The organism is Arthrobacter sp. FW306-06-A, assembly GCF_021870055.1.
Lineage (GTDB): Bacteria > Actinomycetota > Actinomycetes > Actinomycetales > Micrococcaceae > Arthrobacter.
This window is the reverse complement of sequence record NZ_CP084552.1, coordinates 2,956,974-3,014,644: the sequence shown is the minus strand read 5'-3', so window position 1 is coordinate 3,014,644 and position 57,671 is coordinate 2,956,974. Positions and strand designations below refer to the sequence as shown.

At 65.3% G+C, this 57,671-nt stretch carries 46 protein-coding genes and 1 pseudogene (2 of these 47 cut by a window edge); 30 read left to right on the top strand and 17 right to left on the bottom strand.

Features of this window, described 5'->3' with window-relative positions:
* Positions 1-491, bottom strand: partial view of a TPM domain-containing protein gene (locus LFT49_RS14035; protein ID WP_237428540.1) — the beginning only. Its footprint begins 1,570 nt before the window's first position; 491 of the gene's 2,061 nt are visible here — the first part of the coding sequence; it begins with the start codon at positions 489-491; the stop codon falls past the left edge of the window.
* Positions 492-771: 280 nt separating this feature from the next.
* Between LFT49_RS14035 and LFT49_RS14030 the strand changes: the two genes are divergently transcribed.
* The 4 genes from LFT49_RS14030 to LFT49_RS14015 all read left to right on the top strand — a co-directional run bounded on the left by LFT49_RS14030 (position 772) and on the right by LFT49_RS14015 (position 5,214).
* Positions 772-2,439, top strand: coding sequence for a S1C family serine protease (locus LFT49_RS14030; protein ID WP_237428539.1), 1,668 nt, complete (start codon positions 772-774; stop codon positions 2,437-2,439).
* A 238-nt stretch (positions 2,440-2,677) separates the two neighbouring features.
* Positions 2,678-3,469: an electron transfer flavoprotein subunit beta/FixA family protein gene (locus LFT49_RS14025; protein WP_236802898.1), complete on the top strand. Its 792-nt coding sequence runs from the start codon at positions 2,678-2,680 to the stop codon at positions 3,467-3,469.
* A 13-nt stretch (positions 3,470-3,482) separates the two neighbouring features.
* On the top strand, positions 3,483-4,430 hold the full coding sequence (locus LFT49_RS14020) for an electron transfer flavoprotein subunit alpha/FixB family protein (protein WP_237428538.1): 948 nt from the start codon (positions 3,483-3,485) through the stop codon (positions 4,428-4,430).
* Positions 4,431-4,434: 4 nt separating this feature from the next.
* Positions 4,435-5,214 carry a PIG-L deacetylase family protein gene (locus LFT49_RS14015; protein ID WP_236820117.1) on the top strand — a complete coding sequence of 260 codons (780 nt, stop codon included), beginning with the start codon at positions 4,435-4,437 and terminating at the stop codon, positions 5,212-5,214.
* Positions 5,215-5,284: 70 nt separating this feature from the next.
* Here LFT49_RS14015 and LFT49_RS14010 read toward each other — a convergent pair whose 3' ends face one another.
* The 4 genes from LFT49_RS14010 to LFT49_RS13995 all read right to left on the bottom strand — a co-directional run bounded on the left by LFT49_RS14010 (position 5,285) and on the right by LFT49_RS13995 (position 8,419).
* Positions 5,285-6,163, bottom strand: coding sequence for an anti-sigma factor (locus LFT49_RS14010; RefSeq protein WP_236802897.1), 879 nt, complete (start codon positions 6,161-6,163; stop codon positions 5,285-5,287).
* 10 nt (positions 6,164-6,173) lie between these two features.
* On the bottom strand, positions 6,174-6,782 hold the full coding sequence (locus tag LFT49_RS14005) for a sigma-70 family RNA polymerase sigma factor (RefSeq protein WP_237428537.1): 609 nt from the start codon (positions 6,780-6,782) through the stop codon (positions 6,174-6,176).
* 205 nt (positions 6,783-6,987) lie between these two features.
* On the bottom strand, positions 6,988-7,455 hold the full coding sequence (locus LFT49_RS14000; protein WP_236798936.1) for a tRNA (cytidine(34)-2'-O)-methyltransferase: 468 nt from the start codon (positions 7,453-7,455) through the stop codon (positions 6,988-6,990).
* A gap of 22 nt (positions 7,456-7,477) precedes the next feature.
* On the bottom strand, positions 7,478-8,419 hold the full coding sequence (locus tag LFT49_RS13995; RefSeq protein ID WP_237428536.1) for a J domain-containing protein: 942 nt from the start codon (positions 8,417-8,419) through the stop codon (positions 7,478-7,480).
* A 375-nt stretch (positions 8,420-8,794) separates the two neighbouring features.
* Here LFT49_RS13995 and LFT49_RS13990 point away from each other — a divergent pair, with 375 nt between their 5' ends.
* Positions 8,795-9,367 (top strand): hypothetical protein, encoded by a 573-nt coding sequence (locus LFT49_RS13990; RefSeq protein ID WP_237428535.1) that lies wholly within the window; start codon positions 8,795-8,797, stop codon positions 9,365-9,367.
* 141 nt (positions 9,368-9,508) lie between these two features.
* Here the strand turns inward: LFT49_RS13990 and LFT49_RS13985 are convergent, their stop codons facing one another.
* A complete protein-coding gene (locus LFT49_RS13985; protein ID WP_237428534.1) occupies positions 9,509-9,931 on the bottom strand; it encodes a hypothetical protein in 423 nt (140 codons plus the stop codon).
* An 89-nt stretch (positions 9,932-10,020) separates the two neighbouring features.
* On the opposite strand from LFT49_RS13985, the gene LFT49_RS13980 reads away from it, so the two are divergent.
* The 9 genes and pseudogenes from LFT49_RS13980 to LFT49_RS13940 all read left to right on the top strand — a co-directional run bounded on the left by LFT49_RS13980 (position 10,021) and on the right by LFT49_RS13940 (position 20,685).
* Positions 10,021-10,686, top strand: a complete 666-nt coding sequence (locus LFT49_RS13980) for a helix-turn-helix transcriptional regulator (RefSeq protein ID WP_237428533.1) — start codon at positions 10,021-10,023, stop codon at positions 10,684-10,686.
* A gap of 45 nt (positions 10,687-10,731) precedes the next feature.
* Entirely contained in the window at positions 10,732-11,961 is a 1,230-nt protein-coding gene (locus LFT49_RS13975; protein ID WP_237428532.1) for a cysteine desulfurase family protein, read from the top strand.
* Positions 11,962-12,086: 125 nt separating this feature from the next.
* Complete coding sequence (gene mnmA, locus LFT49_RS13970) at positions 12,087-13,220, top strand: tRNA 2-thiouridine(34) synthase MnmA (RefSeq protein ID WP_237428531.1); 1,134 nt, start codon at positions 12,087-12,089, stop codon at positions 13,218-13,220.
* A 269-nt stretch (positions 13,221-13,489) separates the two neighbouring features.
* A pseudogene (locus LFT49_RS13965) lies at positions 13,490-15,130 on the top strand (ABC transporter substrate-binding protein).
* A 127-nt stretch (positions 15,131-15,257) separates the two neighbouring features.
* Positions 15,258-16,349 carry an ABC transporter permease gene (locus tag LFT49_RS13960; protein ID WP_237428530.1) on the top strand — a complete coding sequence of 364 codons (1,092 nt, stop codon included), beginning with the start codon at positions 15,258-15,260 and terminating at the stop codon, positions 16,347-16,349.
* A gap of 1 nt (position 16,350) precedes the next feature.
* Positions 16,351-17,394, top strand: a complete 1,044-nt coding sequence (locus tag LFT49_RS13955) for an ABC transporter permease (RefSeq protein WP_237428529.1) — start codon at positions 16,351-16,353, stop codon at positions 17,392-17,394.
* Complete coding sequence (locus tag LFT49_RS13950) at positions 17,391-19,100, top strand: ABC transporter ATP-binding protein (RefSeq protein ID WP_237428528.1); 1,710 nt, start codon at positions 17,391-17,393, stop codon at positions 19,098-19,100. Before LFT49_RS13955 ends, LFT49_RS13950 begins: the two co-directional genes overlap by 4 nt.
* A gap of 98 nt (positions 19,101-19,198) precedes the next feature.
* Positions 19,199-19,606 carry a chorismate mutase gene (locus LFT49_RS13945; protein WP_236798925.1) on the top strand — a complete coding sequence of 136 codons (408 nt, stop codon included), beginning with the start codon at positions 19,199-19,201 and terminating at the stop codon, positions 19,604-19,606.
* Positions 19,603-20,685: a hypothetical protein gene (locus LFT49_RS13940; protein WP_373462117.1), complete on the top strand. Its 1,083-nt coding sequence runs from the start codon at positions 19,603-19,605 to the stop codon at positions 20,683-20,685. The genes LFT49_RS13945 and LFT49_RS13940 overlap by 4 nt, the downstream gene beginning before the upstream one ends.
* 3 nt (positions 20,686-20,688) lie before the next feature.
* Here the strand turns inward: LFT49_RS13940 and LFT49_RS13935 are convergent, their stop codons facing one another.
* The 6 genes from LFT49_RS13935 to LFT49_RS13910 are packed head-to-tail and all read right to left on the bottom strand — an operon-like array spanning position 20,689 to position 26,645.
* Positions 20,689-21,402 carry a DUF4166 domain-containing protein gene (locus LFT49_RS13935; protein ID WP_237428527.1) on the bottom strand — a complete coding sequence of 238 codons (714 nt, stop codon included), beginning with the start codon at positions 21,400-21,402 and terminating at the stop codon, positions 20,689-20,691.
* Positions 21,403-21,460: 58 nt separating this feature from the next.
* Positions 21,461-22,753 carry a DUF58 domain-containing protein gene (locus tag LFT49_RS13930; protein ID WP_237428526.1) on the bottom strand — a complete coding sequence of 431 codons (1,293 nt, stop codon included), beginning with the start codon at positions 22,751-22,753 and terminating at the stop codon, positions 21,461-21,463.
* Positions 22,753-23,727 carry an AAA family ATPase gene (locus LFT49_RS13925; protein WP_237430519.1) on the bottom strand — a complete coding sequence of 325 codons (975 nt, stop codon included), beginning with the start codon at positions 23,725-23,727 and terminating at the stop codon, positions 22,753-22,755. The genes LFT49_RS13930 and LFT49_RS13925 overlap by 1 nt, the downstream gene beginning before the upstream one ends.
* Positions 23,728-23,762: 35 nt before the next feature.
* A complete protein-coding gene (locus LFT49_RS13920; protein WP_236820101.1) occupies positions 23,763-24,989 on the bottom strand; it encodes a DUF4350 domain-containing protein in 1,227 nt (408 codons plus the stop codon).
* Complete coding sequence (locus LFT49_RS13915; RefSeq protein ID WP_236820099.1) at positions 24,986-25,624, bottom strand: DUF4129 domain-containing protein; 639 nt, start codon at positions 25,622-25,624, stop codon at positions 24,986-24,988. The genes LFT49_RS13920 and LFT49_RS13915 overlap by 4 nt, the downstream gene beginning before the upstream one ends.
* Positions 25,614-26,645 carry a DUF7847 domain-containing protein gene (locus tag LFT49_RS13910; protein ID WP_237428525.1) on the bottom strand — a complete coding sequence of 344 codons (1,032 nt, stop codon included), beginning with the start codon at positions 26,643-26,645 and terminating at the stop codon, positions 25,614-25,616. Before LFT49_RS13910 ends, LFT49_RS13915 begins: the two co-directional genes overlap by 11 nt.
* Before the next feature lie 754 nt (positions 26,646-27,399).
* On the opposite strand from LFT49_RS13910, the gene mtrA reads away from it, so the two are divergent.
* From mtrA to secA, 7 genes are all read left to right on the top strand, one after another.
* Positions 27,400-28,074, top strand: a complete 675-nt coding sequence (mtrA, locus tag LFT49_RS13905) for an MtrAB system response regulator MtrA (RefSeq protein ID WP_018768515.1) — start codon at positions 27,400-27,402, stop codon at positions 28,072-28,074.
* A gap of 61 nt (positions 28,075-28,135) precedes the next feature.
* Positions 28,136-30,067: an MtrAB system histidine kinase MtrB gene (gene mtrB / locus LFT49_RS13900; protein ID WP_237428524.1), complete on the top strand. Its 1,932-nt coding sequence runs from the start codon at positions 28,136-28,138 to the stop codon at positions 30,065-30,067.
* The gene (locus LFT49_RS13895; protein ID WP_237428523.1) at positions 30,064-31,779 is read left to right on the top strand and encodes an LpqB family beta-propeller domain-containing protein; all 1,716 of its coding nucleotides are present in this window, start codon (positions 30,064-30,066) and stop codon (positions 31,777-31,779) included. Before mtrB ends, LFT49_RS13895 begins: the two co-directional genes overlap by 4 nt.
* Before the next feature lie 135 nt (positions 31,780-31,914).
* Positions 31,915-32,877, top strand: a complete 963-nt coding sequence (locus tag LFT49_RS13890) for a ComF family protein (protein WP_237428522.1) — start codon at positions 31,915-31,917, stop codon at positions 32,875-32,877.
* Between the two features lie 144 nt (positions 32,878-33,021).
* On the top strand, positions 33,022-33,747 hold the full coding sequence (hpf, locus tag LFT49_RS13885; protein ID WP_236798917.1) for a ribosome hibernation-promoting factor, HPF/YfiA family: 726 nt from the start codon (positions 33,022-33,024) through the stop codon (positions 33,745-33,747).
* Positions 33,748-33,779: 32 nt separating this feature from the next.
* Positions 33,780-34,991: a winged helix-turn-helix domain-containing protein gene (locus LFT49_RS13880; RefSeq protein ID WP_237428521.1), complete on the top strand. Its 1,212-nt coding sequence runs from the start codon at positions 33,780-33,782 to the stop codon at positions 34,989-34,991.
* A 99-nt stretch (positions 34,992-35,090) separates the two neighbouring features.
* Positions 35,091-37,832 (top strand): preprotein translocase subunit SecA, encoded by a 2,742-nt coding sequence (gene secA / locus LFT49_RS13875; protein WP_236798915.1) that lies wholly within the window; start codon positions 35,091-35,093, stop codon positions 37,830-37,832.
* Positions 37,833-37,952: 120 nt separating this feature from the next.
* On the opposite strand, the gene LFT49_RS13870 is transcribed toward secA, so the two are convergent.
* Together LFT49_RS13870 and LFT49_RS13865 are read right to left on the bottom strand one after the other, a co-directional pair.
* Entirely contained in the window at positions 37,953-38,330 is a 378-nt protein-coding gene (locus LFT49_RS13870; protein WP_236820081.1) for an Rv3235 family protein, read from the bottom strand.
* Positions 38,331-38,547: 217 nt separating this feature from the next.
* Positions 38,548-39,420 (bottom strand): LysM peptidoglycan-binding domain-containing protein, encoded by an 873-nt coding sequence (locus tag LFT49_RS13865; protein ID WP_237428520.1) that lies wholly within the window; start codon positions 39,418-39,420, stop codon positions 38,548-38,550.
* A 139-nt stretch (positions 39,421-39,559) separates the two neighbouring features.
* Between LFT49_RS13865 and LFT49_RS13860 the strand changes: the two genes are divergently transcribed.
* Positions 39,560-40,123 carry a hypothetical protein gene (locus LFT49_RS13860; RefSeq protein ID WP_236820071.1) on the top strand — a complete coding sequence of 188 codons (564 nt, stop codon included), beginning with the start codon at positions 39,560-39,562 and terminating at the stop codon, positions 40,121-40,123.
* Positions 40,124-40,156: 33 nt separating this feature from the next.
* Here the strand turns inward: LFT49_RS13860 and LFT49_RS13855 are convergent, their stop codons facing one another.
* Entirely contained in the window at positions 40,157-40,372 is a 216-nt protein-coding gene (locus LFT49_RS13855) for a helix-turn-helix domain-containing protein (protein WP_018768505.1), read from the bottom strand.
* A 152-nt stretch (positions 40,373-40,524) separates the two neighbouring features.
* Between LFT49_RS13855 and LFT49_RS13850 the strand changes: the two genes are divergently transcribed.
* Genes LFT49_RS13850 through LFT49_RS13835 form a run of 4 tightly spaced genes read left to right on the top strand, consistent with a single transcriptional unit; the run spans position 40,525 to position 48,870 of the window.
* Positions 40,525-41,166, top strand: a complete 642-nt coding sequence (locus tag LFT49_RS13850; RefSeq protein WP_236820069.1) for a hypothetical protein — start codon at positions 40,525-40,527, stop codon at positions 41,164-41,166.
* Entirely contained in the window at positions 41,163-42,467 is a 1,305-nt protein-coding gene (locus LFT49_RS13845; RefSeq protein WP_237428519.1) for an AAA family ATPase, read from the top strand. Before LFT49_RS13850 ends, LFT49_RS13845 begins: the two co-directional genes overlap by 4 nt.
* A gap of 55 nt (positions 42,468-42,522) precedes the next feature.
* Positions 42,523-47,376: an NAD-glutamate dehydrogenase gene (locus tag LFT49_RS13840; RefSeq protein ID WP_237428518.1), complete on the top strand. Its 4,854-nt coding sequence runs from the start codon at positions 42,523-42,525 to the stop codon at positions 47,374-47,376.
* A 27-nt stretch (positions 47,377-47,403) separates the two neighbouring features.
* Positions 47,404-48,870: a sensor histidine kinase gene (locus LFT49_RS13835; RefSeq protein ID WP_237428517.1), complete on the top strand. Its 1,467-nt coding sequence runs from the start codon at positions 47,404-47,406 to the stop codon at positions 48,868-48,870.
* A 167-nt stretch (positions 48,871-49,037) separates the two neighbouring features.
* Here LFT49_RS13835 and LFT49_RS13830 read toward each other — a convergent pair whose 3' ends face one another.
* The gene (locus LFT49_RS13830) at positions 49,038-49,286 is read right to left on the bottom strand and encodes a WhiB family transcriptional regulator (protein ID WP_003804966.1); all 249 of its coding nucleotides are present in this window, start codon (positions 49,284-49,286) and stop codon (positions 49,038-49,040) included.
* A gap of 322 nt (positions 49,287-49,608) precedes the next feature.
* On the opposite strand from LFT49_RS13830, the gene LFT49_RS13825 reads away from it, so the two are divergent.
* Entirely contained in the window at positions 49,609-50,001 is a 393-nt protein-coding gene (locus LFT49_RS13825; protein WP_236822042.1) for a hypothetical protein, read from the top strand.
* A 59-nt stretch (positions 50,002-50,060) separates the two neighbouring features.
* Here LFT49_RS13825 and LFT49_RS13820 read toward each other — a convergent pair whose 3' ends face one another.
* Positions 50,061-54,137: an FtsK/SpoIIIE domain-containing protein gene (locus LFT49_RS13820; RefSeq protein WP_237428516.1), complete on the bottom strand. Its 4,077-nt coding sequence runs from the start codon at positions 54,135-54,137 to the stop codon at positions 50,061-50,063.
* A gap of 226 nt (positions 54,138-54,363) precedes the next feature.
* Between LFT49_RS13820 and glf the strand changes: the two genes are divergently transcribed.
* The 3 genes in view from glf to LFT49_RS13805 are tightly spaced (each overlapping or abutting the next) and all read left to right on the top strand, a layout consistent with a single transcriptional unit that may run on beyond the window.
* Positions 54,364-55,551 (top strand): UDP-galactopyranose mutase, encoded by a 1,188-nt coding sequence (gene glf / locus LFT49_RS13815; protein WP_237428515.1) that lies wholly within the window; start codon positions 54,364-54,366, stop codon positions 55,549-55,551.
* Entirely contained in the window at positions 55,548-57,572 is a 2,025-nt protein-coding gene (locus tag LFT49_RS13810) for a glycosyltransferase (protein WP_236798896.1), read from the top strand. Before glf ends, LFT49_RS13810 begins: the two co-directional genes overlap by 4 nt.
* Positions 57,569-57,671: the start of an ABC transporter permease gene (locus LFT49_RS13805; protein ID WP_236798895.1), read on the top strand. It continues 779 nt past the right edge of the window; 103 of the gene's 882 nt are visible here — the first part of the coding sequence; the start codon lies at positions 57,569-57,571; its stop codon lies beyond the right edge, outside the window. The genes LFT49_RS13810 and LFT49_RS13805 overlap by 4 nt, the downstream gene beginning before the upstream one ends.

Sequence of the window (57,671 nt, the reverse complement as noted above, 5' to 3'; positions counted from 1 at the left end):
TTGCCGCTGCCGCCGCCGGCGGCGTCGCCAACAGCGGCGGCGGTGTCGATGGCAGCTTGGGCGAAGTCACGCTTGCCGGCTCCGAGGTTGGGCACAATGGCGTTTTGGGAAATGCTACTGGTCTTCGACGCGATCGAACTGGCTGAGTTGGGTGCGAAGTAGTAGTGACCGTCATCGGACATGGTCAGGATGACGTCTGACTTGCCCATGCCCTTTTTGGTCGCAACGGCTTGAGCCCATTGTTTGGGATCGGTGGGGTTGGTGAACGTCTTCACGGTGACCACGTACAGGTTGTACTTGTGGTCCTTCAGCAGCTTCTGGATCGCATCCTGGACTTCGCCCTTCCGGCTGCCCAGCACGTTGGCGTCGTCAACGATGTTGGTCCCGGAGGGGATGGGGACAGGGTCTTCGGCCCAAGCGGCGCCGGCGGGTACCGCCAGCAGCCCGGCAAGGCCGATCACGGCGAGGATACGTCTGAACTTTGACCGCATGTGCAACCCTTCAGCATGCCTGACACCGATTCGGGACGAATCAGTCGTCGAATCCACAGCGCCCCCACGCTTGGTGTGAAGCCGCAGGTCGCTGTGGCATTTCATCTTGATTCTATGGTGCACCCCACAGGCAGTCCATGCGACCGAATATGCCTCCAGCGAAACGCCTTGCTGCCGGAGACCCTTGCTTGAAGCGTTCAGGAAGCTCTCAGCAAACATCCGAGCTTGTTCCAGCGGAACGGGTCATAGTTAATGGCAGACGAGGATGAAAGGAAGTCTCATGACTGAGAATCAAACCCCAGGACCGGTCCCTGAGGACAACCGCGCGCAAAGCCGGAACCCGTGGGACCGGCAGGGCGCGGAACAGCCTGGAGACCGCCAGACGGAAACTCAGTATGGGAACGCGGGCGGACCCGGCACCCCTCAAGGCAACCCGGGCGCCCAGGACCACACGGGCCCCCGGACCCAAGCCGGCCCACAGAACAACACCGAGCGGCTGGACCCGCCGCAGGCGCGCGACCACCACACCCAGGAACTTCCGGGCGCACCACGCCCGGTCTACCCGCAGCGGCAGCCGTTCTACGGCCAGTCCGCCAATTATGGACAGCAGCACCAGGATGGCCAGCCCGGATACTACGGACAGCAGCAGTACCAGAATGGCCAGCCCACGCACGGCACCGGCCACGGCGCACCCAATGGGAGTGTCGGCCTGGCCCCCAATCCCAAGGACGCCCCGCGCCGGAAGGCGACATTCGGTATCGGCACCCTTGTGGCCAGCATCCTCGCAGCAGGCCTGGTGGGCGGTGGAGTGGCTACGGTAGGTGCGGGCGAGCTCTCCGGCCACAACGCCTCCAGCACATCGACCGTCGGCAGCAACAGCCAGCCCGGCACGGTCATCGTCAACAACAAGGACGACGTCAACGCCATTACGGCAGCTGCGGTGAAGGCCTCGCCCAGTGTTGTCACCATCAGCGCCACCAGCGGCAGCTCCGGCGGCACCGGTTCCGGCATTGTCATCGATGACCAGGGGCACATCCTGACCAACACCCACGTGGTGACCCTGGACGGCCAGACCGCCAATGCCACCCTTGAGATCCGCACCAGCGACGGCAAGGTCCTCCCGGCAAAGCTGGTGGGAACCGATCCCCTGTCCGATCTCGCCGTCATCAAGGTCGACGACACCTCCGGGCTCACCCCCGCCACCCTTGGTGATTCCTCCAAGCTCAATGTAGGGGACACTGCCATCGCCATCGGTTCCCCGCTTGGCCTGACCGGGACCGTCACGGACGGCATCGTATCCACCCTCAACCGGACCATCAGCGTGGCATCATCGGCAGCGCCCAAGGGGGGCGACAACAGCCAGGGTGGCGACCAGGGATTCCAGTTTGCCCCTCCTGGCGGCGGGCAGAGCCAGCAGAACTCCAGTGAAGGTTCCATCGCCATCAACGTGATCCAGACGGACGCGGCCATCAACCCCGGCAACTCCGGCGGCGCCTTGGTGAACAGCAAGGGCGAGATCATCGGCGTGAACGTGGCCATCGCGTCCGCCGGTTCAGGCACCTCCACCTCCCAGAGCGGCAATATCGGCGTCGGGTTCAGCATCCCGATCAACAACGCCAAGCGTGTGGCCCAGGAGATCATCGACAGCGGCAAGGCCTCCCACGGCCAGCTCGGCGTGAGCGTCAAGGCCAAGACGACGTCGGGCGCGGCCTCCGAATTCTCGGTGGGAGCTGACGTCGCCACCGTTGAGGCCAACTCGGCAGCAGGAAAAGCGGGCATCAAGGCGGGCGACGTCATCACTAAGTTCAACGACCTCACCATCGGCGAGCCGAACCAGCTGACCGCGGCGGTCCGGGAACAGCCGGCAGGATCCAAGGTGAAGATCACCGTGCAGCGCGGCGGCAGTGAGCAGACGTTCGACGTCACGCTGGGCGCTGCAGCCAGCTAGGCACAGCAGGACTAACGCAAGCCATGACGACGGCGGCGTCCCCCACCAAAGGGGGCGCCGCCGTCGTCATTCCCTGCTTGGGAAACGGCGCTGAAACAGGCGTTAACGGAAGAGGGCGCGGGGACGCGCCGATATGGTTAGCTAGGAGCTACCCGCCTGCCGGGCATTCCGCGGCCATGCCCACCCGGCTGGCTGTCCACAAGCATGGAAGGCTGCTGTAAACACAGTGGAAGAGACATTGAAGATCGTAGTCCTGGTCAAACATGTACCGGACGCCCAGTTCGACCGCCACCTCAACGGGGACGGCAACACCGTGGACCGCGACGAAAGCATTCTGTCCGAGCTTGACGAGTACGCCCTTGAAGCAGCGCTGCAACTGGCGGAGGCGCGTGGCGGCAGCAAAGCGGGCAACCAGGTCATCGCCCTCAGCATGGGACCTGCCGGTGCCGTCAACGCGGTCAAGAAGTCACTGCAAATGGGCGCCACTGAAGGCGTGCACCTCACGGACGATGCCCTGGCCGGATCCGATGCCGCGGCCACTTCACTTGCGCTCGCCGCAGCAGTCCGGCACCTGGGCGACGTGGACCTGGTCATCACCGGCATGGCCTCCACAGATGGCGAGACCTCCCTTGTTCCGGCCCAGCTGGCCGAGCGGCTTGGGCTGCCGCAGGTCACGTTCGCGTCCACGCTCCAGGTGGACGGCGGCCGCTTGACGGCCCGCCGCGATGCCGACACGTCGTCTGAAACGGTGGAGGCACCGCTGCCCGCCGTTGTGTCCGTCACCGACCAGATCAACGAACCCCGGTACCCCAACTTCAAGGGCATCATCGCCGCCAAGCGCAAGAGCATCACCACGCTGTCCCTGGCCGACATCGGCGTGGAGCCGGCGCAGGTGGGCTTCGCCGGTTCCTGGACCAGCGTGACCAATGCGGAGCAGCGGCCGCCCAGGACCGCGGGCACCATCATCACCGACGAGGGCGACGCCGGCATCAAGCTGGTTGACTTCCTGGCCGCCCAGAAGCTGCTCTAAGAGGGACACCGACATGGCAAAAGTACTTGTATTCATCGACAACCCCGGCGCGTCGCTCAAGAAGAGCAGCCTGGAACTGCTGACCCTGGCGCGTTCCCTGGGCGAGAGCACAGTGGCGCTCAACGGCGAACTGGCCGACGGCGTCGCTGCCACCTTCGCCGAATACGGCGTGGCCGGCATCCTGCGCCCGTCCGTCCAGGACCTGGACGACTTCCTGGTGGCACCAAAGGCTGCCTACGTTGCCGCCGCCGCCGAAACCGCCGGTGCCGCCATCGTCCTGCTGGACAACTCGCCCGAGGGCAAGGAAATCGCTGCACGTGTGGGCATTCGCCTGAACGCCGGCGTCATCACTGACGTCGTCGCCGTGGACCCGGACGGCACTGCACACAAATCGGTGCTGGCTGGTTCCTACAACACCGCCTGCAAGGCCAGCACCGCGGTGTCGGTGTTGACCCTGAAGGCCAACAATGTCACCCCGGAGCCTGCAGCCGCCCCAACAGCTCCCGGGACCGCCACGGTGGAGGTTCCCGCGGTAGCCGCAGCGGCCCGCATCACGGAGCGGCAGCAGAAGGTTGCCAGCGGCCGGCCTGACCTCACCGATGCCCGCATCGTGGTGGCCGGCGGACGTGGCATGGACGGCGACTTTGGTCCCGTTGAAGAACTCGCCGATGCCCTTGGCGCGGCCGTCGGCGCCTCCCGGGCCGCCACGGACGCGGGCTGGATCAGCCACGACGCCCAGGTGGGGCAGACCGGCAAGACCGTTTCCCCGCAGCTGTACATTTCCGCGGGCATCTCCGGCGCCATCCAGCAGAAGGCCGGCATGCAGACGTCCAAGGTCATTGTCGCGGTGAACAAGGATGCCGAATCCCCGGTCTTCGAAATTGCGGACTTCGGCATCATCGGCGACGTCTTCGATGTCCTGCCGCAGGCGGCCGCCGAGATCAAGAAGCGCAAGGGCTGAATCGTTGACTGCCTCCACTGGGCAGGCAGGGAGCCCGTTCAACCCGGATACGCACCGGGTTGGGCGGGTGCTCTGTTTTGCGGCCCATCCTGACGACATCGACTTTGGCGCGGCCGGAACCGTCGCCGCCTGGACGGCGGCCGGCGTGCAGGTCAGCTACTGCATCATGACCGACGGCGATGCGGGCGGCTTCGACCCCGCCAACCGTGCGGACATCATCGCCATGCGCGACGCCGAACAGCGCCGGGCCGCGAAGCTGGTCGGTGTCACCGACATTCACTACCTTCACCAGCGGGACGGCTACCTTGAGCCGTCGCACGAGGTGATGAAGGAAGTGGTGCGGCTGATCCGCCAGGTCCGTCCCGACGTCGTCCTTGCCATGCATCCGGAACGGAACTGGCAGCGCATCCAAAAGAGCCACCCGGATCATCTGGCCGTGGGGGAGTCGGTGACACGGGCCGTGTATCCGGCACTCGAAAACCCCTTCGCCTACCCTGAATTGGCCGACGCCGGGCTCGAGGCCTACAAGCTGCCGTGGCTGTGGCTGTACGCGGGACCCGAGGAACGGGAAAACCACTTTGTGGACGTCACGGACCAGGTGGAAGCCAAGCTGGCCGCGATCCACGTCCATGTCAGCCAGCATCCTGACGTCGCGGCGATGGAAACCACCGTCCGCCGGGGGATGCAGCTCAATGCCGGCAGGGCAGGGTTGCCCGAAGGGCGCAGCGCGGAGGCCTTCCACGTGGTGGCCGTTAACGGACCTGGCACCATCGCGGGTTTCTAGGACGGTGAAACGCCCCCGGTTCCTTGATCAAGGAACCGGGGGCGTTTTCCTGTCGCCGGGACCGGGGACCTCAGGCTCCCAGCGGAGCCGCCGCCACCGTGGGCAGCGTGGGGGCCTTGGATCCACCGGCCGGCTCAACGGTGATGCCCAGCGAGGCAGCCGTGTGGATGCCCTGGACGACGGCAGGCTTGGAGAGGGCCTGCTCATCCATCAGCCCCTGCGACACCGGCGCCGAACCGTCCTTGGGGATCAGCCACATCTGGTAGACCTTGCCGGCAGGGGGAGCGGGCACGCCGCTCATCTTCACCACGGCCGCGTCCTCGGAAGCTGAAATCAGCAGGGTTGCCTTGCCGCCGCCGGCCACGTTCACCGACGCCTCGCGCAGGTCGCCGGCCCTGGCCACCTGGTTGACGGGATCGTTCTGGTCAGCCATGTAGGCACCCACGCCCACACCGCCCAGGGCGATGGCCGCTGCTGCTGCCACGCCCACCAGCCAGCGTCGGGTGCCGGATGTGCCTCGGCGCTCCTCGCGGCGCTTGCGGGCCTGCGCCAGCTCATCCTGTGGGCCGGACCCGCCTGGAGTCCCCATCGGATGGGCCGGTGGCGTGCTTCCGGCCGGTGCCGGTGCGTCGCCGGCGCCCGGTCCACCCTGGCTGGGGAATTGGGCAGGAAGTTGGGCGACGATCCGCTTAAACAGGTCCGACGGCGGTTCCTCCTCTACCCGGAAAGTGCGGGCCAGCGCCTCCCGGGACTGCCGGACGCGCGCAAGGAAGGCCAGCCGCTCCGGCTCCGGGGCGGTCGAGATGTACTGGTCGATGGCATCGCGTTCCTGCTCCGTGACCGCGTCAAGAGCGTAGAGTTCGGCGAGGTCCACGGCGCGGCCTGCGGCAAGGTCCATCGCCACCGTGTCCCCGAAGGACCTTGACCGGCTGTTGCGGCCTTCATCCATTCCGCTCATCTCAACTCACCCCCAAACAGGTCTTCAATCGGATCAGTCCGTCGCGGATGCGGGACTTGATAGTGGGCACTGCCGCATTCAGCCGCTCTGCCACCTCACGGTAAGTAAGGCCGCCGTAGTAGGCCAGGCGGACGGATTCCTGCTGTGTTTCAGTCAGCGTGCCGAGGCAGCGGACCACCGCCTCCGCTTCCAGGCGGCTGCCCACTTCATCGGAAACGGTGTCATGGTCGATGTCCTGGGTGCTGGCACCGTACTTGGCTTCCCTGTCAGTGGAGGACTGCGACGAGCGCACCTTGTCCACGGCCCGCCGGTGCGAGATGGTCATCAGCCAGGAGAGCGGGCTGCCTGCCTGCGGATCGAACTTCGCGGCGTTCTGCCAGACCTGCAGGAAGACTTCCTGCGTGGTGTCCTCGCTGAGTTCGGGATCGATCAGAACACGGCGCGCCAAGCCGAAGACCCGCCGGGACGTGAGCTGGTAAAACTCAGCAAACGACGCCTGGTCCCCTCGGGCGATGCCCGCCAGCAGGACCGAGAGGCGTTGACTGAGGTCAGCAGGTGGGTCAGTCACCGCGGCCGAGCCTTCGGAATTGGGCGCGTTGGGAGTTTCCATTACGTCCAAGCATAAGTCTCCGGGCGGGGAATCCTCAGCAGTGCCGTGCCGGTTGCGGCTGTCCGGCCTGGATGGTGCCTCCAGTAGTGTCACCTGCCGCTCCTCGGTCCTGGTCCGCTCGAATGCTTACAGGAGCTATTCGGCGCAGGGCAGGGCGCGGATGGGACAACGGATGAAGATTTTCCGTGGGGCGGAGCAGGGGATCCTAAAGCGTGGCCCCCGCGAATCCCTGCTGGCGCCAGGCCTCGTAGACCGCGATGGAGGCGGCGTTGGCAAGGTTAAGGGAACGCAGGGCCGGCAACATGGGCAGCCGCACCGTGGCAGTCACATGCGCATCCTTCTTCAGTTCGGGCGGCAGTCCGACGGATTCGCGGCCAAACAACAGGACGTCCCCCGGAGCGTAGGCAATGTCTGTATAGCTGGTGGTGCCGTCAGAGGTGAAGGCGTAAACGCGCTCGGGCTGGAGGTGCTGCCAGGCGTCCTCGATGGTTTTGTGGACGGTCACGACGGCGAGGTCGTGGTAGTCCAGCCCGGCCCGGCGCAGCTTGGCGTCGGAAAAGTCGAAGCCAAGGGGTTCCACAAGGTGCAGTTCGGCGCCGGTGATGGCGGCGAGGCGGATGGCGTTGCCGGTATTGCCGGGAATCTCTGGTTCATGGAAAAGGATGCGGAACACCTTTCCATCCTAGCTACCGCCGTCAGTGCATGCCGCCCAGCAGCCTGGCCAGGACCGGGACATTCACAGTGTTGGGGGCGGGCCCGGAGGCCAGGAACTCCTTAAGGCCCCGCACCATGCCCGCCGCGTTGACGATGTGGACAGTCTCCAGGGCTCCGGACGGCCGCCTGTGGTGGTCGATTACGGGTTCGTGGAGGTTTCCGTCCGGGCCATGCACCACGGTCCATCCGGTGACGTTGAGCTCCGGGAAGATCTCCTGCATGGCCCACACCACCCGGGCCAGCTGCGGAGGCGCCACGGAGCGGCCGCCATGGTTGAGGGTCCTGCCGTCCCAGGCGTAGGCGCCCTTGGGCAGGAGCATGGAATTGACCAGGGCCAGCCGGTAGCCGGACAGGACCGCATGATCGATGTGGCTGTTGTCCGCCGGGGATTGCAGGCCGTTGATGAGCCTGGCGGCGGGAATTGCCGGCAGCACCTGCCGGGTCAGCAGTTGGACGGTGCGCATCTCGCGCTGGATGCGGGCCTCAGCGCCGAAGATGCCGCGTTTCCGCGGCATCCCGTGAACCTGCTGGCTCGCATGGGCCAGGGGGATGAGCGGAACACCGCTTCCCTCGTACGGCGGCACGTAAATCGGCGGGTCGCCTGCGGTGTTCCTGCCGTTGTCCGGCCTCCGGACAGTGGCCGACGCCCTGCTTCCGGCGGCCGGGGCATCAAAGTGGGCGCCGTCGTCGGGCGCAACGCCGCGGACTGATCCGGCGCCATAGGACCGGTCGTAGGCTTTCCGCCGCTGCGGATCGATCAGGGTCTCGTAGGCAGCAGTCACGCGCCGGAAGGTTGCGGCGTCACCACCGTGGTCTGGATGGGCAATCCTCGCGGCGCGACGGTAGGCCACCTTGATCTCCTTGTCGGTGGCGGTGACGGCCACGCGCAGGACCTGGTAGTGGGAGCTGCTGCTCTCGGTCAAGCATTCTTCCTTTTCATCATGCGCGGCTTCCTGTTTTTCGTCAGGGAAACGGCTGCCCGCCCAGTCTAGCCAGCGCTTGTGGCGGCCTCACCGTGACAACGAACGCCGGGTGCTTGCGGGTTCCCGGGGCACCGGAGTCTAGACTCGTGCCTGCGCGGCTGAACGGTGACACAGGAAAACCGTGAGCGCGGTGACCCGGGCCGGCGGTCAAATTGAAAAACAACAGCCGGAAGGAAACAGGCAGGGGTGGAAATGGAAATGCCGACGACGGCTGGGCGGCCCGGCAGGACGCGGCGCACGGGAGTGCCGCTTGCCTTTGCATGCCTGGGCGCTGTGCTTCTGGGCGGATGCAGCGTAGGCGTTCCGGATCCTTCCGTGCCGGCTGCAACTTCGAACACTCCGGTGCTGGCCACTCCCACCATCACCCCGGGACACGATGCCGCCGCAGTGGCGGCGCGCGACCTGCCCTTCTCCGCCGGTGGGACCCTGGCGCCCGGAGTTCCGGTGGGCATCTCTGATGAGCTGAAAGGCGCGCCGGGCTGGAAGCTCGAGAAGGAAAACGTGGCCGGTGCCAGCCAATACGCAAAGACGGATGGCTGTGTTGTGGCGGCACGGGTCAGTACTGGACAGGCCCCCTTGGCGCAGGGCGGGGACAGGGAATCCACCGTTGCTCTTTTCCAGTACCTGGACGGCACCATCCAGCCTTCGTACCTGAAGACGGAAACACTGCAGTGGGGCGGTGCCCCGGATGCGCCCGGCAGGAACGTGGAAGTGCTGGCGCTGGAGCAGCCGGCTCCGGTCGGCAGGTCCACTGTGGTGCTGGCGAGGGTTTTTGGCACGGCGGATTCGTCGGCCTATATAACGGTGTCCTGCCCCAATCCGGCAGCACTGGTGTCAGCGCGCAACGACGTCCGCCGCTACCTGCCGCTGCTCCCTCCCACTGCTTGAGCCGGCCGGTTGGCCGCTGGGCCAGTTGGCGCGTCGACCAGTTGGCGCGTCGACCAGTTGGCGCAAGGCCGCCGGCGGCTGGAGGGCACAGCTGCCGGCGATACTTTGCACGGAGCGCCCGCTTCCGCGGACAGGAAAGGGCTACGCAGCGGCGGCGCTGGTCCCCGTTGACAGCCGGTTGAGGGCCAGGGCGCCCACCAGGAGCCCGAAGTCGCGCAGGGCCACGTCGTAGAAGCTTCCCAGCAGCAGCAGGTTGATGATGATCCCGACCAGCCAGGCGGCCACCAGCAACGAGCCAAGTTTCGGACGCACCGCCACTACGACGCCGGCGATGATCTCCACGACCCCAACCACATACATGAAGGTCTGGGGTGGCAGCGGCACCACCGCAGCGGCTTGGGGCGCCAGGTACACGGTCCATTGCGTAAGGATGTTCGTGAACTTGTCCAGGCCGAAAAGGATGGGTGCGACGGTAAAGACAGTGCGCAGAAGCAGGAAGGCCTGCCGGGCTGCCGGCACGGTTGTGTATACATGCTGGGCGCGCACTGCCGATGCTGATTTCATGGTGTACTCCTTCTAAAAGTAGGTAATGTAATTTTAGAAAGTTGATGGTCTATAATCAAGAGATCTTGACTTTGGATTTGGGAGGCACCATGTACCGACTTCCCTGGGCCGACAGGATCGCAGCCGTCGCCTCACTCACGGATGCGAAGAGGCTGCAGCTGTTCGAGCTGGTTGCGGCATCGCTCCGGCCCGTGGGACGCGACGAGGTGGCCGAGGCTGCGGGCATGGCGCGGAGCACCGTTTCCTTCCACCTCGACAGGCTGGTCCAGGACGGGCTGCTGGCCGTGGAGTTCCACAAGCCCGCGGGCAGGGTGGGGCCGGGCTCGGGGCGTCCGGCCAAGATGTACCGGCCGATGGGCGGCGAAGTGGGAGCCTCCGTGCCGGACCGGAACTATGACCTTGCCGGGGAACTGATGGCCGCTGCCATCGAGACCTCGCAGGCCGACGGTGGGCCGGTGGGGGAGTCCCTGCGCGCAATTGCGTTCCGGAAGGGGCGGGAGCTCGCAGAATCGGCCGGTGGGTTGGAGGAGTTCCTGGCGGAGGCGGGCTACCAGCCGCAAGCCGACGGCGACGGCGGCTACCTGCTGCCCAACTGCCCCTTCCATCGGCTTTCCCGGGCCCACGCCACAGTGGTCTGCGATATGAACGGCGCCTTCCTGCGGGGGGCGGCGGTTGGCTGCGGCAGCCCCGAGGACCGTGTTGCCGAGGCTACCGGACCCGGTCACTGCTGCGCACGGATCAAGGGTGCGGGCTGACCGCAACCGCCGGGGAGCTGTGGCCTGCAGGGATAGAATTGGAGGATGCCCGCTTACCTCGACCATGCCGCCACCACGCCGCTTTCGGGCGCTGCGCTCGCCGCCTTGACCCGGGAACTCGCGCGGACCGGTAACCCCTCATCGCTGCACGGGTCCGGTCGGCGTGCCCGCCGTGCCGTGGAAGATGCGCGGGAGGCCATCGCCGCAGCGGCTGGAGCCCACCCCTCGGAGGTGATCTTTACCTCGGGAGGCACCGAGTCGGACAACCTCGCCGTCAAGGGTATGTACTGGTCCCGGGTGGCAGAAGACCCCAAGCGGCGGCGCATCCTCTGTTCCGCCGTCGAACATCACGCGGTTCTCGACACTGTGGAATGGCTGGAGCGCCACGAAGGTGCGGAGGTGACCTGGCTGCCCGTCGACGGCGAAGGAGTTCTGGACCTCGACGTGCTCGAAACCGAGCTTTCGCGCGATCCAGGGAGTGTGGCGCTGGTGACCGTCATGTGGGCCAACAACGAGGTGGGCACCATTCAGCCGATCCCGCAGATCGTTGAACTTGCCCATGGCGCCGGCGTCCCAATGCATTCCGATGCCGTCCAGGCATTCGGTTCGGTGCCGGTGCAATTCAAGGACTCCGGCCTGGATGCCATGTCCATCTCCGGGCACAAAATTGGTGGTCCCGTCGGGGTGGGGGCACTTCTGCTGGGACGGGCGGTGAAGCTGACACCAGTGCAGCATGGTGGGGGGCAGGAGCGCGACGTCCGCTCCGGCACGCTGGACACCGCTTCCATTGCTGCCTTCGCCGCAGCTGCGGAAGCGGTCGCCGCTGCGCTTCCCACGGAGTCGGCCCGCATTGCTGCCCTTCGGGACAGTCTGATCGATGGCGTCCGCGAACGGGTACCGGAAGCGGTCCTTCGCGGCGCGCCCGGCGACGGCCGGCTTCCTGGCAACGCCCATTTCACCTTCCCCGGCTGCGAAGGGGACTCGCTGCTGTTCCTCCTTGACCTGGCGGGCATCGAATCGTCAACCGGTTCGGCCTGCACCGCCGGCGTGCCCCGGCCGTCCCACGTGCTGCTGGCCATGGGGCTGGACGAGGAAACGGCGCGTGGAGCCCAGCGGTTCAGCCTGGGGCACGCGTCCACCGAGGCGGACGTCGATGCCCTTCTGGCTGCACTCCCCGAGGCGTACGCACGGGCGGGCCAGGCGGGCATGGCCGGGCATGAGTCCTCTATCCAGACCGCGGGTACCGTGGCGCGGCAGGTGCTGGGCGGCGCCTGACCCTCAGGCCTGACCTTTCCGGCCGATTTGCCTGCCGCCGTAGAATGGATAGGCGAACATCGTTTCCGCCGCCGTTGCAACCAGCACGGCCCCGGAAAACAAGCATCCCCCAACAGAAAGCCAGCATGCGAGTACTAGCAGCCATGAGCGGCGGAGTTGACTCCGCTGTTGCCGCCGCCCGCGCGGTGGAAGCCGGGCACGACGTCGTCGGTGTCCACCTGGCCCTTTCGCGCATGCCCGGAACCTTGCGCACGGGCAGCCGTGGATGCTGCACCATCGAGGACTCCCGCGACGCATGGCGTGCCTGCGACGTCCTCGGCATTCCCTACTACGTGTGGGATTTTTCCGAGCGCTTCAAGGAAGACGTCGTCCAGGACTTCATCGACGAATACGCGGCCGGCAGAACGCCCAACCCCTGCATGCGCTGCAACGAACGCATCAAGTTCGCCGCCCTGCTGGAGAAGGCCATCGCCCTGGGCTTCGACGCAGTTTGTACCGGCCACTACGCCAAGGTCATCGAGGACGCCGACGGCAACCGGGAACTGCACCGCGCTGCCGACTGGGCCAAGGACCAGAGCTACGTCCTTGGCGTGCTCACCCACGAACAGCTCAAGCACTCGATGTTTCCGCTGGCGGACACCCCGTCGAAGGCCGAGGTGCGGGCCGAGGCGGAGCGGCGCGGCCTCTCCGTCGCCAACAAGCCGGACAGCCATGACATCTGCTTCATCCCCGACGGCGATACTGCGGGCTGGCTCGCCGAAAAAATCGACATGGCCAGCGGTGACATCGTGGATGAGACCGGCGCCAAGGTAGGGGAACATCCCGGGGCGAACGCCTTCACCGTGGGCCAGCGGCGGGGACTCAAGCTCGGCACGCCTGCTGCCGACGGAAAGCCGCGCTTTGTCCTGGAAATCAGGCCCAAGGAGAACAAGGTGGTGGTGGGACCCGAGGCCCTGCTGGCCATTGACGAGATCCGCGGCATCAAGGTTTCCTGGGCAGGCCTTCCCATCAACGAGGTGGAAACCGGAGCCGAATTCGACTGCTACGCGCAGGTCCGGGCACATGGGGACCCGGTTCCGGCCACGGCCTGGATGGAGCCCGCCGGTGACGGTAATGGCCGAGGCCAGCTTGTGGTCCGACTGACCACCCCGCTGCGCGGAGTGGCGCCCGGCCAGACCGTGGTCCTTTACCAGGGCACCAGGGTGCTGGGCCAGGCAACCATCGACGCGGCGCGTTCGCTCCAGCGGGCCGCCCTGTAGCCTGTTTGATCCAAGGCACTGTCCCGGGTATTGCCGGGGCAGTGCTTTGCTGTCCCCGGAACTTTGATGCCGCCCGGCGCCAGCAGAATCTGTCCGGCCAGTGGGCAGCAGTACCAATGAGATAAATTTTGTGTTTCAAGTCACGGAATTGGCCGTATTGAGGACTGACTCTCTGATTGAATCTAGGGATCAGCACTGCTCGCCGGGGCAGGGGCCAACATTGTCCGTGTCTCCGGCGTGCGCGTACTCATCGGACAGAAAGTTCACAGATGATCAAGAGCACAACCGGCCTGCACCGCGCCATCGCGCTGGCAGGCATCTCCGCCCTGGCCCTGACAGCCTGCACCGGGCCATCGGGCGGCGGCGGTGGAACGTCCAGCGGCGGCAGCGCCGGTGGCGGTGCCATCACTTTCGGAACGACCGACAAAGTCGTCACCCTCGACCCCGCCGGCTCCTACGACGCAGGATCCTTCCTGGTGATGAACCAGGTCTACCCCTTCCTGATGAACTCCAAGCCCGGCTCTGCGGAGGTCAGCCCCGATGTCGCGGAGTCCGCCTCCTTCACTGCACCCACCGAGTTCACCGTGAAGCTGAAACCGAACCTGAAGTTCGCCAACGGCCATGCCCTGACCGCCTCGGACGTGAAATTCTCCTACGACCGCGTGGTGAAGATCGACGACCCCAACGGTCCGGCGTCCCTGTTGTCCAACCTCAAGTCGGTTGAGGCGAAGGACGACACCACCGTCGTCTTTACTCTCAAGCAGGCCAATGACCAGGTGTTCCCCAGCGTCCTGGGCACCAACACGGGCCCCATCGTCGACGAGGAAGTGTTCCCGGCCGACAAAGTCATGAGCGACGAAGACATCGTTGCCGGCAAGCCCTTCGCGGGCCCGTACACCATCGATTCCTACAAGAAGAACGAACTGGTCAGCCTCAAGAGCAACCCGGACTACAACGGGCTGTTGGGCAAGCCGGCCAATGACAGTGCCGTCATCAAGTACTACGCCGATTCCAACAACCTCAAGCTGGACGTGCAGGGCGGAAACATCGACGTTGCCGGCCGCAGCCTGACCGCAACCGATGCCGCGGACCTGGACAAGGACTCCAAGGTCAAGGTCTACAAGGGCCCCGGTGGCGAACTGCGGTACATCGTGTTCAACTTCGACACCATGCCCTTCGGCGCCAAGACGCCGGAAGCCAACCCTGCCAAGGCCCTCGCGGTGCGGCAGGCCATGGCCGACATCGTGGACCGCCAGGCCATTTCGGACCAGGTCTACAAGGGAACCTACGTCCCGGCGTACTCGGTTGTCCCTGACGGCCTGCCAGGCGCAACCCAGCCGATGAAGGAGATGTACGGCGACGGCAGCGGCAAGCCGAGCGTGGACAAGGCCAAGAAGGCCCTGTCCGACGCCGGCATCACCGGTCCGGTCAACATCAAGCTGCAGTACAACCCGGACCACTACGGCAAGTCCTCCGGTGACGAGTACGCCATGGTCAAGGAGCAGCTGGAGAAGTCAGGGCTGTTCACCGTGGACCTGCAGTCCACCGAATGGGTGACCTACTCCAAGGCACGCACTGCTGACGCCTACCCCGTGTACCAGCTGGGGTGGTTCCCGGACTACTCCGATGCGGATAACTACCTCACGCCGTTCTTCATCCCCGGCAACTTCCTGAAGAACCACTACGAGAACCCGACCGTCACGGACCTGGTGCAGAAGCAGCTCACCACCCCGGACAAGACCGAGCGGCAGAAGCTGATCGGCGACGTCCAGACAGCTGTGGCCAAGGACCTTTCCACCCTGCCGCTTCTCTAGGGCTCGCAGCTGCTGGTGGCCGGGAAGGATGTCAAGGGCGTCGAGAAGACCCTTGATCCTTCCTTCAAGACCCGTCTTGGCGTCCTTTCCAAGTAAGCACTCCACCCCCATCGGGCTCTGACAGGCCAGAGGCGGGACGCCGAAACGGTGTCCCGCCTTTTGCCGGTCATCAGCCAGCACCGAGGGGAATGCTGGCTCCCGGTCACCACGAATCCAGGTACCGATGACATCTTTGATTGAAGCGCCACCCAGTGACGCGGACGCACTCCTTCCGCCCAAGAAAAAGCAGGCAGGCGGAGGGCTGGGCCAGTACATCCTGGTCCGCTTCCTGCTGATTTTCCCAACCATCCTCATCCTGGTCACCATGGTGTTCTTCCTCATGCGGATCACCGGGGATCCCATCACGGCCGCCATGGGCGGCCGGCTGCCTCCGGACCAGTTGCAGGAACGTATCCATGCCGCCGGCTATGACCGGCCCGTGCTCGTGCAGTACTTCGAATACCTGGGCCAGCTGGTCTCAGGAAACTTCGGCACGACGCTTTCGGACAACCGCCAGGTCACCGAGATGCTGACCACCTACGGCTCGGCCACACTGGAGCTGGCCATCAACGCCCTCATCGTCGCCCTGCTGGTGGGAATCCCGCTCGGCATGGTTGCCGCGCAACGGCGTGACCACCTGCCGGACGCCGTGCTCCGAATTCTGGCCATCCTCTTCTACGCCACCCCGGTCTTCTTCGCCGGCATGCTGCTGAAGCTGGTGTTCTCGGTGTGGCTGGGCTGGCTTCCCGTAGCCGGCCGTGCCAACACCAGGACCGAGCTGTCCCTCACCGCGCTGGAAGCTCCCACCGGCATCTACTGGCTGGACGCCCTCCGCAGCGGGAACATGGCGGCCTTCAGCGACGTCATGTCCCATGCTGTCCTTCCGGCGCTGGCACTGGGCCTCCTGACCGCAGGTGTCTTCCTGCGGCTGGTCCGCACCAACGTCATCGGTACTCTCGGCAAGGATTACGTCGAGGCCGGCCGCTCACGTGGCGTCAGCGAGTTCCGGCTGGTCACCAAGCACGCCTACAAGCCGGCGCTGATCCCCATCATCACCGTCATGGGCCTGCAGATCGCGGTGCTGCTCGGCGGCGCCGTGCTCACCGAAACCACCTTCGAATGGAAGGGCCTCGGGTTCCAGCTGGCCAACTACCTTACGGCGCGCGACTTCGTGGCCGTCCAGGGCATTGTGGTGCTGCTGGCCGTCATCGTCGCCGTCACCAACTTCATCGTGGACATCCTCGCCGCGCTGATCGACCCCCGCGTGAGGTACTGACATGACCGCCGAAACCACTCTCGAACCTGTCGCAAACCCGCGGGCATCCTTCATCGGCCGGCTGCCGGTTGTGTCGCACTACAACAAAAGCGTCGGCCTGCAGCGCTTCATGCTGGTGGTGGGCCTGGTCCTTACCGGCATCTTCCTGCTCACGGCGCTGGCCGCACCGCTGCTGGCGCCCTACGGCTTCGCGCAACTGTCCGACGCCGACGGCAGTTTCCCCACCCAGCAAGCCCCGGGCGGCAAACACCTCCTGGGCACCACCGTGGGCGGCTACGACGTCCTGTCACGCGTCATCTGGGGTACCCAGACAGCGCTGCTGGTCATCATCGTGGCCGTGGTCCTCTCCATCTTCGCCGGCGTCATCCTCGGCCTGGTGAGCGGCTACATCGGCGGCTGGCTGGACCGCGTCCTCGTAGTGGTGGCCGACGCGATCTACGCGTTCCCGTCACTGCTGGTGGCCATCGTGATGGCCATCGTCATCAGCGGCGGCCAGTCCAGCCTGTTTGGCGGGATCCTGGCGGCGGCCATCTCCATCACGGTGGTGTTCATCCCGCAGTACTTCAGGGTGATCCGGGCAGAGACCATCCGGCTGAAGGCAGAACCTTTCGTTGAGTCGGCCAAGGTGGTGGGTGCATCGAACATCCGGATCATGACCCGGCACATCTACCGCAACGCCACTCGCACCCTGCCGCTGATCTTCACCCTCAACGCCTCCGAAGCCATCCTGACCCTGGCCGGGCTCGGCTTCCTGGGCTTCGGCATTGAACCAAGCTCTGCGGCCGAGTGGGGCTTCGACCTGAACAAGGCGCTTGCGGACACCACATCGGGCATCTGGTGGACGGGCCTTTTCCCCGGCCTGGCCATCGTCTGGACAGTCCTTGGGCTGACGCTGGTGGGCGAAAGCATCAACGACCTCAACGATCCGCGCCTCCGCGGCCGTAAGCGCAGCGGCCGCAAGGGCGCTGGGGCCACGCCGGCCGCTCCCGCTGCAACCGCCGCTCCCGGCGGGTCCGGCCCCGAAACAGAATTGAGCAACCCGTGAGCGAAAATCTCGGTTACCTGTCAGACCAGCAGGACCGGAAAACAGTCCTGGATATCGACCACCTGGAAGTCACCTTCGCTACGGACGGCGGTGACGTGCGTGCCGTCAAGGATGTCAGCCTGGAGGTCAGGGCCGGCGAGGTGGTGGCGATCGTGGGCGAGTCCGGGTCCGGCAAGACGGTGACGGCGAAGACCATCCTTGGCCTGCTGCCGGAAACGGCCGTGAGTTCGGGTGCGGTGCTGATCAACGGCGCCAACGTCATCAGCCTCAGCCCGGGGCGGCTGCGCCAGATCCGCGGCCGCGACGTGGCCATGGTGTTCCAGGAGCCGTCCACCGCCCTGAACCCTGTGTTCACGGTGGGGTGGCAGATCGCCGAAGGCATCCGTGCCCATGCGGGAGCAAACGGCGGGGGACGGGTGTCGGCGAAGGAAGCCAAAGCCCGCGCCATCGAGGCCCTGGGCAAGGTGGGCATCCCCGATCCCGAACACCGCGTCAACTACTACCCGCACCAGTTCTCCGGCGGGCAGAAGCAGCGGGTCGTGATCGCGGCGGCACTGGCGCTGAATCCAGGTCTTATTGTTGCCGACGAACCCACCACTGCCCTGGATGTCACCGTCCAGGCCGAAATCCTGGAACTTCTCCGGGACCTGCGGGACAAGTACGGCACCTCGATCGTGCTGATTACGCACAACATGGGCGTGGTGGCTGACCTGGCGGACCGCGTGGTGGTGATGTACCAGGGCGACGTCGTGGAGGAAGCCCCTGCGAAGACGCTGTTCGCCGAACCCAGGCAGGACTACACGCGCAGCCTTCTTGCCGCGGTGCCGCACCTTGGTCGCAACTCGGCGTCGGCAGGCCTGACTGAACGCCGCCACCAGGATGAGGAAGTGCTGGTGGCTGCCGACAACCTGGAGATCGAGTACCCGGGCCGGCTTGGGACGCCTGCCTTCAAAGCCGTGGATGGTGTCAGTTTCACCTTGTCCAGGGGGGAGGTGTTTGGCTTGGTGGGGGAGTCGGGGTCCGGCAAGACCACTATCGGCCGCGCTATTGCCGGGCTCAACCGCACTACCGGCGGGAGCCTCAAGGTGCTGGGCTACGAGATGCTGAACCTTCGCGAGCGCACGTTCAAGCCGCTGCGCAAGGACATCGGCTTCGTGTTCCAGGACCCGGCTGCCTCCTTCAACCCACAGCTGACAATCGGAGAGTGCATCGCCGAGCCCATGGTTATCCACACCCGGCCAAGCGATGCCCAGGCGCGCAAGCGCGTTGGTGAGCTGCTTGAATCAGTCCAGTTGCCGGCGTCGTACGCGGGCCGGTACCCGCACGAACTGTCCGGCGGCCAGCGGCAGCGGGCGTCGTTGGCGCGTGCCCTGAGCCTGAACCCCCGTCTGCTGATAGCGGATGAGCCGACGTCGGCCCTGGACGTTTCGGTGCAGGCGAAGGTCCTGGAGCTGTTCCGGGACATCCAGGAGGAATTTGGCTTCGGCTGCCTGTTCATCAGCCACGATCTTGCGGTGGTGGACATCCTGTCCTCCTGGGTCGGCGTCCTGTACAAGGGCAAGCTGGTGGAGCAGGGGATCGGCAGCCAGGTCATGGGTAACCCGCAGCATGACTACACGCGGCGGCTGATTGCCTCCCTGCCGGTGCCTGATCCGGCCGAACAGGCGAAACGCAGGGAGGAGCACCGGGCGCTCCTGGGCTTCTGACCCGGAAAGTCGTTACCGTAAAGCGCCGGTGCCGGCAGTGTGCCGGCACCGGCGCTTCACACCCGCGGTGACTCCGTCCGCTCCCATAGACTGGAGCCATGACGCAGCACAACCCCATCCCTCCTGGCTCCGATGATTTCGACCCCTCCGCCAGTTCCCTGGCAGGTCAAGTGGACGATTCGGTGATGGCTGAACTGCTGTCCATCCGTTCCAGCATTGACAACATTGATGCCACCCTGGTGTACCTCCTGGCTGAACGCTTCAAGGCCACCCAGAAAGTGGGGTTCCTCAAGGCAACCCACCGCCTGCCCGCCGGTGATCCGGGACGGGAAGCCGCCCAGATCGCACGCCTGCGCCGCCTTGCCGAGGACGCCCACCTTGACCCGGCGTTCGCCGAGAAGTTCCTCAACTTCATCATCGGCGAGGTAATCCGCCACCACGAGGCCATCGCCGAGGACCACCAGGCGTCATCCGGACAACAGTCCCAGACCTCCGCACTGGCGTGAGCCGGGAACAGTACCAACGGGGCTCCGCCCCGCGTCCGGCCAACGCTGCGGACACTTCATTCGAAGCCCCGGAAGTAACGGCCACGGCGCTGGGTCCGTGGCCAGGCGAAGACCCGCTCGAAGCCACCCGTATTATCCGCGGCGAGCTCGGCAGCCCACACCTGCCGTTCCTTGCCGAGCTTCCGGACCGCGGGGTGGGTTCCGACGCCCTGGGCCGTACCGCGTCCCTCCTTGAGGAGCTGGCGGTGGACGTGCAGCCGCACGGTTGGCGGCTTGTGGACCGGCCCGGCAAGGACATGCGGCGTGCCGCGTCGGCGCTCTCCACCGACCTGAACGTGCTCGCCGACGTGGCAGGAGCGGAGGACATTTCCGCTGCAGAGTTCAAGGTTCAGTTGGTAGGCCCGCTCAGCCTTGCGGCAGGCCTGTACCTGCACAACGGTGAGCGCGCGCTGCTGGACTACGGCGCGCGGCGGGACCTGGCCGCTTCCCTCGCAGCAGGAGTGGGCAGCTACCTCACGCGGGTGGCAGCGGCCGTTCCCGGCGCCCGTTTGGTGGTGCAGGTGGACGAGCCCGCCATCGCCGCCGTGCTGGCCGGAACCATACCCACCGCCAGCGGCTACCGCACCCTGCGCGCGGTACCGGCATCGGAAGCGCGGGAGTCCTGGCGGCTGGTCCTGGATGCCCTGCGCGAAGCCGGTGCCGCGGACGTGGTGGTGTCGTTTCCGGAGATCGAGGCACCGATCGAACTGGTCCTGGCCGCAGGCGCCGACGGTGTTGCACTGCCGTTGAAGGCGTTGACCAACCGCCAGTGGGAGCAGGTGGCCGGAGCGGTGGAGGCCGGAAAACAGTTCTGGGCAGGCGCCCTGGAGGTCTCGGGCGGCCCAATGCCCAAGGTTGCCGACTGCGTGGAGTCCGTATGGCGTCCCTGGCGCCAGCTGGGCCTTCCGGCGTCGCTTCTTGCCGCCACCAGGGTGACTCCCTCGGCAGGACTGGCTAATCTCACACCCGCCCAGGCCACCGCGGTACTCGGCAGGCTTACCCAGGTGGCTGACGGCCTCAACCAGCTGGCGCTGGGGTAGGCGTCAGACCCTGTTTTCCCAGCGGTCCGGCTGCGCATAGCGGGGCAGGTAGCTTTGCGCGGAACTGCCGCCGGTGTAGGGGCGCAGCCGGTAGTCGAAGGCACCGGCGTACACCAGGACCAGGCCGATCTGGGGCTGGATGACCTTGACCTGGATGCGGTGCCGCCCGTTGCTGCCCTCCGCAGGGTCCCACCATTGTTCGGCATAGGCCTTGGCGTCCAGGGCTGCCGGAAGGGGTACCCGGAGGGCACCCAGGAAAAGCCGGGAAGCTTCTGATACTCCGCGCAGCCTGCCGTCCAGGGTGACGCTGAGGTTCAGGTCCGTCACCAGGCGCCGGTACCGTCCCACGTAGTCCACCAGCTGGGTGGCGCCGGCCCGGGTAGTGGCGCTCGTGGTGTCCTGGAAAAGCCGGGTCCGTTCCGGGAAGCGTATCTCGCGCCGGGCGGTGAGACTGGAGCGGCCGAACGGATCCTGGTGCGCGTGGTTCTCGATCCGGAACGGAATGTTTTCGCCGTACTCGGGAAAGAAAGCTTCTTCGCCCCCGGTGAGCCGCAGCAAGGGGCGCAGCCACCGCTGGCGGCACCCGACGACGTCGAACGTTCCTTCCCCCACGCCGTAGTGCCCGGAGCCCGGTGCCAGCGAGAAATACTCCTGCAGCTCGGGCTGCAACCGGGAGAACTCCCTGCCCAGGACCTGCCGGTAAATGGGGACGCTCATCAAATGGACCTCCTGTTGCCTATGCCGTTTTGCTGTTCGGGGCGGACTGTCTCCGGGTTCACAATCTACCGGCAGCCTTAAGCCGGATGTACATGTCCGCAAGCCGGGGCGGCAGTTCGTGGGGCTCGGCGTCCACCACCTCCGCTCCATAGCGCCGCAGCTCGGCAGTCACCGCCGCGCGCTGCAGGAGCGCGCGTTCAGCCGCAGCAGCACGGAAGACTCCGGTGGCATCGTGGCGTTCCCTGAGCATGGCGCCCAGCTGGGGGTCGCGGACGGCTGCCACCACCACGACGTGCTGGCTTGCCAGCCGTTCGGCCACCGGCAGCAGGCCTTCCTCCGGAGCCCCGCTGTCCAGCGACGTCAGCAGCACCACGAGCGACCGGTGCGCGGATACGGCACGGACCTGCGCCGGGACGCCAGGCCAGTCCATCTCAATCAGTTCCGCGTCAAGGGGTGCCATTGCCTGGACCAGCCGGCCCAGGATGGTGCCCTGCCCGGCCGAGCCGGCCCGTGCCCGCGTCCTGCGGTCAAACGCCACGAAGTCCACCCGGTCTCCGCCCCGTTCAGCCAGGACACCCAGGAGGAGCGCCGCTTCGATCCCGGTGTCCAGGCGCGTTTCGTCACCGATCCTGGCCGCGGACGTGCGGGACGTATCGAGGACCACCACCACCCGTCGGTCCCGTTCCGGGCGCCACGTCCGGACCACCACCGCGGAGCGCCTGGCCGTGGCGCGCCAGTCGATGGAGCGCACGTCATCACCGCGGACGTAGTCGCGCAGGGAGTCGAACTCCGTGCCGGCGCCGCGGATCTGGACGGCGGCCTTTCCGTCGAGTTCGCGCAGCTTCCGCAGCTTGGAGGGCAGGTGCCGCCTGGAATGAAAGGGCGGCAATACCCGCACTGAGCCGGGGCAATCGATGGTGCGCTGGCGGGCGGCCAGGCGCAGGGGCCCGAACGAGCGAATCGTCACGTGCGGCGCTGCCAGGTGGCCGCGCCGGACAGGTTGGAGCTTGACCCGGTACCGCCTTCCTTCCCCGGCCGGTACGTCGATGGCCTGGACCGGGTTCTGCGCCCCGGCGGAGGGTTGCCAGCCATCCCGCAGCGAGCCGCGGAGCGGACGGGCACCGCCGTTTCGCACCGTGAGGACGGCGTCCACCGACTTGTTGAGCGTCACGTTCTCCGGATCCGCACGCACCACATTGACCCGGCGGAGGGATGCCGCGAAGACCAGGTCCGCAAACAGCAGGGCCGCGAGCACGGCGGCGGTGGCAAGTACGGTCAGCCACCCGGGGGACAGCAGCACCGGCACCAGGCCAAGCAGCACCAGCGCAACGAAGCGCCCCGAGATGGCCATCAGCGGGGAACGGGGACGGACGCCAGGATGCTGCCCAGGACGTCGTCCACGCGGACGCCGTCCATCTGGGCATCGGGCTGCAGCGCCACGCGGTGCCGCAGGCACGGTAGGGCCAGCGCCTTGACGTCGTCCGGCGTGACGAAGGGACGCCCCGAGAGCCAGGCCCACGACCGTGACGTGTTGAGGAGCGCAGTGGCTCCGCGCGGTGACACGCCCAGCTGGAATGAAGGGGCGGCCCGGGTTGCCCGCACAAGGTCAACGATGTAGCCAATGATTTCCGGTTCCACCACCACGCGCGCCACTGCCTCCCGCGCCCGCTCCAGGTCCTCCGCGCCGGCCACCGCCCGGACCCCGGCCGCCACCAGGTCCCGGGGATCGAAACCGGCGGCATGGCGGCGGATGACTTCGATTTCGTCCCCGCGTTCGGGCAGCGGCATGGTGAGCTTGAGCAGGAACCTGTCCAGCTGCGCCTCCGGCAGGGCGTAGGTCCCCTCGTACTCCACCGGATTCTGGGTGGCCGCCACCAAGAAAGGCGCCGGAAGCCGCCGGGAGGTGCCGTCCACCGATACCTGCCGCTCTTCCATGGCTTCGAGGAGTGACGCCTGGGTCTTTGGCGGCGTGCGGTTGATCTCATCAGCCAACAGCAGGTTGGTGAAGACGGGTCCCTCGCGGAAGCTGAATTCGGAGGTGTGGGAGTCGTAAACCAGGGAGCCTGTGACATCGCCGGGCATGAGGTCGGGGGTGAACTGCACCCGTTTGGTCTCCAGGCTCAAGGCGGAGGAGAGCGCGCGGACCAGCAGGGTCTTGGCAACCCCGGGCACGCCCTCCAGCAACACATGCCCCTGCGAAAGCAGGGCAATCAGGAGGCCGGTGACCGTGGCGTCCTGTCCCACCACTGCCTTTGCCACCTCCTGCCGGACAGCAAGCAGTGCCTGCCGTGCGCCGTCGTCGTCCATGTAGCTGCCTGAGTCCATGGCATTAAGGGTTGCCGGGCCACTGCTCTGTTCGCTCATCGGGTCATGACCTCTTTCTCGAGTTTGTCCAGCGACTGTGACCAGGCCACCAGCCGGGCTTCGGTTGCGGGGCGTTCGTTTATCAGTTCGCGGATGCCGGTGGCGTCCGTGCCGAGGTACCTGGCCACCGCGGCTATGGTGTCCTCGGCTGTGGCACCTGGGCCGAGGCGGAGCTTTCCGGAAAGCCGCACCAGCAGCCCTGCCCGCAGGTTGTCCCGGGCCTGGCCGACGGAGCGGGAGTCCTGGTAAAGCCGGGCACGCCCTTCCGCAGTCTCAACAGCCTTGACCACCACCGGCAGCGGCTCGAACACCAGCGGGCCGTGGCGGCGCCCCCGCCACAGGACGGCGGCCGATGCCACCAGGAGCAGCCAGGGGCCCAGGAAACGGGCCCAGTCCGGTGCAAGGTCATCCAGTGTCTTCCCGGATCCGGTCACTGCGACGTCCTCCAGCGAGGGCAGGTACCAGACCAGGTCCGGCGATGCGCCCAGCATCCGGACTGCCAACGCGGCGTTGCCCAGTTCATCCAGCTTGTCGTTGCCCAGCACCGCCCGGTTGCCCAGCACGGCCAGGCGTCCGTCGTTGCTGACGGCGAACATCCCGGCGGTTCCGGCTGCCCGGTAGCAGGCCGTCCCGCCGTCGTAGACGAAGCCGCCCTGGCCCGTGACCTGTCCCGCTGCCTCCGCATCCGGCTGGTCGCAGCCCGGGTTTAGGACCGGGAAGCCATCGGGAACCACACCGGCCTGGCGGATCCCGCTGTCAAGGGCGGTGAGGGTTTCCAGCCTGGGCGAAACCACCACCACTTTGTCAGCGGCCGACATAAGTGCGGCCAGCTGCGGCTCACCCAGGATGCCGTTCCTGTCATAGAGCAGGAGCGTGGGGGAGGAGCCGGAGCGCAGGTCATCCAAGGCTGCGTCGAAACGTGCGGGCGTGTGGACGGAGACTCCGTGCCGGCCCAGAATCTCGCCCAACGCCCTGGCCCCGTCCGGCCCGGCATTGTGGACGGAGAGGGGAATCGTGTCGCCCTTGGGAGCGAGTTGCGTGCCGATCACCAGCGCCAACGCGGCGGCCACCACAACACCCGCTGCCGTAAGTCCCCGGTGCTGCCGGAGCCAGGCGAGGAACCTCCCTGCGTGGGAGGTCGGTGGCGCGGACACGGCTTCCGGGATGTCCTCGCGGCCAGCGGCAGGACCCGGATGCCTGGTATCAGTAGCGGAGCCGCTCATGCCAGCCGTACCGCGCTGCCGGATGGAACCGGCTTCGTGGCATCCAAGTCGGAGTCCAGGCCCACCATCTCCTGGTAGTCGGCGCTGCCTGCATACCTGTTCCCATACCGAATGCCGTCAAAGACGGCCGCCGCCCGCAGCAATCGCCCGGACTCAGCGTTGAAGGACACGGACAGTGCCCGCGCCGCTTCATCGGCGGTACGGCCCGGCTGCGGGTCCAGGATGGTGCGGTCTTCAGCGCTGCGGACCACGGCACGGAAGCGGTCGACGACGGCGTCCCCCCACTTTCCGGCCGCGGCTGCGGCTTCTGCGCGGTTCCGGTAGTCGATCGCTGACATGGCCGCTTCCCGTTCGAAGACGTCCTTGGCCTTCCGGGCGCGGGCGTTCAGCCGGGGGCGCGCGAGGATGATGGCAGCTGCGATGATGGCCGCAATGACGAGGGCGATGACCGGGCTGGGCACAGCTGTTGAGTCCCCGGAGGAGCCGTCCAGGGACTGCAACCAGTCGAGGAAGTTCCGCCAGAGGGTGTCCACCCAGGATGGGGCGGCGTCCCGGTATTCCGGTTTGGCCAGCTCCTCTGCCGCCCAGCGCCGTGCCTCCGCCGAATCCGGGAGCACCGGAGGCTCAGCGGCCATACGGCCATGCCCCTGGTGACCCTGGCGCCGTCCCATACCCGGGGTACGGCGTGCTCCTGCCTGCCTGCGTCCCCCTGCCCGGGACGCCGTCAGGATCAGCACCGGTCTCCAGCTGGCGCAGCAGCGCGATGTCCAGGCCGTCCTTGCGCATCCGCAGGTCCATATAGAGCAGCGCCATCACGGATGTCTGGTAGGCGTAAGCCACCGCGCCCACCAGGGCACCGATCACCGCGGTGACCACACCCATGACAACGCCCATTGTGGCGTCCTGCCCGCTGCCGCCGTGCGGCGAGACCACACCGGACACGAACGTGGGCAGGAGGCTTACCGGAATCAGGACCACCTGGGTGATTACCCCCACCAGGACCGCCACCACCAAGGTGATGCCCAGGATCCGCCACCAGTTAGCCCGGGTTAATTCCCAGGAACGACGGATTCCGGCAAAGGCTCCAACCTCTTCGATGACGACGGCGGCAGGCGCCACCACGACCTTGACCGCCACCCACGCAACCGCGACGCCAAAAGCCAGCATGAGGGGGAATACCAGCAGCACGGCCGCGCCCCGGACGTTGGAGAACAGGAAAACGATGATGGCGACAAAGAGCGCCATGGTGGCCAGAACCGCCGCCACCATCAGCGCCGCCAGCCCGGCCAGTGCGCCGAACCTTGGCCGCGCCAGCGACAGCATGCGCCGGAAGCCGGTGGGCCGGTTCAGGATGGAACGCGCCACAGGCACCACCATGGCGCCTTGGAGGATGGCGGAAATGAACACCGACAAGATGGACAGGAGGGCAAAGCCAGCCATCATACCGATCCCAAGGGAGGTGAGTTCGGCGCTGCTGGCCGTTTCAGCCCAGGCCCCGACGGAGCCCGACGAAGTGGCAAGGAGCGCTGTGACTACCGCAGCGAGGATGGCCGACAATGACTGCGCCAGCAAACCGGCCCCGAGCATTGCCTTGGCATTGCGCCTGATGGCCTGGAACGATCCGTCGAGGACTTCCCCGAACATCAGGGGCCGCAACGGAATGATCCCCGGCTTCGGCGGGGCTACATAGCGCGGCTGACCGCCGGGTGAGGCCCCGTATGGTGACGCCCCATACGGGGTTGCTCCATACGGTGATGCCCCGAAAGGCGATGCCCCATAAGGCGCAGCGGGATAGGCAGAGCCGTTGTACTGGGACCCGTTGTAAGGGGAACCATTAGGCGGCTGCCCGCCGCTGGTCTGCCCGCCGTATGTCTGGCTTCCAGAGGGGGAGGCGCCGGGGTATGGGCCGCCGGCGTACGGGTTATTCGCGGACGGTTGCTGGCCGGGCGTCTGCTGCCACGGCTGTGTTTGAGGCCGTTGCTGCCATGGCTGCTGCTTCTCCCAAGGGGACTGCTGCCCGGACTGTGATTGCTGGCCTTCGTGGGGTTGGTGCCCGGGCGGCGCCCACGGCTGGTTCCATGCACCCGCGCCTCGTTTGGGCGTTGCGGGCCTGGGCGCGTCGGGTCCTGGCGTCTCCGGTCCGGGCATGCCTGCCGACACGGGCGTGCTGCCGTCCGGTGCATCCCGCGGCCGCTCCTGCCTGGGTTCCCCGGGCCCCGACTCCTGTGGTGACACTGATTCCTCCCCCAATACCAGTCTGCCCGCCCCGTACCAGCCGCCGGAAGGTGCGCACCGGCAGCGCGGGACATGACCCCAAGACTATAGTTCCGGCGTCGGACGGCCTAGTACTCCCGCCATGCCGGAAGCCGCTCAACAGGACAAACCCATTTCGATAAGGGAATATATAGCTATGAAGGCACGCATTCTGGTGGTAGACGATGACGAAGCGCTGGCCGAGATGATTGGAATTGTCCTCCGTAATGACGGCTTCGAGCCGGTCTTTTGCGCGGACGGAGCCCAGGCGCTGGACGTCTTCCGGTCATCGCGGCCGGACCTGGTCCTGCTCGACCTCATGCTTCCCGGCATGGACGGCATCGAGGTCTGCCGGCAAATCCGCGGCGAGTCGGACGTGCCCATCGTCATGCTGACCGCCAAGTCGGATACCTCCGACGTCGTCCGCGGACTCGAGTCCGGTGCTGATGACTACGTGCCCAAACCCTTCAAGCCCGCCGAGTTGGTGGCGCGCGTGCGGGCCCGCCTTCGCCCCGGGGACCAGAAGGCGCCCGAGACACTGCGCATCGCAGACATCACCATCGATGTTGCCGGCCACACCGTCAGCAGGGGCAATGAGCGGATCTCCCTGACCCCGCTGGAATTCGACCTCCTGGTGGCACTGGCCCGTAAACCCTGGCAGGTCTTCACCCGGGAGCTGCTGCTGGAGCAGGTGTGGGGATACCGCCATGCTGCAGACACCAGGCTGGTCAACGTCCATGTCCAGCGACTGCGGTCCAAGATCGAGCAGGACCCGGAAGCCCCGGAAGTTGTATTGACGGTGCGTGGTGTCGGCTATAAAGCAGGGGTCTGACCCCTCCGCGCGGGACGGGGAACCGGACCAGCGCACAATCCCGCACTCTGTCGTTGCCGGCATGGACCGGAACACCGCGGGCCAGGACGCCGTCGCGGGGGACACCGCGCCCCGCGACGGCGCCGCACCCGACGCTGCATCGCAGGGATCCGGCTCACAGGACGCTGGCTCACAGGGCGCGCCCGGTCCCCGGGATGGCATCACTCCCGTCCTCAGGCATGTGGGCTTCAGGGCCAGGATTTGGCAGCGGCGTGCCCTGATCGTCGCCCTGCGCGTGGCACGCCTGGTCCGCACGGGCGTCCGCCGCTTCCTTCCCGGCCTGAGGTACCTGGGCCGCGCCCTGCAGCAGCGCTGGCGCCGGTCCCTGCAGTTCCGTACCGTCCTCACCACCCTCATGCTGGCCGTGACCTCGTTTGCCGTCGTAGGCGCATACCTGTCCAACCAGATCGCCAACAACCTCTTCCAGGAGCGGCTGACCCAGGCAGAGTCGGAGACCCGTTACAACGTCAAGCAGGTACAGGACACGTTCGACGGCGCCCAGGTCACCGACCAGTCCAGCGTTATCACCTTGGTTTCGGACACGCTGAGCGCCGTGGAAGGCCGTGGTTCGGTCATCCAGCGCCGCTACGTCTTCGAAGCGATGCCCAACCAGACCAAGCCCCGGAACCGCTGGGTGGAGTCACGCGCCTCCGACCAGCTGACCGTCAGTGTCATCCCCGCGGACCTGCGGAAGGCAGTCCAGGACTCCGGCAAGGACCAGTACTGGGCCTCCACGGTCATCCCGGTGGGCACCGAGGACCGGCCGGGAATCGCCGTCGGGAACAAAGTGACCTTCAACGGCACGGTGTACGAGCTCTACCTGATCTATGACCTGAATACCGCCCAGCAGACGCTCAACGAAATCCAGAGCGTGTTGTGGGCCGGCGGTGCCGTGCTGGTCCTCATGATCGGCGCCGTAGCCTGGTACGTCACCCGCAACGTGGTCAGCCCGGTCAGCCACGCCGCCATGGTGTCCGAGAAGCTGGCAGCCGGACAGTTGCAGGAGCGCATGGTGGTCAAGGGCGAGGACGAGGTGGCGCGCCTTGGCGCTTCCTTCAACCACATGGCAGCCAGCCTGCAGGAGCAGATCACGCAACTGGCAACGCTTTCGCAGATGCAGCAGCGATTTGTCTCCGACGTCTCGCACGAATTGCGGACGCCGTTGACCACCGTCCGGATGGCGGCAGAAGTCCTCTATGACGCGCGTGATGATTTCGACCCCATCAACAAGCGGTCCGCAGAGCTGCTCTACAACCAAGTGGAGCGGTTCCAGTCCCTCCTCTCCGACCTCCTTGAAATCAGCCGCTTCGATGCGGGCGTGGCAATGCTGGATGCCGAGCCGGAGGACCTGCTCCAGGTGATCGCCCACGTCATTGAAGGAGCGGCACCCGTAGCCGCGGAGTATGGCTCCGAAATCATTTTCGCTGCCCCCGAAGGGGCGATGATCGTGGAAATGGACGCGCGGCGGATTGACAGGATTTTGCGGAACCTGATCCTGAACGCAGTCGAGCACGGTGAGGGCAAACCCGTGACGGTCACCGTCGCGGCCAATGAAACTGCCGTCGGCGTCGCGGTCCGGGACCACGGCATTGGCATGGACCAGGCACAGGCTGCCCGGGTTTTCGACAGGTTCTGGCGTGCCGATCCCGCCCGCGCCCGCACCACCGGCGGCAGTGGCCTGGGACTGTCCATCGCCATGGAAGACACAAAGCTGCACCACGGCTGGCTGCAGGCCTGGGGAAGGAAGGGGGATGGTGCCAACTTCCGGCTCACCCTCCCGCTGCGGCAGGATGCCGTGATCGCCGAGTCGCCCGTCCAACTGGAACCAAAGGACGCCACCATCCCGGGAGCGCCGGGAAGCATCCCGGCGGAACAGGACTACAAGAACATGCTGGTGCTCCAAACAGGCACCGCCAGGCCTGCTCCGGTGCGGGCACCCGAGGAGACACCATGAAGGCGGCAGCGCGCCACGCCAGGTACCCGGCGGCGCTGCTGGCGCTGCTGATCGTCCTGCTGTCGGGCTGCGCGCGGATCCCCACGTCCGGCCCGGTGGGCAAGAGCAGCGAAAGCAGCGCGGGAAACGTCAGTGCACCGGTGTTCCTGCCGGCGGCGCCACAACCGGGCGCATCACCGGAAACCATCATCGACTACTTCTACCGGGCCGGCAGCGGCTACGAGGACGACTACGCGGTGGCCCGCCAATACCTGACGCAGGCATCGGCAGTGTCCTGGAAACCGGACAAGCGCGCCCTGGTGTACCGGGAGGCCCGCGTTGTCCCCACTGGCACCGAGAACGTCTTCAACTACGAACTGGACGTCTCCTACACGGTGAACGCGGACGGCATCGCCACGCAGTCGCCGCCGGGAACAGTGGAACGTATTCCCGTGACGGTGACGCAGGTGGACGGGGAGTGGCGGATCTCCGCGATTCCGGACGGGACAGCCATCGCGGAGGAAACGTTCAAGGTGATCTACGGCGCCTACCCCATCTATTTTTACGACCCCACCTTCACTTACGCCGTCCCCGACGTCCGCTGGTTCCTGAAGAACAAGACCGTCAAGGCCATGACTAGCGCATTGCTGGCCGGCCCTGCTCCATACCTGCGCGGCGCCGTCGCCAGCGCTTTTCCCTCCGGGATCAAGCTGGCCCGTGAATCGGTGCCCGTCGTGTCCGGGGCGGCCCAGGTGGACCTGACGGCCAAGGAACTGACGGAAACATCGGCCGAGGACCGGCTGCGCATGCAGATGCAGCTGACGCTGACATTCCGAAGCCAGCCCGACGTGGTCAATGTCGAGCTGCGCGCCAACCAGGACCTGGTCCGGGTGGAGGACAACGGGAGTGTCCTTCCGCCGGTGCTGGACAAGACCGTGCCGTCGCGGCAGATCGCCATTAGCGGTAATGAACTGGTGCGGTACGAGAACAACCGGGTGTCGCCGCTGCCGGACATGCAGCCGGTTTCAGCGCTCAATCCCCGGTATCCTGCCGAGTCTCCGGTCTCGCAGACTGCGGCCTTCCTCAACGACGGCCGAACCACGCTGTACAGCATCAGCCCAGGGCAACCTGCGCGTTCCCTGACCACCAGGAGCACCCTCAGCCGGCCGTCCATCAGTCTTAGCGACTGGGTATGGACAGCGGGGCCGGGCGCCACGGGTGCCACCGAAGTGGTGGCCTTCCACCCCGCCGGCGTGGCGGAAGGAGCAGCAGTCCCGTCCGTAACGATGGCACCCGCTTGGCTCGCCGGCCGCACGGTGAAGGAACTCCGTATCTCGCGCGACGGGGTGCGCGCCCTGGTCATTTCCGAACAAAACGGCAAGTCCAAGGTACAGGTAGCGGGCGTGATCCGGGCCGGGGACGGCACACCGCGGGAGCTGACGGTGCCCATCACCTTGGTGGCTTCCAGTGATCCCGACCAAGGCGTCTGGGTGAACGGCACCACCGTGGCGGTCATGAAGGGGGCCGCCGGTACGAATGTCACGCCGGAACTTCTGTCCCTGACTTCCGGGCAGCCGCAGCAGTTGGCTCCCTGGCCGGGCCTGGTCGCCATCAGCGCCGGAAATGGCGCCGACGACCTCTACGTGCAGTCCGGGGAAGGGATCTTCCAGCGCCTCGGCAATGGCTGGTCGCCGCAAATCAAGGGGCCCATCGATCCGGCATTCCCGGGCTGATCCTCTTCTGCCCCCGAGCTGGCAACGTGCAGGCAGCGCAGCGCTTCGTCGGGTTGGGATCCCGTCTTGTCCACATAGCCGCCGGCTGGCTGCCCGCTGCCCCTGGATCTGGTCCACAGTGGGACGGTGGACGGTATGAAGCCAGGAAAGGATCCAGCCGATCGCGGCCGCAATCGTAGGCGGGTCATCGATCCCGATCTTTGCCCGCCGCCGCCCTCGGCGGCACTGCACCGCGCTGAGCACCAGGCGGCCTTCCTGCGCCTTCTCGACTGGGTGACCGGTGCTGCGGAAGAACTCCTCGCTTTGGCGGTCCCGGTGGACTGCGTGTGCTGCGGATCGGAGGACCACAGCCTTTGCCCATCCTGCGCCGGCCGCCTCCGGCAGCTGACCAGGCAGCCCTTCCGCGCCGAAAGGGGGGCGCCGGCCCTGATGGACGTTGCGGGGACCGTCATGCTGCCGGTGGTGGCAGCAGGTGTGTACCGCGACGAACTGGCACAGGGGCTGTTGTCGTTCAAGCGGCATGGGCAGCACCAGCTTGCCAAAAGCCTTGGCCGCGCGCTGGCCTCGGCAGTCAGGGCAGCAGCACGTGGCGGCACCGGGTTCCTGTTGGTTCCGGTGCCCACCAGCACGTCCGCGTATGTCAACCGGGGTTTCAGTCCCGTCCACCTCTTGCTGAAGCAGGCGGCACGGCAATTGCCGGGGTTCGACGTCGCCGATGTCCTGCGTAAGGCCCCGGCATCCGGACGCCGCTTTCCGGACCGGTGCAAGGGGCTTGTCAGCCGGGAAGCGTTGGGGGGTCAAAAGGGGCTGGGTCGGGGAGCCCGGTCACAACGGGTCCGGGGGTCCATGCAGGTCAGATCCACTGTCCGGGAAAAGGTCGCAGGACGCCCCTGCATCCTCATCGACGACGTCCTGACCACCGGCGCCACCCTTGGCGAAGCGGCCCGGGCGCTGCACCTTGCCGGCGCCCAGGTGAGGGGCGCTGTCGTGCTGGCGGCGACACGCCCACCCGACGCGCCGGACCCGGAGGCGGTACCCGCGGTACGGCCAGTGAACCACCATGACTTAGAAAAAAATAAACCGGGAAAGGATGAATAACGGGTGGCTATGAACTAACGTCTGAGGTGGGTACCAAGAACAGAATGTACCTTTCGATGGCGGCTCGGAGAGGGGCTCGACTGTCAGGCAGCCCGGCCCATGGAAGTGCCGCCGTCGTGTCACCGAAGTCATTTGGAGGGCACCATGGAGTTTATGATCAGCGGACGAAATCTGACAGTTTCAGACCGGTTCCGCGAATACGCCGGGGAAAAGATCGCAAAGATCGAATCGTTGGGTGACAAGATCCAGCGGGTCGATACGAAAGTCTCCAAGGAGACCAATGCCCGGCAGACCGGCGACCAGTTGACCGTCGAGGTGACAGTCCTGGGCCGGGGCCCCGTAATTCGTGCCGAAGCGAGCGCCGCAGACAAATTTGCCGCCTTTGACCTCGCCTACAACAAACTGCTTGAACGGCTCCGGCGGGCAAAGGACCGTAAGAAGGTCCACCACGGCCGCCACACGCCCAAGGCTGTCCGTGAAGCAACAGCCACCCTTGAACCAGCCAGCGCGCACGAACCGCTGTACCTTGAAGCCAACCGCAGGAGCGAAACCGCGCAGGCACCGGAAGAAAAATCCCCTTACGATGTCGAGAATGACATCCCGGCCGGGAGTTCGCCGGTACTGATCCGGCGCAAGGTCTTTCCCGCTGCTTCAATGACCCTCGACGATGCCGTGGACAACATGGAGCTCGTCGGCCATGACTTCTATCTTTTCGTGGACAAGGCGACCAACACGCCGTCCGTCGTGTACCGCCGCCGCGGCTGGACCTACGGAGTCATCACCCTGGACCACGAATGCGAGCCAGGGGACACTGCCGTGGAGGAAAAGGTCCTGGCCTACCGCTCGGATGACGCCGCCGCTAACGCATAAGGTGGATTAAACCACCGCCAGAGAGGACTCAATTGTCAGCAACGCTGAGCCTTGACCAGGCCCGGCGGATCGCACTGGCAGCACAGGGACTCCATAAAGGACGGCCCACTGGCCCCGTGACAGCACGGACGGTGGGCCGTACTTTTGCCCGACTGCAGCTCGTCCAGATCGATTCCGTCAACGTCCTGGTCCGGAGTCATTTCCTGCCCTTCTATTCCAGGCTTGGCAATTACGACCGCGACATCCTGCAACGCATGTCAGCCAGCCACCCCCGCCGTATGCTGGAGTACTGGGCCCACGAAGCGAGCTATATCCGGCCGGAGCATTACCACGACCTGATTCCATGGCAGAAGCGGTCCTGGGTGGGCGCCTCCCGGCTGGACCCCGTGATCCGCGCTGACGTCGCTGCCCGGATCTTGGCAGTCCTTGCCCGGTCCCGGCCCATGACCGCCTCGGAACTGACAGCCCGGCTTGGCCACGTGGAGGAAAAACAGTCGGTTAACTGGGGCTGGAACTGGAATGCAGTGAAACGCGTGCTGGAAGACCTCTTTGAAGAAGGCCTGATATCGGCGGCCTCCAGGACCGGGCAATTCGAGCGCAGGTACACGCTGACATCCAAGGTCCTGCCGTCCCCGGCTCCTGAAGTCCGGGACGTGGACCCAACGGCAGCACTCCAGCGGCTCACCGATTCTGCCGCGCTGGCGCACGGAATCGGAAGCATCCGCTGCTTCGCGGACTACTTCCGGACCCCGGTCAAAGCAACCGCCCAGGCCGTGGAGCACCTCGTGCAGCAAGGCAGGCTGGAACCTGTCACGGTCACTGGCTGGGGGCGGGACGTCTTCCGGCACGTGGAAGCGACACTGCCACGGCGTGCCACCGGCCGTGCCCTGTTGAGCCCCTTCGATTCCCTGGTTTTCGAGCGCCGACGCCTGTGGGAACTGTTCGGGTTCCATTACCGGATCGAGATCTACACGCCCGAGCCAAAACGGCGCTTCGGATACTACGTCCTGCCCTTCCTTCTCCGGGACCGCATCGTGGCACGGGTCGACCTGAAAGCGGACAGGGCTGGCGGCCGGCTGTTGGTGAGGTCCGCTTTTGCCGAGCCGGACGCGCCGGTGGACACCGCCGTCGAACTCGCTGCCGAGCTGAAGCTAATGGGCCAATGGCTTGGCCTGCCGGAGGTGGAAGTGGGGGAGGCAGGCGACCTCGCCGTGGTTCTGTCCCGGGAGCTGGCACGCCTGTAGGGAGTATCCGCTCTGAGGGAAAAGGGGCACCGGCTGCGTGTCTCTCCCGTAGACTGAACACGCCAGAATTCGGCGGCATCAGACTGGGAGCATCTTCACGTGGCATCACTTATCGAAAAAATTCTCCGCACGGGTGACAAGAAAACACTCCGGCAGCTGCGGAACTATGCCGATTCCATCAACGCCCTCGAAGACTCATTCAAGACCTTTACCGACGCCGAGCTGCGTGAGGAGACCGATCGTCTCCGCGAACGCCACCGGGACGGTGAGAAACTCGACGACCTGCTTCCGGAGGCATTTGCCGCCGTGCGGGAAGCCTCCTCACGCACCCTGGGGATGCGCCACTTCGACGTCCAGCTGATGGGCGGCGCCGCCCTGCACCTGGGCAATATCGCTGAAATGAAGACCGGTGAAGGCAAGACCCTGGTGGCGACCGCTCCCGCCTACCTGAACGCCCTCACCGGCAAGGGCGTGCACGTGATCACCGTTAACGACTACCTCGCTGAATACCAGTCCGAGCTCATGGGCCGCGTGTACCGTTTCCTTGGTTTGACCAGCGGCGTTATCCTCGCCAACCAGGATCCGGCCGTACGCCGCCAGCAGTACGCGGCAGACATCACCTATGGAACCAATAACGAGTTTGGCTTCGACTACCTGCGCGACAACATGGCCTGGGACCGGAATGAACTCGTCCAGCGCGGGCACAACTTTGCCATCGTCGACGAAGTCGACTCCATCCTGATCGACGAGGCACGGACGCCGCTGATCATCTCCGGCCCGGCCCAGGGCGACACCAACCGCTGGTACAGCGAATTCGCAAAAGTCGTGCTCCGGCTGCAGCCCGAGAAGGACTACGAAGTCGACGAGAAGAAGCGCACCGTCGGCGTCCTGGAGAGCGGGATCGAAAAGGTCGAGGACTACCTCGGCATCACCAACCTTTACGAATCCGCGAACACCCCGCTGATCGGATTCCTGAACAACGCCATCAAGGCCAAGGAACTGTTCAAGCGGGACAAGGACTACGTCATCCTGGATGGCGAAGTCCTCATTGTTGACGAGCACACCGGCCGCATCCTGGCCGGACGCCGCTACAACGAAGGCATGCACCAGGCGATCGAGGCCAAGGAAGGCGTCGAGATCAAGGCCGAGAACCAGACGCTGGCCACCGTGACGCTGCAGAACTACTTCCGCATGTACAGCAAGCTTTCGGGCATGACGGGTACCGCTGAAACTGAGGCAGCTGAGTTCATGAGCACCTATAAGCTGGGTGTTGTGGCCATTCCAACCAACCGCGACATGCAGCGGATCGACCAGTCGGACCTGGTGTTCAAGAACGAAGTTGTCAAGTTCGACGCCGTGGTTCGCGATATCGCCGAACGGCACGAAAAAGGCCAGCCCGTCCTGGTTGGCACCACCAGCGTGGAAAAGAGCGAGTACCTGTCCAAGCTCCTGGCCAAGGAGGGCATCCGGCACGAGGTCCTGAACGCCAAGAACCATGCACGCGAAGCTGCCATCGTCGCGCAGGCAGGGCGGAAGGGCGCCGTCACCGTGGCCACCAACATGGCCGGCCGTGGTACCGACATCATGCTCGGCGGCAACGCCGAATTCACTGCCGTCGCCGAGCTCGCCAAGCGGGGGCTGGACCCGGAGGAGAACTCGGAAGAGTACGAGGCCGCCTGGCCCGCTGCCCTCGAAGAAGCCAAGCAGTCCGTGAAGGATGAACACGAGGAAGTCCTGAACCTCGGGGGACTGTATGTCCTTGGCACCGAACGCCACGAGTCACGCCGCATCGACAACCAGCTCCGCGGCCGGTCCGGCCGACAGGGCGACCCCGGCGAATCGCGCTTCTACCTTTCGCTGACCGATGACCTGATGCGGCTCTTCAATTCCGGGGCCGCAGAGCGGTTGATGAACAGCTCCGTCCCGGACGACGTGGCGCTGGAATCCAAACTCGTCTCGCGGGCCATCGCTTCCGCCCAGGGACAGGTGGAAGGCCGCAACGCCGAGCAGCGCAAGAATGTGTTGAAGTACGACGACGTCCTCAACCGCCAGCGTGAGGCCATCTACAGCGACCGCCGGCGCATCCTTGAGGGCGACGACCTGCACGAAAAGGTGCAGTTCTTCATCGAGGACACCATCACGGCCCTCATCGACGCCGCAACCGCAGAAGGAAACGGCGACGACTGGGACTTCCACCAGCTGTGGACAAACCTCAAGACGCTCTACCCTGTCAGCGTTACCGCCGAAGACATCATCGAAGAGGCCGGCGGCAAGTCCAGGGTCACCGTGGAGATGCTGAAGGAGGAAATCCTTTCCGACGCCCGCCTGGTGTACCAAGCCCGGGAAGAGGTCATTGGTTCCGAAAGCATGCGCGAGCTTGAGCGCCGCGTGGTGCTCTCTGTCATCGGCCGGAAATGGCAGGAACACCTCTACGAGATGGACTACCTCAAGGAGGGCATCGGCCTGCGGGCCATGGCACAACGCGATCCGCTGGTGGAGTACCAGCGCGAAGGTTTCGCGATGTTCCAAAGCATGATGGAAGCCATCCGGGAGGAGAGTGTTGGCTTCCTCTTCAACCTTGAGGTGGAAGTGACCCCTGCCCAGGATGTGGTTGTGCAGGACGCTGCGGGGGGCCACACCGAGCACATGGACCCCCAGGTTCGCGCTGCCGGCCTGGAAGCTCCGGAGAAGCCTGCCCAACTGCAGTACACCGCTCCCTCTGAGAGCGGTGGAACGCAGACCCGGGTGGAAACCCGGTCCGGGGGCGGACGTTCCGGAAACCCTGCCAAGGCAGCAGCCCAGGATGCCGCGAAACGGCCGGCGAAGAAGAAAAAGCGTTAGCAACACCGGCAACCCCGCCGGAAGCATTGGCGGCAGCAAGCAGGGCAGGGACGGAAGCGTCCCTGCCCTGCTTGCTGCCGCCTCGCTGTTGTTCTCCGCCAATGCCCGTCCCCAAAAGAATCAGCCGATGACGAGTTCAACTATCCGCCATACCTGTTTGCTGCGCTCAAGCCGGACAGCAACGGCACGGGCGCGTACATCATCCACCACCACGGCGCTGGCCTCATAGATTCCGTCGGCCACCTCACATAACCGCACCGAGCGGACCGTCGAGTTCCGGTGCAGCCGGGCCAGCGCAGGGTTTCCAGTCCTCGTTATTTCGCGCCTGATCAGTGCCGCCCGGTGCTGCAGGGACGCCAGGCACCGGGGATCAAGGCGCCGCGCCAACTGGTGGACGGGTCGGATTCCGGCCAGGACTTCCATGGCGGCCTGGATCGTCCCCCTCGTGATCGCCCTGACTTCCGCCGCCTCATTGACCGGCTGCAGAGCTGGCTTCACCCCGGGAGGCTGGGCCCCCGGTGCCGGCGCAGGGCGCCTTTGCACCATGCCCCTCCCCCCGATTCCCCTGGTGGCGTCAATCCCCTGGACGGTCCCGACAGATGTCGCTGCAGTCATTGTGTTCTCCTGGTTCAAATCGTTTGATGGAGTGTGGCAGGCCTGCCGGTAAGGCCGCCGGCCGGAATTGGCGAAAGGCACCCGGGCCGAGTGGCCCTGGTTACGGCGCCGCAGGCGCCTGCAGTATTTGGCCGGGAAGCAGGACGTCAGGACTTCCGCCGATTAGGGCGCGGTTTGTTGCATACCACCGCGGCCATTCAAGGGCTACGTCCACGTCGGATGCCTCCGGTCCCAGATAGGTGGCCACGATGTCCCATAGCGTGTCGCCGGCGATTACGGTTACTGCGGTTCCCTCGCCACCCGAGTCTGGACCGGAGGTACTTCTCGTTTGCGGTCCCACCAGCAAACCGGGTTCCACCATCGGGGGAGCTGGCTGCCAGCCGGGGTCGAGTGTGGCGTCAGGAGGTTCACTGCGTGAACTGCGCGCCGTCGCAGGGTCTTCAAGCGCTCCTGGCGCGTCGTCCGCAACAACCGTTGGCGTTGGGACCTGCGTACCGCCAGCGCCAAGGGTCCTGCCTCGCCCCTCAGCAGTGCCCAGGGCCGCAGGGTCCGATGGAACTGACGCTGCGTATGCCTGGGTCGGCGTCCACTCAGGCCCAGGTGTGGCCGGCGCGGCATTCGCCGCGGCTCCTGCCACAAGTTGCAGCGACAGGGCGGCAACCACCGCCCGCCGCATAAAGGCGGGAGACAGCCTGCGCGCGGCAGCCGCCGCACGCCGTCGTCCGAGGTGTTCCAGCAAAACCGACGCACCTGCGGCCAGGATCGAGAAGGCCCACCACAGCAGAAGGCCCAAGCCGGCCGCCGCCGCGGCCGCCCCTAAAAGAACGCCGACGGGTGCTTCCTGGTTGCGGGCCGCCGAGGTCTGCCACTGTCCAAGCAGGCCAACCCCCAGGAAGCAAAGCAGAATGCCCAACGCCAGAAGGGCCAGAGCCATGACGGCATTGGACCACCCCGCCTCTTTGGAACGTGCCATTACTACTCCTTTAATGCGGTTTGATGCTGTTTGATGCCACTTGACCAAGTCTGCTGTGAACCATTGGCATTTGTCCATACGTTGGAGAGGAAAAGGCGAAGCCGTTGACTGACCGGGCAGGGCACCCTACTCTGTCGGGATGCGCTGGGATGCTCTCTTCAACGACATGGAAAGCCAGTTCGCGGAGGCCGACCGACTGGCGCTTGACAGCGAGATCAACGAGCGGACCCGGGCTGAGATGGTCAGCGTTCCGCTCGAGCACCGGTTGCGTGCGGCCGTCGGGTGCCGCATCGGCGTTTACCTGCTTTGTGGAGAATCAGCGCGCGGGGAACTCAGGCATGCCGGAGCGGACGCACTGGTCCTCGACGAAGATCAGCACCAAGTGCTCATCCCCTATGCTGCTGCGGCGCGGTACGTCGGGCTCGGTAGGCACGCGTTGCCGGAAAACTCACCGGTCCGCCGCTCAATTGGGCTTGCCCACGCCCTCCGTGGCCTTGCCCGCGACCGTGCGGAACTGTCCGTGACCATTTCAGGGGGAGGCGGCGCACTGCGGCTGGCCGGCGTTATCGACCGGGTCGGCAGGGACTATATAGACCTGGCCTCGGTCACTCCCGGAGAGGTGCGGAGGAGCCGGAGTGTCCGTGAAGTGTCAGCAATCCCCTTCACTGTCCTGGCCATGATCAGGTCGCCCAAGGCCGGCTGACTCCGGCCGTGGACCTGTGAAGGGGGTGAGGCGTCAAACGGACTTGGAGCGTGACTCCTGAATCATGCGGCTGGCCTCGGCGTAGCGTTCCTCGATGTATTGCTCCAGCATCTTCTCTTCCACCCGCCATTGCCCGCGGCCGCCGACCTGGATGGCCTTCAATTCGCCGCTGCGGACCAAGGCGTATGCGGCAGGGGAGTTGATCTGGAGTTGCTCTGCGACATCTGCAAGCGTGAGGAACCTTGGCATGCATCCATTTTGCCATCAACTGGCATCTTATGTGCCTGTTATCCACAGTTTGGCGGTATTTGGATAATTGACTTTTGTTCGCGTGGCCTTGCGGTAACAATGAGAAGTCCGGCCAGAGCGGGCAGGTCCGGTGTACCTAGGGGGAGAACGGTATGGTTCCTGATTCAAGCACCACTGCGCCACGGCTGAAGCGCCCTTCGTGGAAGGACCCGCGGCTGCTGGTGGGCATCCTCCTGGTCCTGGCATCCATCGCGGGGGTCATCTTCCTGGTGGGCAGCGCAGACCGAACCACCGAGGTTTACGCCGCGCGGGAGGGCATTGCTGTTGGCGAGCGCCTGACGCCGGAGAATGTGGTGCGCGCCAAGGTCCGGCTGGGCGACACGGAACAGCACTACATCACAGTGGAGGCCGGCCTGCCCCAGGATGTCGTCGCCATGCAGAGGATTGGAAAGGACCAGCTTGTTCCCCGGGCGAGCCTTGGTGCGGTGGACCAGCTGAACCGAAAGCCCGTTGCCCTCAATGTCGAGCAGACTTTGCCCTCGCAGGCAGTCGCCGGTGCCCGCGTAGACGTCTGGGTGGCCCAGCCCGACGCGAAAAACGGTTTCACCGAGCCCAAGCTCATCCTTCCCGGAGCGGAAATTGCAGAGGTCGCCAACGGGTCCACCGCGCTTGGGTCGTCGAAAACCACCGTGCTCATGGTCCTGGTCGAGGACAAGCAGATGCCTGCCTTGCTGGGCGCCCAGGCAAATGAGGCAAAGATATCCGTCGTCTGGAACCCGGGCGGCGCCCGATGAACATTCCCGTCGTCACCGTCGGCCAAAGCCGTGAGGACCTGGTTGGGGGTCTCGAAAGACTGCACGGTCCGGTCACGGTGGTACGCCGGTGCGCGGAACTTCCCGAACTGCTGTCGGCCTGCCAGAGCGGACTGGCCCGGGCGGCCGTGATCGCCGATGGGTCTGAAGGGTTAACGGCTTCCCTGGTCGACCGCCTTGGGGCAGTTGGCGTCGCGATCATCGCGCTGACCGACAACGCGGAGGAGGCTGCGAGGCTCCGCAAAATTGGCGTCGCCTCGGCGTTGACGCGGGTTGAGTCGGCGGAGCTTTCCGACAAGATTGCCGACGCCGTCGCGCAGCTTACGGGCGCGGTCCGTCCGGTCAGCCTCAGCACGGCCGCTGATACCGGAGCTGCGCTGGCAACCGTTCCTGTGGGGCCGGAGCAGGAGGCGGAAGGGCGCGGAACCGGAAGGCTCGTCGTCGTCTGGGGGCCAGCGGGATCTCCCGGAAGGACCACGGTGGCAGTGAACATCGCGGGCGAGATGGCGGCCGACGGCCAGGACGTCCTCCTGGTCGACGCCGACACATACGGCGCCAGCGTGGCCGCAGTACTCGGTCTCCTAGACGAATCGGCCGGGCTGGCCCAGGCATGCAGGCTCGCCGATCACGGGCAGCTGGATGCGGATGCACTCCGAAAGGTCGCCGCCACCGTCGCTACGGCATCAGGGCAGTTCCGGGTGCTGACGGGCATCACCCGGGCGGATCGATGGACAGAAATCCGTGCCACGGCCCTGGCGCTGGTTCTTGAGCGGGCCCGGGAAATCGCCGATGTGGTAGTGGTCGATACCGGCTTCTGCCTGGAAGCCGACGAGGAACTGAGTTTCGATACCATGGCGCCGCGCCGCAACGCGGCCACACTGCGCCCGCTGGAGCTGGCTGACACCGTCTATGCCATCGGCGCCGCTGATCCCGTGGGCGTACCCCGGATGGTGCGTGCGCTTGCCGAGCTTGGAGACGCAGTTCCGCAGGCGTCACCCACCGTCCTGATGAATAAAGTGCGTTCCTCCTCCGTCGGGAGGGATCCGGAGCGCCAATTGCGCGATGCTTGGGACAGGTACGCGCCGGCCTCGGAACTGACGGCATTCCTGCCCCATGATCGCCGTGCCGCCGACGCCGCCCTCCTGTCAGGATCCCTGCTGCTGGAGGCTGCCCCGGATTCGGACCTGCGCCGGGCAATCCGCGAACTCGTTTGTGCACCAGACCAGCGAAAGCGCAGATCCTCTGTAATTTCTTCCACACCATGGCGAAGGGCGAAGGACTAGGCTCGCCATAAGAGCTGCAAAGGTGCGGCGAATATCTCTGATGGAGGCGTTGTCGATGTCGTCTGGATCCAGTGTGGAGGACCAGCCCCTCTCTATTGAAGGCCTTGAGGGTTTCATGGGGGACTACTACCAGCACCTGGCTGAGGAGGATGCGCGCAGCTACCCGCGCGACGTGCTGGAAGCCCGGGCTGAAGAGCACCGCCGTGCAGCTTCCGTAAGGCAGCCAGGTCAGGCCAGGATCTCGATTGTCGACGAAGAAGACAGCAGCGTCATCTTCGTCGTCACTGACGACATGCCATTCCTGGTCGATTCGGTAAACGCCGAACTTGTCCGGCAGCACGCCGCCATCAAGCTTGTCGTCCACCCGCTTTTCGTGGCCACCCGCAACCGGGAGAGCGGTGAGCTGGTCAAGGTCAACAGGGTGCCGGCGCACCTCGGGATATCCAGCGGGGACACCGCTGCGATGCCCAACCTTTCCCACCTGATCGCGCAGGGGGAGAACGCCTCCCACATGGAGTCGTGGATCGCCGTCGAAATCCAGCGCGTCCCGGACGAAACGAAGACATCGTTGCTTGAGGGCCTGACCCGCGTGCTGAACGATGTCCGGGCCGCCGTGGAGGACTGGCCCAGGATGCGCCAGAAGGCGCTGGAAATCGCCGAGAGCCTGGACCGCGTGGCAAACTCAGCGCAGATCGCCGAACTCCGGCAGGCGAAGGACCTGCTGCGGTGGCTGGACGACGGGAACTTCACGTTCCTCGGCTACCGTGAATACGACCTCCTCAACGTGGACGGGGAAGACGTCCTCGAATTGCGCGAGGACAGCGGGCTCGGGCTGCTGCGCGCGGCCGCAGACTCCCCGCACATCCAGCACCTGACCGACACCGGCCGCAAAAAGGCACGGGAAAAACGTGCGCTCGTCATCACCAAAGCCAATTCGCGTTCCACCGTTCACCGCTCCGCCTACCTGGACTACATCGGCATCAAAAGCTTTGACGCTGCGGGGAACGTCAACGGGGAGCGGCGCTTCATTGGACTTTTCGCCACCAGCGCCTATGCCGGTTCCGTCCGCGACATTCCCATTGTCCGGGAAAAGGTGGACGCCGTGCTGCAGAATGCAGGCTTCCCGCCGGACTCGCACTCCGGGAAGGACCTGCTGGGAATCCTGGAAACCTACCCCCGCGACGAGCTGTTCCAGATCGAAGTCCCCGACCTTGCCGCCACCGCGCTGGGAATCCAGAAGCTGCAGGAACGGCGGCGCACCCGCCTGTTCCTGAGGCCGGACATCTATGGCCGTTTCATGTCCGCTGTTGTCTACCTGCCCCGTGACCGCTACACCACCAACGTCAGGCTCCGCATCGAGCAGGAACTGCGGGAAACGTTCCAGGCAGTCTCGATCGACTACGAAGCCCGCATGACGGAATCTGCCCTTGCGCGGCTTTTCTTCCGCATCCGCCTGCCCAAGGACGCCGACGTTAGCCACGTGAACAGCGATGAGCTGGAAAAGCGGCTGGTCCGGGCCGCCCGGTCATGGAGCGAAGGCATCGCGGAAGTCCTCCGCGAGGGCCGGGATCCGGCCGAGGCCAAGGAACTTGCCGCCATTTGGGCCGAGGCGTTTCCGGCCAGCTACCGGGTGGACTACGAAGTAGAGGACGCGCTTGAGGACATTGCTCGCTTCGAGAAGTACGGTGCTGCGGCCGAGCGGAGCACCGGCGCGCAGCAGGACCGGCCCGGCGTGCACGTGTACCTTCCCGAAGGCGCCGGAGCCACGCTTGAGGAAGATGCCCGGGTGAAGCTCTACATGCTGGAGCCCAAGAGCCTGAGCCAGATCCTGCCGTACTTCCACAACCTTGGACTGGAGGTCCTGGATGAGCGGCCGTTCGAAATCGAAACGGCGGACCACCGGGACTTCTTCCTGTACGACCTGGGGCTGAAATATCCGGCGGCAGTGGACCCGATGTCCACGGGCGGGCTGCTGGCCGAGTCCTTTGGTGCGGCCGTCACCGGCGCCGCGGAATCGGACAGCTTTGACCGGCTGGTACTCCGGGAAGGGCTGCACTGGCGGCAGATCACCATGCTGCGGGCATATGCCCGTTACATGCGCCAAATGGGCAACAGCAGTTCCTTCGGCTTCATGGCGGACACCCTCCTTGCCAATCCGGACGTGACCAGGGGCCTGACCGCGCTCTTCGCCGCCCGCTTTGACCCCGCACTCGGGGAAGACAGCCGGGCCGAGGCCCAGGCGTCCGTGCGGCAGGAACTGGCAGCGGCCATCGAGAAGGTGGCAACGCTCGACGCCGATCGGGTGCTGCGGACTTTCGTCAACCTGATCGAGTCGACCCTCCGCACCAACTTCTACCAGGACAAGCCCCACCTCAGCTTCAAGCTGGATCCGGCGCAGATCGAAGGGTTGCCGTTCCCGCGGCCAATGTTTGAAATCTGGGTGTACGCTCCCCGGGTTGAGGGTGTGCATCTTCGGTTCGGCAAGGTGGCGCGCGGCGGGCTCCGCTGGTCCGACCGGCGGGAGGATTTCCGGACCGAAATCCTGGGCCTGGTCAAGGCACAGACAGTCAAGAACGCCGTGATCGTGCCTACGGGGGCAAAGGGTGGCTTCTTCGCCAAGCAGCTCCCGGACCCGTCCGCGGACCGTGCCGCCTGGATGGCGGAAGGCGTCGAAAGCTACAAGACCTTTATCAGGGGGCTGCTGGACCTTACTGACAACCTGGTGACCGAAGGTGACGGCCAGCGGCTCGTGCCGCCGTCGAACGTTGTCAGGCATGACGACGACGACTCCTACCTTGTGGTCGCGGCGGACAAGGGCACGGCTACTTTCTCCGATATCGCCAACGGATTGTCCGCCGAGTATGGTTTCTGGCTGGGCGACGCCTTCGCCTCCGGCGGATCCGTGGGCTACGACCACAAGGCGATGGGCATCACGGCCCGCGGCGCCTGGGAATCGGTGAAGCGGCACTTCAGCGAGCTGGACCTGGATACACAGACCGAACCGTTCACCGTGGTGGGCGTGGGGGACATGTCCGGGGACGTGTTCGGAAACGGAATGCTCCTGTCCCGGCACATCCGCCTGCTTGCCGCCTTCGATCACCGGCACATCTTCCTGGATCCCAATCCGGATGAGGAATCCTCGTTCGCGGAGCGGCAACGGCTGTTCGAGCTGCCCAGGTCCTCGTGGGACGACTACAACAAGTCGTTGATCAGCGAAGGCGGCGGGGTCTTTGCCCGTCAAGCCAAGTCGATTCCGGTGTCCGCGCAGGTACGCACCGCGCTGGGGCTGCCGGCCGACACCACCGAACTCAGCCCGCCGGAACTCCTGCGCGCCATTCTGCTGGCACCTGCCGACCTGCTGTACAACGGCGGAATCGGGACCTACGTCAAGGCAAGCTCAGAGTCCAACGCCTCTGTGGGTGATAAAGCCAACGACGCGATCCGCGTCAACGGCCGGGACCTGCGTGTCAAGGTGGTCGGCGAGGGCGGAAACCTGGGCATGACACAGCGCGGCCGCATTGAAGCAGCCCTGCAGGGTGTCATCCTCAACACGGACGCCATTGACAACTCCGCTGGCGTGGACTGCTCCGACCACGAGGTCAACATCAAGATCTTCGTGGACCGGATGGTTGCCGCCGGCAAGCTGCCTGCCGATGATCGCGCAGACTTCCTCGCGTCGATGACAGACGAGGTGGGCCGTCTGGTCCTGGAAGACAACATCGACCAGAACATCCTGCTCCTGAATGACCGCACCAGGGTGGCGGAGTGGAGCCCCAGCTACGAACGGCTCATGGACTGGCTGGAGAAGACCGCAGATCTGAACCGGGACCTGGAAGCGCTGCCCAGCACTGAAGCTCTTCGGGAGCGGCTGCAGCAGGGGCAGGGGCTGACTTCCCCGGAGCTGTCGGTGCTGGCCGCTTATGCCAAGATCGAACTGGCATCGGCCCTGCGCGACAGTGAACTCGCGGACGATCCGTGGTTCCGTGGGACGTTGCGTTCCTACTTCCCACACCAGTTGCGGGAACGCTTTGACGCGGAGCTGGACACCCATCCGCTGCGCCGCGAAATTATCGCCACCGTGGTGGCGAACGACATGATCAACCTGGGCGGTATCACCTTCGCCTTCCGGGTCATGGAGGAAACGTCGGCCAGCGAAGTGGCGGTTGCCAAGGCTTTCGTAGCGCTGCGCGAGGTGTACGAACTCGACGCCATGGTGTCGGAACTGAACAGCCTGCCTGCTTCGTTCCCCACCGAGCACTGGAGCGCGGTCCACTTGGACATCCGCCGGCTCCTGGACCGGGCAGTCCGCTGGCTGCTCAGCCAGGAAAGTGTTTCGCGCCCCATCGCCGAGGTGGTGTCCGAATTCAAGCCGCTGATGGATCCGATGCGGGCCCGGCTGCTCGACTATCTGCGCGGTGATGACCGCGAGCGGGTGGCGGCGTGGCTGGCCAAGGGCCGCGAGTGGCAGCTGCCCGAAGACCTGGCCCTGCGCTGGGCCGAGCTGTTCGAAAGCTTCGTCCTGCTGGATATCGCCAAAATCGGCCGCTCCCGGAAGGACCCCGTCGAGGAGATTGCGGCCGTTTATTACACGGTGTTTAACCGTTTCCACGCGGACTCGCTGCTGGAACGGATCAGCAGCCTGCCCCGGCAGGACCGGTGGCAGGCGCTGGCCCGTGCGGCGTTGCGAGACGACCTCTACTCGACAGTGTCGGACATGACGACGGCGGTGCTGGACGCCACGTCCGCCGCCGAGTCACCCGACGCGCGGCTCAAGGACTGGGAGGCCCAGAATGCCGAGCAGCTGGGCAGGGCCAAGAGCATGTTCGATGAGGTGAACGCCCTGGAGACCGACGACATGGCCTCACTGTCGGTAGCATTGAGGCTCTTGAGGTCAATCGTCCGACGCTAGCAAGCCGGCGTCGAAAATGGAGGTGCAGTGGCAATCTTTACGGACCCCATCAGGGAACACGCTGATTTCGGGCCGGGCGATGCCGAATGGCTGCACCTCCTGGTGGGGGACTGGCAGATGGTGGCGGACCTGGCGTTCGCCGACCTCGCGCTGTGGTTCCCCCACCCGGAGCTTGGCTACATTGCCCTGGCACACGTGCGCCCCTCTACCACCCACACCGCGTTCCACAGTGACTTTGTGGGCGAAGGCATCAGGTCCGATCTGCAACAACTTGTGGACAAAGCGTGGAACAGCAGGACCATCGAGCGTTCCAGCGAGACGAACTGGAACAGCGAGATGGCCCTGCGGGTGGAGGCCGTTCCCATGGTCCGCAACGGCCGCACCCTCGCGGTGGTCACCACGCACATGGATCTGTCCAGCTCCCGGATGCCGTCCCGGCTGGAACTGACCTACCGTCAGTGCGCTTACGACCTCCTGCGGATGGGCACCCTGGGGCTGTGGCCCGATTTCGCCTCGCCCACCGGATCCCGCCGGGGCGCTCCCCGCGTGGGGGACGGCCTGATCAGGCTGGACGCCGATGGCGTGGTGCAGTATGCAAGCCCCAACGGCGTGTCGGCCTTCCGTCGGCTGGGTGACGGCGAGTCCCTGGAGGGCCGTTCGCTGGCTGAGGTTACGGCCGGCCTGCTGAAAGACCGTCGGATGGTCGATGAGACCCTGCCGCTGGTGGTGACGGGGCGCATGCCCTGGCGCAGCGAAATCGAGTCCCGCGGGGTAAGCCTGTCCCTCCGGGCCATTCCGCTGCGCGACGAGCAGCAGCGGTTTGGCGCGCTGGTGCTCTGCCGCGACGTCTCCGAACTGCGCCGGCGTGAGATGGAACTGGTGACGAAGGACGCCACTATCCGGGAGATACACCACCGGGTCAAGAACAATCTCCAGACCGTGGCTGCACTCCTGCGGATGCAGTCCCGCCGCATGGTGAGCGACGAGGCAAAGCAGGGCCTGGAACAGGCGATGCGACGTGTTGCCACTATTGCACTGGTTCACGAGACTTTGTCGCAGGGCCTCACCCAGAGTGTGGATTTTGACGAGCTGATCGGGCGCCAGTTCCGGTTGTCCGCGGAGGTGGCGTCCCCCTCCCAGCAGGTCAGGACCGAGCGGGCGGGCACATTTGGTGAACTCCCCAGTGATCTCGCAACCCCGCTTGCCCTGGTCATCAACGAACTGGTGACCAATGCCGTTGAACATGGGCTTGAGGGCAGGGCGGGAACAGTATGGCTTATTGCCGACCGGTCCGAAGGTGAGGACGGCGAGGAGTTGACGGTCACTATTGCCGACGACGGCGTGGGACTTCCCGAAACCCCGCACGTCGAGGGACTGGGCCTGCAGATCGTGCGGACCCTGGTCACCAGCGAACTGGGCGGCACCATCACGTGGCAGCGGCGCGAGGGCGGCGGCACCGAAGTCAAGATCCGGCTGAGCCTGGCGGGCAAGTAAGGCGCAGCCTTCCAGACTGCCTTCCTCCGGGCGTGCGCCCGCAGGAAGGCAGGAAGGCCAACGCTGGCAACGAGAACAAACAGAGGCCCTGGGACAATCCATCTGGATTGTCCCAGGGCCTCTGTTTTAGTCGACCTGTGCTCCTGCCCTGCCGTTGCGGACTCTAACTAGGAGGCGCGGCGTGCACGGGCAGCGCGACGTTTCAGGGCGCGGCGCTCGTCTTCGCTCATGCCGCCCCACACACCGGCATCCTGGCCGGACTCCAGGGCCCACTGCAGGCACGTGTCCACGACGGGGCACCGCCGGCAGACGCTCTTGGCTTCCTCGATCTGCAGGAGGGCCGGTCCGGTATTCCCGACGGGGAAGAACAGTTCCGGGTCCTTGTCGAGGCACGCTGCGCGATTACGCCAATCCATGCTGATCAGTTGCTCCATTTCTGGGAATTGCCTTTGTGAAATTATTCACTAGTGGCTACAAAGGAAAAGGGCCCTTTGGGCCCCCTTGGTCATCTGCATCAAGCCTGTCATGTTAACGCTGTGTAAACAAGGGGTAATAACGCCCGAAATCCCACGAAACCTGAGCGATGCATCACAGTGACGGCCGGCGCCCTCACCAGTGTCCGACTATGTCCGGTAGGGTGCCAGTGTGTCAAGACCCCCGGTGAACCCAGCAGGTACCCCATCTTCTCCCGATGACTCCGGTAGTGGCGCTGACCGCCCAACGGCCCGGCCGACCACGGTGCCTGCCGGGGCCAAGGTGGTAGCGCTCGTGGCAGCTGCCGAGGCCTCCGCCCTCCTGGTGGCAGCCGGATGGTATGCCTTCGAATTGCTGTCCGGGAGTCCCGTCCTGTCCTTCTGGGGCGCAGTCTTCACCATGGGCCTCCTGCTTGCCTTTTCCGCATGGCTTTATGCCGTGGCCGTCTTTCTCTACCGGGGCCTCCGGTGGACCAGAGCGGCTGCGCTGGTGGCCCAACTGTTCGTTCTAACCATCGGGGTGCCGGCAATGACCAGCGGCCTGGTCCTCGTGGGCCTCGCAATGGTGGTTCCGGCGGTCATCGCTATCGTTCTGCTGTTTTCCAACAGGGTGATAAACCATGCCTCGCGCACAGGGGCCGCGCCGCCGACCCTCTGACCCGTGCCTGTGTCTTCCAGTCCGTAACGGAAAGGCTTAGGCGACGGTGCAGCCAGCTCTCATTTTCCCGCCCAAGCCACCTGAAGGGGGCAGGATCGGCCGCCGGAGATCAACACGCCGCGGCCGGGCGGCGGGCTGGCCTCGGTTTCGAACCGGCCCCCGAACAGGTCGCCGTCAGCTGCTGAACGGGGACAGAGCAGCAGCCCCAGGCCCGATGCCCTGGCGTTCATGATCAACGGAACGCGCTGGAGGAGCGCCGGGCTGAAAGCGGCGGTGACGACGGCAGCGTAGCCAAGTGCATTCAGCTGGCCCAGGTCCCTTACCGCGGGCGGGGCGAGCAGATCCACATCATCGACAAGGAGAATTGACTCGAGGGGAAGCTTCCCTGCCTCAGCCTGCACCAGCAGCTCACCCCAGGCATTTCCGGCCGCCTCGGAAGGTCCGGGACAGGTGCACCAGGACTGCTCCGGGTTTAGTTCCTGCAGTGCGTGCAAGGTATTGGTCTTGCCGCTTCCGGGCCCGCCAAGGATTCCGATGACGCCAGCGCCGGGCAACCGAAATGTCACTGGGGCAAGCTCGTCCCCGGACACGCCCAGAAGGATTTCGCGTTGGCGTCGTCCCGCTTTCGAGGGCAGTACTGTTCCAGGCCGCCGGGAAAAGGGCCCTTCTTCAACCAATGCCCGGCCTGGTAACGACGGTTCGGGGACATGACCGGCTCCCGTTTGCCCTGCCATCGCTGCAATTTGCCGGACCGTGATTGTCGCCGGAAGGGGTTCCACGCGGAATGGAGGCGAACCGGCGCGTGGATAACCGGGGTTACCGATACTGTCTGGGGCAGAGGGCCGGTAGAACTGGCAAAGTGCGGGCCCGCCGCCGGAGACAGGGCCAAAGGCTGCCGCCCGCCCCTCGATAGCCGGGACGGAAGGCAGCCGCGGCCACATGGCCCGGCTTTCCTCCGTGGAACCGGATGGAAAGTAGAAGCGGTTGGGGAGGGCACCGAAGAATCGGGCCGTCACCAGCTCGCGCTCGCCGGAGAGCAGCAGGGTGATGCCCACCCTGGCGCCGTCACGGACGAGGTCGTTGACCAAGTCCTCAGCCCAGGCCAACGGTCCCGAGCGGAAGGCCGAGACCCAGGATCCCCAGCCGGAGATGGCGAGGACGAGAGGTATCCGGCCGGTGGCTTGGCTGGCCAACCGCTGCCCAAGTTCCCGGACAAGCCGCTCCAGGATGCGTACGCCCCGCCGAAGCTCGTGCAGTCCGGCATAGGCGCCCGTCCTGCCTGCCCGGGCCAGCGGCAGGAAGCCTCCTAAGCCATCCAACAGGTAGAAGTGGGTTTCAGCAGGGCCGAGCATCAGTTTGGAGACAGCCAGTTGGAGTCCCTCTGCGGCACCGGAGGCCGGACTGCCGATGAATGCTGCGTGGCCGTGGTGGGCAAGGTCCCACACCAAGGCCTCTACCCTTTGTTTTTCGGGTACATCCATCAAGCCCAGCCGTACCCCGCCGACCGGGCGCATTGGCTCTGCCTGGCATGGGTCGCAGGTGGGGTTAGCCGGAGTGGGTTCTTCCAGTTGCTCCGGAAGGGGAGGAGCCACAGGCCTGCGTGGCAGTTCCTTTTCCTGGGCAGCGCACAGGTTCCGCACCATGGCTGTCAGCGGCTCCACCGCTTGCGCGGGGGTTGAGACAGTGGCTGCCCCGTGGCCGACGTCGATGCCTTGGGCGGCGAGGTAGTCGGTTGTCCGGTGGACGTCAACGGCAGCGGGACGTCCCACTCCGGAAGGTGAGGCCAGGGAGGCTCCCTGGAACTCCTCTGCCGTCTGGGCCCCGCGGGCCAAAAAGGCGCGGCCTGGCGAGTCGACACTGATGGCCGCGGCGTCCTTGGAGTTGACGATATCCACCGACTCCATTTCTGACTGCACTCGAAGGGCAATACTGGAGGTGACGTTGGCGCGGATGTCTGCCGTCAAGGCACCCTGCGGCCTCTGCGTTGCCATCACCAGGTGGATACCCAGCGATCGGCCGATAGCTGCGATCCGCAGCAGCTCCCGAAGTACTTCGGGTGCATCGTCAACCAGCATCCTGAACTCGTCGATGACGATGACCAGATGAGGGAGGACGAAGTCCCTGGCGGCAGGTGTGGAGCGGTAGGCGGAGATGTCCGGGACGCGCGCGGCCGAAAGGCAACTCTCCCGAAGCCGCACTTCGGCGCGGAGTGAGGTCAGCGTTCGATCCATTTCGCCGTTGGAAAGGTCTGTCTGCAATCCGACGCAGTGCACCAGGCCCGCCAGCGGGCCAAGTCCTGAACCGCCCTTGAAATCGACGAAAAAGAAGTTGACCCGCTCCGGCGGATGGCTCAGGGCGAGGGCAAGCGTGAGGCTCCGGAGGAGTTCGGATTTTCCCGAGCCGGTGGTGCCTGCCACCAGAAGGTGGGGGCCGTCAGCATGAAGATCGATGAACTTGGTTCCGGCTGAGCTCAGTCCCAGTGGTGCCGCCAGTCCATCATCCTCCGCACTGACGCCCCATCGGTCAGCCGTGGCCTCCGGAGTAAGGGGCAGGACCTGGCCGAGGCTGCAGACAGCCGGAACACCTGAGCCCGGTCCCTTGCCCTCCGGGAGTTGGCCTGCCCGGCGCCGGCAAAAACGAGTGAACACATCTTCCGGCACCAAATCGGGAACGAAGACGGTCTCGCGGAGATCCAACAGCGCGACTGAGCGTCGTTCGGCCAGGAGGACATCGGGCGGAGGCCATTCCCCTTCGTCCGGAAGAAAGTGAAGGACCTGCCACCCACACCGTAGTGCGGCTTCGCGGACGCCCTTTTCAGCTTCGGCGGTGGAGGGTTCACCCCGAATCAACAGCACTCCGCGCTCGCAGCCCCCGGGATGGACGCCGTTTAGGACACTAAGTCCGGCATCGACTGTTGCCGTGAGCGTCACCCTGCAAAGGTACCGGGCAGCGAGTGGCAGGGTTCCCGGCGTCCCGTGGACGACGACGTGCGTGGTACGCCCGCGCGGGTACCCCGCCAGTTGCATGAGAAGGGAGCGGATAAGGCCGTCGGTTGCAAACCGCGGTCCGCCCACCGTGGTGAGCGGGCGGTCCGGGTCCAGCAGGACAGGGGCCATTTCGGACGGTGGAATCACATGGGCTGCGCCAGCCGGTTCTACCCGTACGTTCGGCGCCTGTTCCGCCTGGCCCACCCGCAGCCAGATGCCATCGGCACCCGAACAATCACGGGCCGTCTCCTTACCTGTTTCCGCTGCCAACGCCACGAGAGACAGGGGAGGGGCGCACCGCCGTCGGCGTTTTCTGTCTTCCTCGGCAGCCGCGTGCACCGCAGCGGACAATTTCTGCTTTTGACGCCTCCCGCTGAGCGCAGTAACCAGGACCGGGAACGCGGAGCCCAGGGAAAAGACGAGGAACATCCACATGCCTGTGAGCATGGCCAGCAGCACCCCGATTACCAGCGGCAGAACCGCGGCCAGGAGGAGCGCAGGACGGTTTCCGGCCTCGACCCGGCCGGCCACCACGATGGGGTCAGCCACCGACTTTCCTGCATCTGCCAGGACCCGTACAGGCAGTTCGGCAAAAACGAGGGACAAGTTCGACTGCCCGCACCTGATGTTGGAGTCCGTGGAGATGACCGCGCTGCGGATCCGCTCCCCGTTGACGTAAGACCCGTTGGCACTGTCCAGGTCAACCAACATAATGTCCGTCTCCGTAACGATCACCCGGGCGTGTTCGCGGGAAAGCTCCGGATCCGGAATGACAATCCGCGTGCCGCTGCGGCCAATGCTGTAGCTGCCACGTTGGAGCCGGACAACCGTTCCCGCTGCCGGGCCACTGTCAATCATGAGGGCCAGCGGAGCCGCAGGACCCTCGACCGGCCGACGTTTCGGCCGCCGCCTTAGAGGCGCGGTGCCGCCATCGACAAAGATCGCCGCCTCCACCAGCGGAGGAATACCGAGCACCAGGGAACACAAATCTTCCCCGTCCACGCTGACAGCGCCTGCGCCGAACTTCCGTACCAACTGCTGGTGAATCACGGAGCCGGACGTGCCAAGCGGCGCATCGATGGATAATTCCACAGGTGGCTCGACCTTCGGTGATCCCGGGCCGCCAACCAGCGTGCAGTTGAATGTCATGGTTGGGATCCTTCGCGTATTTACCCACACGCTAGTCACGGCCGTCAGTACCGGGCAGGCAGTTCACGCTCTATGTGGATAAAAGAGTGGTTGCGCCTGCCTGATGCGGCCTGTGTACCGGCTCACAGCGATGGGCTGATTCGACGGCCCGTGCGGTCCCTCGGGTAGGCTAGAGCAGCAGACAATGCGCACGATTGCGCTGCCCGCATTCGAACCAGGAGATTTTGTGACCGCTGACCTCGTCATCGTAGGGTCCGGCTTTTTTGGCCTGACAATCGCAGAACAGGCCGCCACTGAGCTCGGCCTGAAGGTCGTCGTCATCGACCGTCGCCACCACATCGGCGGAAACGCGTACAGCGAAAAGGAAGAGCAGACCGGGATTGAAATCCACCGGTACGGCGCCCACCTTTTCCACACCTCCAACGAGCGGGTGTGGGAGTACGTCAACAGGTTCACCACCTTCACGGACTACGTCCACAAGGTCTACGGCGTCCACAAGGGGGAGGTTTATTCGCTGCCCATTAACCTGGCCACCATCAACCAGTTCTTCCGGGCCAACCTCACCCCCGGCAAGGCCAGGGACCTGATCCAGGAGCAGGCCGGCGAACTGGCAGGAACGGACCCGCAAAACCTGAACGACAAGGGTATCCAGCTCATCGGGCGCCCGCTCTACGAAGCATTCATTAAGCACTACACGGGCAAGCAGTGGCAGACCGACCCCAAGGACCTGCCGGCGGGCATCATCTCCCGGTTGCCCGTGCGCTACAACTACGACAACCGGTACTTCAACGACAAGTACGAGGGCCTGCCGACCAACGGCTACACCGCATGGATCGAAAAGATGGCGGAGCACCCCAACATCGAGGTGCGGCTCAACACGGACTTCTTCGACGAGTCCCACGAGTACAGCAAAAACAAGGTAGTCGGCAATATCCCGGTCGTATACACAGGGCCGGTGGACCGGTACTTCGACTACGCGGAGGGAGACCTGTCCTGGCGCACCATCGACTTCGAGGAAGAAGTCCTGGAGATGGGCGACTTCCAGGGCACGTCCGTCGTGAACTACAACGACGCCGACGTTCCTTACACCCGCATCATCGAGCCCCGGCACTTCCACCCGGAGCGCGACTACCAGACCGAAAAAACGGTCATCATGCGCGAGTTCTCCCGCTTCGCCGAAAAGGGCGACGAGCCCTACTACCCGGTCAACACCTCCGCGGACAGGGAGCGCCTGCTCAAGTACCGCGACCTGGCAGCGGCCGAGAAGGACGTCCTGTTCGGCGGCCGGCTGGGCACCTACAAGTACCTGGACATGCACATGGCCATCGGGTCCGCGCTGAGCATGTTCGATAACAAGATCAGGCCGCACTTCGAAAGCGGCGTACAGCTTGAAAGCGGGGGAGTTGACGCATGAGCGTGCCTACCGACAACAAGACGAAGAAGTCCGTGAAGACTGATACGGCCAAAACCCAGCAGGCGTGGCAGACGCTTCAGCGCGTGATCCTGCCCAGCGCGAGCCAGATGGATACGGTGCCCCTGTACATGGATATGGGCACCGCTACCGGTATCCAACTGCCTACTGCCGGGGACCGGGACGGGAAGGCGAACAAGGCCCGGACCATCAGCAGCCCCACCAAGGAAGCGCACGTGGAAGACTTCCTTTCACGCCACTCAACGTCTGTCCGCTCAGGCGAGCGGGTGTCCTTCGGTTCCTACTTCAACGCCTTCCCGGCCAGTTACTGGCGGCGGTGGACCACGGTGGACAAGGTCCGGTTGCAGGTCCGGACCCAAGGGGCCGGCTCCGTCATCGTCTACAAGTCGAATGCGCGCGGGTCCCTGCAGCGGGTGGACACCCGGAGAGTTGAAGGCACGGCGGAAAGCACCTTTGAGCTTTCGCTCGCGCCTTTCGGTGATGGCGGATGGTACTGGTTTGACCTGCTTGCGGGTACAGAGCCGTTGATTATGCTCGACGCCGAGTGGCAGGGAGCGGCGGTCGAAACGACGCCGGGGTCAGTTACGCTCCAAATCACCACCCTGAACAAGACGGACTTCTGCCTGAACAACCTGCGCCTCCTTGCCGAAAGCGAAGAAGCACTTGCCCACGTGCAGGAAATCCTGATTGTGGACCAAGGGACGCAGAAGCTTGCCGACGCAGCGGGCTTCGATGAGGTTAAGCGGTCCCTGAACGGCAAGCTGCGCATCATCAACCAGTCCAACCTGGGTGGCTCAGGCGGGTTCGCCCGCGGCATGTTTGAAGCTGTAGAGAACGGCAGCGACTACGCCCTGCTGATGGACGATGACGTGGTTGTCGAACCGGAGAGCATCATTCGCCTGCTGACTTTCGCGGACCGGTGCAAGACGCCGACCCTCGTCGGCGGCCATATGTTCGACCTGTACAACCGCACCGTGCTGCATACCTTCGGCGAGGTGGTCAATCCTTACCGGTTCCAGCCGTCGCTCCCCAGCGAGGACATGATCCTGGGCCACGACTTCCTGTCGTCCAACCTTCGCCAGACCCCCTGGCTGCACCGGCGGTGCGACGTCGATTACAACGGCTGGTGGATGTGCCTCATCCCCACCCAGGTAATCCGTGAAATCGGGCTGTCACTCCCGCTGTTCATCAAATGGGACGATTCCGAATACGGGTTGCGGGCCAAGGCCGCCGGCTACCCGACGGTGTCCCTGCCTGGTTCAGCCGTTTGGCATGTTTCGTGGATCGACAAGGACGACCTTGTCGGCTGGCAGGCCTACTTCCACGCCCGCAACCGGGTAGTGGCCGCGCTCCTGCACAGCCCCTACGAGTTCGGCGGCAGGGTCATCAAGGAGTCGCAGTACGCCGACGTTAAGCACCTCGTATCGATGCAGTACGCCACAGCGCAGGGCCGGCAGTGGGCATTGGAAGATGTGCTGAAGGGCCCGGATGCCTTGCCAGGGCTGCTGTCCGCCAAGCTGCCGCAGATCCGCAGCATGATGTCTGCACACTCTGACGCGGTCTTCCGGCCCGATCCTGATGACTTCCCCGCACCCAAAATGGACAAACCTCCACGCCGGGGCCACGGACCGTCACAGCCACGGAAGCTGACTCTCTTGCCATGGGCGGCCAAGACTGTCGTTCGGCAACTCGCGAGCCCGGTCAAGGGCACCAACGCCGAACGGCCGCAGACCACAGTTGCGCACCAGGACAACCGGTGGTGGCGGATGGCGCAGTATGACAGCGCTGTTGTGTCCAACGCCGAAGGCACAGGAGCTTCCTGGTACCGGCGTGATCCCAAGCAGCTGAGGAAGATGCTGGCCGAAAGTGCCAAGCTCCACTCTGCACTGCTGAAGGAGTGGCCTGCCCTCAGTAAGAAGTACAAAGCCGCCGTTTCGGAGCTGACCTCCATGGAGTCTTGGAGGAAGACGTTCGAGCAACACACCCAGAACGAGATCAAGTGAGCGCAATTGCGTCCGGTGAGCTAACTACTCCCGGACTGGGCGGTGGCCTGCGGGACATCAGGCAGTCCGGCTTCCTGCTGAAGCTGCTGGTCCGCAAGG

What these genes read in the sequence shown, in the direction of transcription:
- LFT49_RS14030 (WP_237428539.1), top strand. Translation starts at nt 772, where the DNA reads ATGACTGAGAATCAAACCCCAGGACCGGTCCCTGAGGACAACCGCGCG.
- LFT49_RS14020 (WP_237428538.1), top strand. Translation starts at nt 3,483, where the DNA reads ATGGCAAAAGTACTTGTATTCATCGACAACCCCGGCGCGTCGCTCAAG.
- LFT49_RS14010 (WP_236802897.1), bottom strand. Translation starts at nt 6,163, where the DNA reads ATGGATGAAGGCCGCAACAGCCGGTCAAGGTCCTTCGGGGACACGGTG.
- LFT49_RS14005 (WP_237428537.1), bottom strand. Translation starts at nt 6,782, where the DNA reads ATGGAAACTCCCAACGCGCCCAATTCCGAAGGCTCGGCCGCGGTGACT.
- LFT49_RS13985 (WP_237428534.1), bottom strand. Translation starts at nt 9,931, where the DNA reads ATGAAATCAGCATCGGCAGTGCGCGCCCAGCATGTATACACAACCGTG.
- LFT49_RS13980 (WP_237428533.1), top strand. Translation starts at nt 10,021, where the DNA reads ATGTACCGACTTCCCTGGGCCGACAGGATCGCAGCCGTCGCCTCACTC.
- LFT49_RS13975 (WP_237428532.1), top strand. Translation starts at nt 10,732, where the DNA reads ATGCCCGCTTACCTCGACCATGCCGCCACCACGCCGCTTTCGGGCGCT.
- mnmA (WP_237428531.1), top strand. Translation starts at nt 12,087, where the DNA reads ATGCGAGTACTAGCAGCCATGAGCGGCGGAGTTGACTCCGCTGTTGCC.
- LFT49_RS13960 (WP_237428530.1), top strand. Translation starts at nt 15,258, where the DNA reads ATGACATCTTTGATTGAAGCGCCACCCAGTGACGCGGACGCACTCCTT.
- LFT49_RS13955 (WP_237428529.1), top strand. Translation starts at nt 16,351, where the DNA reads ATGACCGCCGAAACCACTCTCGAACCTGTCGCAAACCCGCGGGCATCC.
- LFT49_RS13945 (WP_236798925.1), top strand. Translation starts at nt 19,199, where the DNA reads ATGACGCAGCACAACCCCATCCCTCCTGGCTCCGATGATTTCGACCCC.
- LFT49_RS13935 (WP_237428527.1), bottom strand. Translation starts at nt 21,402, where the DNA reads ATGAGCGTCCCCATTTACCGGCAGGTCCTGGGCAGGGAGTTCTCCCGG.
- LFT49_RS13930 (WP_237428526.1), bottom strand. Translation starts at nt 22,753, where the DNA reads ATGGCCATCTCGGGGCGCTTCGTTGCGCTGGTGCTGCTTGGCCTGGTG.
- LFT49_RS13925 (WP_237430519.1), bottom strand. Translation starts at nt 23,727, where the DNA reads ATGGACTCAGGCAGCTACATGGACGACGACGGCGCACGGCAGGCACTG.
- LFT49_RS13920 (WP_236820101.1), bottom strand. Translation starts at nt 24,989, where the DNA reads ATGAGCGGCTCCGCTACTGATACCAGGCATCCGGGTCCTGCCGCTGGC.
- LFT49_RS13915 (WP_236820099.1), bottom strand. Translation starts at nt 25,624, where the DNA reads ATGGCCGCTGAGCCTCCGGTGCTCCCGGATTCGGCGGAGGCACGGCGC.
- mtrA (WP_018768515.1), top strand. Translation starts at nt 27,400, where the DNA reads ATGAAGGCACGCATTCTGGTGGTAGACGATGACGAAGCGCTGGCCGAG.
- mtrB (WP_237428524.1), top strand. Translation starts at nt 28,136, where the DNA reads ATGGACCGGAACACCGCGGGCCAGGACGCCGTCGCGGGGGACACCGCG.
- LFT49_RS13895 (WP_237428523.1), top strand. Translation starts at nt 30,064, where the DNA reads ATGAAGGCGGCAGCGCGCCACGCCAGGTACCCGGCGGCGCTGCTGGCG.
- LFT49_RS13890 (WP_237428522.1), top strand. Translation starts at nt 31,915, where the DNA reads ATGAAGCCAGGAAAGGATCCAGCCGATCGCGGCCGCAATCGTAGGCGG.
- hpf (WP_236798917.1), top strand. Translation starts at nt 33,022, where the DNA reads ATGGAGTTTATGATCAGCGGACGAAATCTGACAGTTTCAGACCGGTTC.
- LFT49_RS13865 (WP_237428520.1), bottom strand. Translation starts at nt 39,420, where the DNA reads ATGGCACGTTCCAAAGAGGCGGGGTGGTCCAATGCCGTCATGGCTCTG.
- LFT49_RS13860 (WP_236820071.1), top strand. Translation starts at nt 39,560, where the DNA reads ATGCGCTGGGATGCTCTCTTCAACGACATGGAAAGCCAGTTCGCGGAG.
- LFT49_RS13855 (WP_018768505.1), bottom strand. Translation starts at nt 40,372, where the DNA reads ATGCCAAGGTTCCTCACGCTTGCAGATGTCGCAGAGCAACTCCAGATC.
- LFT49_RS13850 (WP_236820069.1), top strand. Translation starts at nt 40,525, where the DNA reads ATGGTTCCTGATTCAAGCACCACTGCGCCACGGCTGAAGCGCCCTTCG.
- LFT49_RS13845 (WP_237428519.1), top strand. Translation starts at nt 41,163, where the DNA reads ATGAACATTCCCGTCGTCACCGTCGGCCAAAGCCGTGAGGACCTGGTT.
- LFT49_RS13840 (WP_237428518.1), top strand. Translation starts at nt 42,523, where the DNA reads ATGTCGTCTGGATCCAGTGTGGAGGACCAGCCCCTCTCTATTGAAGGC.
- LFT49_RS13830 (WP_003804966.1), bottom strand. Translation starts at nt 49,286, where the DNA reads ATGGATTGGCGTAATCGCGCAGCGTGCCTCGACAAGGACCCGGAACTG.
- LFT49_RS13820 (WP_237428516.1), bottom strand. Translation starts at nt 54,137, where the DNA reads ATGACATTCAACTGCACGCTGGTTGGCGGCCCGGGATCACCGAAGGTC.
- LFT49_RS13810 (WP_236798896.1), top strand. Translation starts at nt 55,548, where the DNA reads ATGAGCGTGCCTACCGACAACAAGACGAAGAAGTCCGTGAAGACTGAT.